The organism is Sphingomonas sp. ASV193 (assembly GCF_040203355.1).
Lineage (GTDB): Bacteria > Pseudomonadota > Alphaproteobacteria > Sphingomonadales > Sphingomonadaceae > Sphingomicrobium.
The window spans coordinates 1-54,321 of record NZ_JBEHBW010000004.1 but is presented as its reverse complement, the minus strand read 5'-3'; the positions used below and the strand labels follow the sequence as shown (position 1 = coordinate 54,321).

Annotated in this window: 58 protein-coding genes and 1 tRNA gene (1 of these 59 only partly in view); 23 read left to right on the top strand and 36 right to left on the bottom strand. The window is 70.3% G+C overall.

Annotation, left to right across the window (positions count from 1 at the left end; all coding sequences use genetic code 11):
* Positions 1 to 300, bottom strand: the 5' portion of a protein-coding gene (locus ABDK56_RS08655; RefSeq protein WP_349807865.1) for a DUF4402 domain-containing protein. The gene continues 255 nt to the left of window position 1, outside the view; 300 of the gene's 555 nt are visible here — the first part of the coding sequence; it begins with the start codon at positions 298 to 300; the stop codon falls past the left edge of the window.
* A 149-nt stretch (positions 301 to 449) separates the two neighbouring features.
* Positions 450 to 977, bottom strand: a complete 528-nt coding sequence (locus ABDK56_RS08650) for a DUF4402 domain-containing protein (protein ID WP_349807864.1) — start codon at positions 975 to 977, stop codon at positions 450 to 452.
* A gap of 75 nt (positions 978 to 1,052) precedes the next feature.
* On the opposite strand from ABDK56_RS08650, the gene msrB reads away from it, so the two are divergent.
* A complete protein-coding gene (gene msrB, locus ABDK56_RS08645) occupies positions 1,053 to 1,472 on the top strand; it encodes a peptide-methionine (R)-S-oxide reductase MsrB (protein ID WP_349807863.1) in 420 nt (139 codons plus the stop codon).
* 43 nt (positions 1,473 to 1,515) lie between these two features.
* Positions 1,516 to 3,663: a transglycosylase domain-containing protein gene (locus ABDK56_RS08640; RefSeq protein ID WP_349807862.1), complete on the top strand. Its 2,148-nt coding sequence runs from the start codon at positions 1,516 to 1,518 to the stop codon at positions 3,661 to 3,663.
* Here ABDK56_RS08640 and ABDK56_RS08635 read toward each other — a convergent pair.
* The 12 genes from ABDK56_RS08635 to ABDK56_RS08580 form a co-directional block, all read right to left on the bottom strand.
* Positions 3,640 to 4,368 carry a M48 family metallopeptidase gene (locus tag ABDK56_RS08635; protein WP_349807861.1) on the bottom strand — a complete coding sequence of 243 codons (729 nt, stop codon included), beginning with the start codon at positions 4,366 to 4,368 and terminating at the stop codon, positions 3,640 to 3,642. The genes ABDK56_RS08640 and ABDK56_RS08635 overlap by 24 nt on opposite strands.
* Positions 4,341 to 4,781 carry a YcgN family cysteine cluster protein gene (locus tag ABDK56_RS08630; RefSeq protein ID WP_349807860.1) on the bottom strand — a complete coding sequence of 147 codons (441 nt, stop codon included), beginning with the start codon at positions 4,779 to 4,781 and terminating at the stop codon, positions 4,341 to 4,343. Before ABDK56_RS08630 ends, ABDK56_RS08635 begins: the two co-directional genes overlap by 28 nt.
* Complete coding sequence (locus ABDK56_RS08625) at positions 4,778 to 5,278, bottom strand: MmcB family DNA repair protein (RefSeq protein ID WP_349807859.1); 501 nt, start codon at positions 5,276 to 5,278, stop codon at positions 4,778 to 4,780. The genes ABDK56_RS08630 and ABDK56_RS08625 overlap by 4 nt, the downstream gene beginning before the upstream one ends.
* Before the next feature lie 53 nt (positions 5,279 to 5,331).
* Positions 5,332 to 5,946: a cell wall hydrolase gene (locus tag ABDK56_RS08620; protein WP_349807858.1), complete on the bottom strand. Its 615-nt coding sequence runs from the start codon at positions 5,944 to 5,946 to the stop codon at positions 5,332 to 5,334.
* Between the two features lie 208 nt (positions 5,947 to 6,154).
* Positions 6,155 to 6,484, bottom strand: coding sequence for a DUF1491 family protein (locus ABDK56_RS08615; RefSeq protein WP_349807857.1), 330 nt, complete (start codon positions 6,482 to 6,484; stop codon positions 6,155 to 6,157).
* Positions 6,481 to 6,957, bottom strand: coding sequence for a PaaI family thioesterase (locus ABDK56_RS08610; protein WP_349807856.1), 477 nt, complete (start codon positions 6,955 to 6,957; stop codon positions 6,481 to 6,483). Before ABDK56_RS08610 ends, ABDK56_RS08615 begins: the two co-directional genes overlap by 4 nt.
* Position 6,958: 1 nt before the next feature.
* Entirely contained in the window at positions 6,959 to 7,423 is a 465-nt protein-coding gene (locus ABDK56_RS08605) for a PTS sugar transporter subunit IIA (protein WP_349807855.1), read from the bottom strand.
* A gap of 58 nt (positions 7,424 to 7,481) precedes the next feature.
* On the bottom strand, positions 7,482 to 8,063 hold the full coding sequence (hpf, locus tag ABDK56_RS08600) for a ribosome hibernation-promoting factor, HPF/YfiA family (RefSeq protein WP_349807854.1): 582 nt from the start codon (positions 8,061 to 8,063) through the stop codon (positions 7,482 to 7,484).
* Between the two features lie 60 nt (positions 8,064 to 8,123).
* Positions 8,124 to 8,840 (bottom strand): DNA polymerase III subunit epsilon, encoded by a 717-nt coding sequence (dnaQ, locus tag ABDK56_RS08595; protein WP_349807853.1) that lies wholly within the window; start codon positions 8,838 to 8,840, stop codon positions 8,124 to 8,126.
* Between the two features lie 7 nt (positions 8,841 to 8,847).
* Positions 8,848 to 9,441: a dephospho-CoA kinase gene (gene coaE, locus ABDK56_RS08590; RefSeq protein ID WP_349807852.1), complete on the bottom strand. Its 594-nt coding sequence runs from the start codon at positions 9,439 to 9,441 to the stop codon at positions 8,848 to 8,850.
* Positions 9,438 to 10,253: a shikimate dehydrogenase family protein gene (locus ABDK56_RS08585; RefSeq protein WP_349807851.1), complete on the bottom strand. Its 816-nt coding sequence runs from the start codon at positions 10,251 to 10,253 to the stop codon at positions 9,438 to 9,440. Before ABDK56_RS08585 ends, coaE begins: the two co-directional genes overlap by 4 nt.
* Complete coding sequence (locus ABDK56_RS08580; protein WP_349807850.1) at positions 10,250 to 10,828, bottom strand: Maf family protein; 579 nt, start codon at positions 10,826 to 10,828, stop codon at positions 10,250 to 10,252. The genes ABDK56_RS08585 and ABDK56_RS08580 overlap by 4 nt, the downstream gene beginning before the upstream one ends.
* Before the next feature lie 296 nt (positions 10,829 to 11,124).
* Here ABDK56_RS08580 and hemE point away from each other — a divergent pair, with 296 nt between their 5' ends.
* The 9 genes from hemE to ABDK56_RS08535 all read left to right on the top strand — a co-directional run bounded on the left by hemE (position 11,125) and on the right by ABDK56_RS08535 (position 19,956).
* The gene (gene hemE / locus ABDK56_RS08575; RefSeq protein ID WP_502959286.1) at positions 11,125 to 12,168 is read left to right on the top strand and encodes a uroporphyrinogen decarboxylase; all 1,044 of its coding nucleotides are present in this window, start codon (positions 11,125 to 11,127) and stop codon (positions 12,166 to 12,168) included.
* Positions 12,165 to 12,629, top strand: a complete 465-nt coding sequence (locus ABDK56_RS08570) for a CopD family protein (RefSeq protein ID WP_349807849.1) — start codon at positions 12,165 to 12,167, stop codon at positions 12,627 to 12,629. The genes hemE and ABDK56_RS08570 overlap by 4 nt, the downstream gene beginning before the upstream one ends.
* Before the next feature lie 168 nt (positions 12,630 to 12,797).
* A complete protein-coding gene (gene rho / locus ABDK56_RS08565; protein ID WP_349807848.1) occupies positions 12,798 to 14,054 on the top strand; it encodes a transcription termination factor Rho in 1,257 nt (418 codons plus the stop codon).
* Positions 14,055 to 14,109: 55 nt separating this feature from the next.
* Positions 14,110 to 14,748 (top strand): YjbE family putative metal transport protein, encoded by a 639-nt coding sequence (locus ABDK56_RS08560; protein WP_349807847.1) that lies wholly within the window; start codon positions 14,110 to 14,112, stop codon positions 14,746 to 14,748.
* Positions 14,745 to 16,010, top strand: coding sequence for a tRNA uridine-5-carboxymethylaminomethyl(34) synthesis GTPase MnmE (gene mnmE / locus ABDK56_RS08555; protein ID WP_349807846.1), 1,266 nt, complete (start codon positions 14,745 to 14,747; stop codon positions 16,008 to 16,010). The genes ABDK56_RS08560 and mnmE overlap by 4 nt, the downstream gene beginning before the upstream one ends.
* Positions 16,011 to 16,017: 7 nt before the next feature.
* Positions 16,018 to 17,736, top strand: coding sequence for a tRNA uridine-5-carboxymethylaminomethyl(34) synthesis enzyme MnmG (gene mnmG / locus ABDK56_RS08550; RefSeq protein ID WP_349807845.1), 1,719 nt, complete (start codon positions 16,018 to 16,020; stop codon positions 17,734 to 17,736).
* A complete protein-coding gene (gene rsmG, locus ABDK56_RS08545; protein WP_349807844.1) occupies positions 17,733 to 18,320 on the top strand; it encodes a 16S rRNA (guanine(527)-N(7))-methyltransferase RsmG in 588 nt (195 codons plus the stop codon). Before mnmG ends, rsmG begins: the two co-directional genes overlap by 4 nt.
* Positions 18,317 to 19,105: a ParA family protein gene (locus tag ABDK56_RS08540; protein WP_349807843.1), complete on the top strand. Its 789-nt coding sequence runs from the start codon at positions 18,317 to 18,319 to the stop codon at positions 19,103 to 19,105. Before rsmG ends, ABDK56_RS08540 begins: the two co-directional genes overlap by 4 nt.
* A complete protein-coding gene (locus tag ABDK56_RS08535; protein ID WP_349807842.1) occupies positions 19,102 to 19,956 on the top strand; it encodes a ParB/RepB/Spo0J family partition protein in 855 nt (284 codons plus the stop codon). The genes ABDK56_RS08540 and ABDK56_RS08535 overlap by 4 nt, the downstream gene beginning before the upstream one ends.
* Here ABDK56_RS08535 and holA read toward each other — a convergent pair.
* Genes holA through ABDK56_RS08515 form a run of 4 tightly spaced genes read right to left on the bottom strand, consistent with a single transcriptional unit; the run spans position 19,953 to position 24,458 of the window.
* The gene (holA, locus tag ABDK56_RS08530) at positions 19,953 to 20,975 is read right to left on the bottom strand and encodes a DNA polymerase III subunit delta (protein WP_349807841.1); all 1,023 of its coding nucleotides are present in this window, start codon (positions 20,973 to 20,975) and stop codon (positions 19,953 to 19,955) included. The genes ABDK56_RS08535 and holA overlap by 4 nt on opposite strands.
* Before the next feature lie 10 nt (positions 20,976 to 20,985).
* Complete coding sequence (gene lptE / locus ABDK56_RS08525) at positions 20,986 to 21,495, bottom strand: LPS assembly lipoprotein LptE (protein ID WP_349807840.1); 510 nt, start codon at positions 21,493 to 21,495, stop codon at positions 20,986 to 20,988.
* Positions 21,492 to 24,014, bottom strand: coding sequence for a leucine--tRNA ligase (leuS, locus tag ABDK56_RS08520; RefSeq protein ID WP_349807839.1), 2,523 nt, complete (start codon positions 24,012 to 24,014; stop codon positions 21,492 to 21,494). Before leuS ends, lptE begins: the two co-directional genes overlap by 4 nt.
* A gap of 9 nt (positions 24,015 to 24,023) precedes the next feature.
* Complete coding sequence (locus ABDK56_RS08515; protein WP_349807838.1) at positions 24,024 to 24,458, bottom strand: DUF3576 domain-containing protein; 435 nt, start codon at positions 24,456 to 24,458, stop codon at positions 24,024 to 24,026.
* A 234-nt stretch (positions 24,459 to 24,692) separates the two neighbouring features.
* Between ABDK56_RS08515 and ABDK56_RS08510 the strand changes: the two genes are divergently transcribed.
* On the top strand, positions 24,693 to 25,367 hold the full coding sequence (locus ABDK56_RS08510; RefSeq protein ID WP_349807837.1) for a porin: 675 nt from the start codon (positions 24,693 to 24,695) through the stop codon (positions 25,365 to 25,367).
* A gap of 7 nt (positions 25,368 to 25,374) precedes the next feature.
* Here ABDK56_RS08510 and ABDK56_RS08505 read toward each other — a convergent pair whose 3' ends face one another.
* A complete protein-coding gene (locus ABDK56_RS08505) occupies positions 25,375 to 25,905 on the bottom strand; it encodes a thiamine phosphate synthase (protein WP_349807836.1) in 531 nt (176 codons plus the stop codon).
* Between the two features lie 21 nt (positions 25,906 to 25,926).
* Here ABDK56_RS08505 and ABDK56_RS08500 point away from each other — a divergent pair, with 21 nt between their 5' ends.
* Positions 25,927 to 26,574 carry a YggS family pyridoxal phosphate-dependent enzyme gene (locus ABDK56_RS08500; protein WP_349807835.1) on the top strand — a complete coding sequence of 216 codons (648 nt, stop codon included), beginning with the start codon at positions 25,927 to 25,929 and terminating at the stop codon, positions 26,572 to 26,574.
* Here the strand turns inward: ABDK56_RS08500 and ribA are convergent.
* The 4 genes from ribA to ABDK56_RS08480 form a co-directional block, all read right to left on the bottom strand.
* The gene (ribA, locus tag ABDK56_RS08495; protein ID WP_349807834.1) at positions 26,571 to 27,611 is read right to left on the bottom strand and encodes a GTP cyclohydrolase II; all 1,041 of its coding nucleotides are present in this window, start codon (positions 27,609 to 27,611) and stop codon (positions 26,571 to 26,573) included. The two genes, ABDK56_RS08500 and ribA, sit on opposite strands and share 4 nt — an antisense overlap.
* Entirely contained in the window at positions 27,608 to 28,390 is a 783-nt protein-coding gene (locus ABDK56_RS08490; RefSeq protein WP_349808140.1) for an exodeoxyribonuclease III, read from the bottom strand. The genes ribA and ABDK56_RS08490 overlap by 4 nt, the downstream gene beginning before the upstream one ends.
* Before the next feature lie 228 nt (positions 28,391 to 28,618).
* Positions 28,619 to 29,230, bottom strand: a complete 612-nt coding sequence (locus ABDK56_RS08485) for a LolA family protein (protein ID WP_349807833.1) — start codon at positions 29,228 to 29,230, stop codon at positions 28,619 to 28,621.
* A gap of 96 nt (positions 29,231 to 29,326) precedes the next feature.
* Positions 29,327 to 31,606 (bottom strand): FtsK/SpoIIIE family DNA translocase, encoded by a 2,280-nt coding sequence (locus ABDK56_RS08480; protein WP_349808139.1) that lies wholly within the window; start codon positions 31,604 to 31,606, stop codon positions 29,327 to 29,329.
* Between the two features lie 169 nt (positions 31,607 to 31,775).
* Between ABDK56_RS08480 and ABDK56_RS08475 the strand changes: the two genes are divergently transcribed.
* Complete coding sequence (locus tag ABDK56_RS08475) at positions 31,776 to 32,996, top strand: UbiH/UbiF/VisC/COQ6 family ubiquinone biosynthesis hydroxylase (RefSeq protein ID WP_349807832.1); 1,221 nt, start codon at positions 31,776 to 31,778, stop codon at positions 32,994 to 32,996.
* Positions 32,997 to 33,039: 43 nt separating this feature from the next.
* Here the strand turns inward: ABDK56_RS08475 and ABDK56_RS08470 are convergent, their stop codons facing one another.
* Both ABDK56_RS08470 and ABDK56_RS08465 read right to left on the bottom strand, forming a co-directional pair.
* Positions 33,040 to 33,678, bottom strand: a complete 639-nt coding sequence (locus ABDK56_RS08470) for an LON peptidase substrate-binding domain-containing protein (protein ID WP_349807831.1) — start codon at positions 33,676 to 33,678, stop codon at positions 33,040 to 33,042.
* Positions 33,675 to 34,580 (bottom strand): tetratricopeptide repeat protein, encoded by a 906-nt coding sequence (locus tag ABDK56_RS08465; RefSeq protein ID WP_349807830.1) that lies wholly within the window; start codon positions 34,578 to 34,580, stop codon positions 33,675 to 33,677. The genes ABDK56_RS08470 and ABDK56_RS08465 overlap by 4 nt, the downstream gene beginning before the upstream one ends.
* A gap of 148 nt (positions 34,581 to 34,728) precedes the next feature.
* On the opposite strand from ABDK56_RS08465, the gene ABDK56_RS08460 reads away from it, so the two are divergent.
* Both ABDK56_RS08460 and msrA read left to right on the top strand, forming a co-directional pair.
* A tRNA-Gly gene (locus ABDK56_RS08460) sits at positions 34,729 to 34,803 on the top strand.
* A 78-nt stretch (positions 34,804 to 34,881) separates the two neighbouring features.
* Complete coding sequence (msrA, locus tag ABDK56_RS08455) at positions 34,882 to 35,541, top strand: peptide-methionine (S)-S-oxide reductase MsrA (protein WP_349807829.1); 660 nt, start codon at positions 34,882 to 34,884, stop codon at positions 35,539 to 35,541.
* Here msrA and ABDK56_RS08450 read toward each other — a convergent pair.
* From ABDK56_RS08450 to ABDK56_RS08440, 3 genes are read right to left on the bottom strand one after another with little or no spacing between them, the layout of a single operon-like run.
* A complete protein-coding gene (locus ABDK56_RS08450; protein WP_349807828.1) occupies positions 35,529 to 36,323 on the bottom strand; it encodes a sulfite exporter TauE/SafE family protein in 795 nt (264 codons plus the stop codon). The two genes, msrA and ABDK56_RS08450, sit on opposite strands and share 13 nt — an antisense overlap.
* On the bottom strand, positions 36,313 to 36,825 hold the full coding sequence (locus tag ABDK56_RS08445) for a rhodanese family protein (RefSeq protein WP_349807827.1): 513 nt from the start codon (positions 36,823 to 36,825) through the stop codon (positions 36,313 to 36,315). The genes ABDK56_RS08450 and ABDK56_RS08445 overlap by 11 nt, the downstream gene beginning before the upstream one ends.
* Before the next feature lie 15 nt (positions 36,826 to 36,840).
* The gene (locus ABDK56_RS08440; protein WP_349807826.1) at positions 36,841 to 37,152 is read right to left on the bottom strand and encodes an ArsR/SmtB family transcription factor; all 312 of its coding nucleotides are present in this window, start codon (positions 37,150 to 37,152) and stop codon (positions 36,841 to 36,843) included.
* Between the two features lie 56 nt (positions 37,153 to 37,208).
* On the opposite strand from ABDK56_RS08440, the gene ABDK56_RS08435 reads away from it, so the two are divergent.
* A complete protein-coding gene (locus tag ABDK56_RS08435; protein ID WP_349807825.1) occupies positions 37,209 to 38,099 on the top strand; it encodes an MBL fold metallo-hydrolase in 891 nt (296 codons plus the stop codon).
* Positions 38,100 to 38,103: 4 nt separating this feature from the next.
* On the opposite strand, the gene ABDK56_RS08430 is transcribed toward ABDK56_RS08435, so the two are convergent.
* The 5 genes from ABDK56_RS08430 to hemC are packed head-to-tail and all read right to left on the bottom strand — an operon-like array spanning position 38,104 to position 42,162.
* Positions 38,104 to 38,727: a prolyl hydroxylase family protein gene (locus ABDK56_RS08430; RefSeq protein ID WP_349807824.1), complete on the bottom strand. Its 624-nt coding sequence runs from the start codon at positions 38,725 to 38,727 to the stop codon at positions 38,104 to 38,106.
* Positions 38,717 to 39,757 (bottom strand): serine hydrolase, encoded by a 1,041-nt coding sequence (locus ABDK56_RS08425; protein ID WP_349807823.1) that lies wholly within the window; start codon positions 39,755 to 39,757, stop codon positions 38,717 to 38,719. The genes ABDK56_RS08430 and ABDK56_RS08425 overlap by 11 nt, the downstream gene beginning before the upstream one ends.
* A gap of 4 nt (positions 39,758 to 39,761) precedes the next feature.
* Entirely contained in the window at positions 39,762 to 40,595 is an 834-nt protein-coding gene (locus ABDK56_RS08420) for a hypothetical protein (RefSeq protein WP_349807822.1), read from the bottom strand.
* Positions 40,595 to 41,251 (bottom strand): uroporphyrinogen-III synthase, encoded by a 657-nt coding sequence (locus tag ABDK56_RS08415; protein WP_349807821.1) that lies wholly within the window; start codon positions 41,249 to 41,251, stop codon positions 40,595 to 40,597. Before ABDK56_RS08415 ends, ABDK56_RS08420 begins: the two co-directional genes overlap by 1 nt.
* Positions 41,248 to 42,162 carry a hydroxymethylbilane synthase gene (hemC, locus tag ABDK56_RS08410; RefSeq protein ID WP_349807820.1) on the bottom strand — a complete coding sequence of 305 codons (915 nt, stop codon included), beginning with the start codon at positions 42,160 to 42,162 and terminating at the stop codon, positions 41,248 to 41,250. The genes ABDK56_RS08415 and hemC overlap by 4 nt, the downstream gene beginning before the upstream one ends.
* A 50-nt stretch (positions 42,163 to 42,212) precedes the next feature.
* On the opposite strand from hemC, the gene tsaD reads away from it, so the two are divergent.
* Together tsaD and ABDK56_RS08400 are read left to right on the top strand one after the other, a co-directional pair.
* The gene (gene tsaD / locus ABDK56_RS08405; RefSeq protein WP_349807819.1) at positions 42,213 to 43,244 is read left to right on the top strand and encodes a tRNA (adenosine(37)-N6)-threonylcarbamoyltransferase complex transferase subunit TsaD; all 1,032 of its coding nucleotides are present in this window, start codon (positions 42,213 to 42,215) and stop codon (positions 43,242 to 43,244) included.
* The gene (locus tag ABDK56_RS08400) at positions 43,241 to 44,245 is read left to right on the top strand and encodes an NAD(P)H-dependent glycerol-3-phosphate dehydrogenase (protein WP_349807818.1); all 1,005 of its coding nucleotides are present in this window, start codon (positions 43,241 to 43,243) and stop codon (positions 44,243 to 44,245) included. The genes tsaD and ABDK56_RS08400 overlap by 4 nt, the downstream gene beginning before the upstream one ends.
* Here ABDK56_RS08400 and ABDK56_RS08395 read toward each other — a convergent pair.
* Positions 44,242 to 44,400, bottom strand: a complete 159-nt coding sequence (locus ABDK56_RS08395; protein WP_349807817.1) for a DUF1674 domain-containing protein — start codon at positions 44,398 to 44,400, stop codon at positions 44,242 to 44,244. The genes ABDK56_RS08400 and ABDK56_RS08395 overlap by 4 nt on opposite strands.
* 29 nt (positions 44,401 to 44,429) lie before the next feature.
* Between ABDK56_RS08395 and ABDK56_RS08390 the strand changes: the two genes are divergently transcribed.
* Genes ABDK56_RS08390 through purH form a run of 4 tightly spaced genes read left to right on the top strand, consistent with a single transcriptional unit; the run spans position 44,430 to position 49,611 of the window.
* Complete coding sequence (locus ABDK56_RS08390) at positions 44,430 to 45,680, top strand: RsmB/NOP family class I SAM-dependent RNA methyltransferase (RefSeq protein ID WP_349807816.1); 1,251 nt, start codon at positions 44,430 to 44,432, stop codon at positions 45,678 to 45,680.
* A 15-nt stretch (positions 45,681 to 45,695) separates the two neighbouring features.
* Positions 45,696 to 46,355, top strand: a complete 660-nt coding sequence (gene rpe / locus ABDK56_RS08385; RefSeq protein WP_349807815.1) for a ribulose-phosphate 3-epimerase — start codon at positions 45,696 to 45,698, stop codon at positions 46,353 to 46,355.
* Entirely contained in the window at positions 46,355 to 48,001 is a 1,647-nt protein-coding gene (locus ABDK56_RS08380; RefSeq protein ID WP_349807814.1) for a heparinase II/III family protein, read from the top strand. The genes rpe and ABDK56_RS08380 overlap by 1 nt, the downstream gene beginning before the upstream one ends.
* A gap of 23 nt (positions 48,002 to 48,024) precedes the next feature.
* On the top strand, positions 48,025 to 49,611 hold the full coding sequence (gene purH, locus ABDK56_RS08375) for a bifunctional phosphoribosylaminoimidazolecarboxamide formyltransferase/IMP cyclohydrolase (protein WP_349807813.1): 1,587 nt from the start codon (positions 48,025 to 48,027) through the stop codon (positions 49,609 to 49,611).
* Positions 49,612 to 49,861: 250 nt separating this feature from the next.
* Here the strand turns inward: purH and ABDK56_RS08370 are convergent, their stop codons facing one another.
* Complete coding sequence (locus tag ABDK56_RS08370; RefSeq protein ID WP_349808138.1) at positions 49,862 to 51,370, bottom strand: lipopolysaccharide biosynthesis protein; 1,509 nt, start codon at positions 51,368 to 51,370, stop codon at positions 49,862 to 49,864.
* Positions 51,371 to 51,429: 59 nt separating this feature from the next.
* Positions 51,430 to 54,246, bottom strand: coding sequence for a DNA polymerase I (polA, locus tag ABDK56_RS08365; RefSeq protein ID WP_349807812.1), 2,817 nt, complete (start codon positions 54,244 to 54,246; stop codon positions 51,430 to 51,432).
* Positions 54,247 to 54,321: the final 75 nt, after the last annotated feature.

Genomic DNA, 54,321 nt, shown 5'->3' with positions numbered 1-54,321 from the left:
CGCCTTGACGGTGCCCGAGCACGACCAGCCGGTCGCACAGGTCACGACCGGGCTGGCGGTGGTGCCGCCCATCGGGAAGCTCGCCGCGGTGCCGCGAACCGAGGCCGGGCCGACGAGGATGCCGAAGTCCATCGTGTCGCTGCCGGTCACGGCCTTGAGGATCAGCGGCGTGTAGATCTTGACGGTCGCCTGGCCGGTGGCCTGGGCCTGGGTCGACGAGGTGGCGGCGGAGGCCTGGCCGGCGAAGGCGAAGCCGGTCACAACGGCGGCGAACGCCGCCTTCTTGAACAGGTTGGTCATGTCTTATTCCCCACAAGGTTCAGCATGGCGGCCGACCGAGCCAGGCCCGCCATCCACGACGCTGCTGTTAACCTCGACCGCTTACGGCTTTGCTCAGCAGTCTGGTTACGCCGCCATTTACGTTTTGCGTTTTCCCTAGGGGGAACGGCCTAGAGATAGTCGACGACGATCGGCACGTCGCCGCGAAAGTCGCCGTCCGAATCGCCCGACAGGTGAATCTCTCCGCCGAATCGGATGCGAAGTTCACCGTTCGAATCGAGTTGCGGCGCGCTCGGCAAATCGCTGTCGATCGATTCGAGCCGCAGCGTCCCGCCGTTGGCACCGACCAGTTCGAGCGCATGCGGCAAGTCGACCCGGACGAAGCGGTCGGGCTCGCCGCGAATGACGATCTCGCCCGCCATCGCGCGCATCGACACGCTGCCGACCGCCCCGCTCGACCGGCGGTTGCCGTCGGGCTGGACGGTCGCGCTGCCCGACCCGGGCCGGTCGAGGATCAGCTTGTCGAAATCGAGCCGCGCCACCACATCGAGGCGGATCGGGGCCTCGCTCGGACGTGACGACGACGATGACGTGGTCGGGGTCGCGCACAGCCGGCATTGCGCCGCGCCCGGCACGGGCACGACGAGCAGCGCGGCCAGGGCGGCCGGCACGGCGAAGCGGACGGGATAGCGGCCCATCATGGCACCCGGGTTAGGGCCGCGACGTTGAAACAAGGTTAACGCGGCTTTCACCATCGCCGAGAAGGAGACGGCATGACCAACAAGACCGACGCCGAATGGCGCGCCGAGCTTAGCGACGAGCAATATCGCGTCCTTCGCCAGGCAGGGACCGAGCCGCCAGGAAGCGGCGCGCTGCTCCATAACAAGCGCGAGGGCACCTACACCTGCGCCGGGTGCGGCGCGCCGCTGTTCGGCAGCGACACCAAATATGACAGCGGGTCGGGCTGGCCGAGCTTTACCGCGCCGGCCGGCGAGGACGCGGTCGACGAGCATCGCGACGTCAGCCACGGCATGGTCCGCACCGAGGTGCGCTGCGCCCGGTGCGAAGGGCATCTCGGCCATGTGTTCCCCGACGGGCCCGGTCCCGACGGGCTTCGCTACTGCATCAACTCGGCCTCGCTCGGCTTCGAGGAGAAGGACGGGGCCAAGGACGCCGACGGGGACCACCGCTAAGTCGCTTGCGGGCAGGGTGACGAACGAATAACGCTTTGGGCCAATGGCCCGCTCCCCGTCGTCACCCGCGCCGCGCGGCCGGATCGCCTCGCTGTTCCGCTGGTTCCTCGCGCTCGTCGTCCTCGGGCTCGTCCTGGTCGGGATCGCGGTCGCGGTCGCCGAGGCGTCGCTCCCCAGCTATGCCGAGCTGACCAAGCGCAACGACCTCGGCCAGATGATCCGCGTCCGCGCCGCCGACGGCAGCGTGCTGGTGTCGATGGGGCCGAGCTACGGGCGCTGGCTGCCCTACGACCAGATTCCGCAGACGATGAAGCTGGCGATGGTCTCGGTCGAGGACAAGCGCTTCCGCGAGCATCCCGGGGTCGACCCGATCGGCATCGCCCGCTCGCTCAAGGTCCGCCTCCAGACCGGGCGATGGGCGCAGGGTGGATCGACCATCACCCAGCAGCTCGCGCGCAACATCTTTCTCACCAACAAGCGCAACTTCGGCCGCAAGATCCGCGAGGCGGTCCTCGCGCTCGCGCTCGAGTGGAAGTTCAGCAAGGACCAGATCCTCGAGCTCTACCTAAACCGCGTCTATTTCGGTGGCGGTTCCTACGGGATCGACGCCGCCAGCCGCACCTTTTTCGGCCACGGCGCCGACCAGCTGAGCCTTGGCGAGGCGGCGATCATCGCCGGGCTGGTCAAGGCGCCGTCGAGCTATGCCCCGACCGCCGATATCGAGGCCGCGCGCGGCCGCGCCGGGGTGGTCATCAACCAGATGGTCGAGAACGGCTTCATCACGCCCGGCGAAGCGGCGAGCGCCAACCCCGCCGAGATCCGCCTGTCGCCGCCGATGAAACAAAACAGCGCGCGCTATTTCGTCGACTGGGCGCTGCCGCAGCTCGACACGCTGATCGACCCGACCACCGACCCGATCGACGTCTTCACCACGCTCGATCCGCGGATGCAGGTCGCCGCCGACAAGGCGATCAACGCCAACGCCCCGCCGGGGACGCAGGGCGCGCTCGTCTCGCTCGACCGTGACGGCGCGGTCCGGGCGATGATCGGCGGGCGCGACTATGTCAGCTCGATCTACAACCGCGCGACCCAGGCGCAGCGCCAGCCGGGCAGCTCGTTCAAGTTGTTCGTCTACCTTTCCGCGCTCGAGGCCGGGATGAAGCCGACCGACGTGATGGTCGACAAGCCGGTGACGATCGACGGGTGGAGCCCACGCAACTCGACCCGCACCTTCATCGGCCCGGTGCCGCTGCGCGAGGCGTTCGCCCGATCGATCAATACGATCAGCGCGCAGATCGGCGAGCAGGTCGGTTTCGCGACCATCGCCGGCATGGCGCACCGCTTCGGCATCAGCAGCAACATCTCGACCTTCCCGTCGATGGTGCTGGGGACCAGCGACGTGCGGGTGATCGACATGACCCGCGCCTTCGCCTCGGTCGGCGCGAACGGGATCAACGTCACCCCTTACGGGATTACCAAGGTCGTCACCGCCGACGGGCGGCTGCTTTATGCCCACCCCGCGGATACCGGGCAGGTGCTGGTCGCGCCCTATGTCGCGGCGGGCATGACCGACCTGCTCCAGACCGCGGTGATGAGCGGGACCGGGCGCGCGGCGCAGATCGGGCGGCCGGTCGCGGGCAAAACCGGGACGACCCAGTCGAACAAGGACGGCTGGTTCATCGGCTTTTCGAGCGGGCTGACCACCGGCGTCTGGTACGGGCGCGACGACAACCGGACCGTCCCCGGCCTCCAGGGCGGCACCGCCCCCGCGCGCGCCTTCCACGACTATATGGTGGTCGCGGTCGCCAACCGGCCGGTCGAGCAGTTCACCACCGCCGTGCCGATGCCCGACTGGCAGCTGTCGCCCGACGAGGAAGCGTGGGGCAATTACGACGCGAACGGGATGATGGTCGACGCCGACGGCAACCCGCTGCCGGGGCAGGATCCGGGCTATAACCCGGGGCCGCTCCCCGAGGATCGCGCGCCCCCGCCGCAACAGCCGCAGCCGCCGCAGGGTCCGCCGCCGGGCAACCCCGGCGACCAGCGCTGGCTCGAGGACGTGCTCAACCGGCCCAACGGCGCGCCGCGCCAGCCGCAGCAGCGCCCGCAGCAGCAACCGACCCCCTACCAGCCGCGACCGCCCCAGCCCCAGCCCCAGGACGCCACGTCAGAGTCGTACCCGCCGCAGTAAGGCCGACAGCCGGCGAAGCTTGCGCCGCGCGCGATCGGTCGAGCCGCCGAACAATTCCGCCTCGAACGCGTGGAAGGCCGCGCCATGATCCATGTGGCGGCGATGCGCGACCTCGTGCGCGACGACGTAGCGGCGCACTTCGGGCGGGGCGAGCAGCAGCCGCCAGTTGAATCGTATCCGCCCGTCGGCCGAACAGCTTCCCCAGCGCGTCCCCGCGTCGCCGACCGCGACCGCCGCGACCCGGATTCCCGCTCGCGACGCTATATCGGCGGTCTCCTCCGACAGCCGGCGAAGCGCCTCGGCCTTGAGCCAGCGACCGATCCGCCGCTCGTAGCCGTCGAGCGGCCCGCCGCACGCGATCGTCTCGTCGGTCAGCCCAACGGTCCGCGTCGCGCCTTCGACCCATTCGAGCCGCCGCTCGCCGCCGTCGAACGGGATCACCGCGCCGGGAACGAGGCGGATCGGCGCCTCGCGCTGGCCGATCTGCCGGTCGACCCAGCCGCGCTGCTCGCCCGCCCATTTGAGCGCGGCGCGGCGCGACAGGCGCGGCGGGCAGGTCAGCCGAAGCCGCTCGCGCCGGTCGTCGATCGCCAGCCGCAAGCGCCGCGCGCGCGGGTGGACGCGAAGCTCGACCGGCCAGGCGAGCCCCTCGACGCGCAGCAGTTCGGGGGCCGGCCCTACAACGGCCGATCGACCAAGTGCCATTCGAGGTCCCCGGCATCGACTTCGCTGACCGTCCAGCCACGGGTCGACTGGCCCGCCTCGTGGACGCTCTCGCGGCTCCCCGAGATCAGGTAATGCCAGTCGTAAAGCGGCTTGCCCTCGTGCCGCAGCCGGTAGGCGCAGGTCGACGGCAGCCATTCGAGCGCGTCGAGCTTGTCCTTCGACAGCACCACGCAGTCGGCGACCTGCTTCTTGCGATGCTTGTAATCGGTGCATCGCCCCTGCCTTCGATCGAGCAGCTTGCACGCGACGTTGGTCGGGTAGAGCTCGCCGGTCTCCTCGTCCTCGAGCTTGTGGAGGCAGCAGCGGCCGCAGCCGTCGCAAAGCGCCTCCCACTCGCCCGCGTCGAGCGCGGCGAGCGGCTTTTCCCAGAACGGCGTCGCGTCGGCGCTCACCGGTCGAACCCCAGCGTCGGGTCGATCTGCGCCGACAGGCGGCGCGCGGCGCGGCGGGCGAAGCGCAGCAGCTCGGCCTTGCGCCGGGCCGGGGCGAGCGGGCGGTGCGCGGCGTCGCGGACCAACGCGGCGTCGTAGCGGTCGGCGACCAGCAGCCCGGCGGCGGCGGGCAGGAACCGCTCTTCGTCGAGGATCGGGGCCAGGTGCGGCGGCACCGCCCAGTAGAAGCGGTCGCAATAGTCGAGATAGTCGGTCCACTTGCCGTCACCGACCAGGTCGGCGCGGCTGACCTTGATTTCGACGATCGTCAGCTGGCCCTTGCCGTCGATCGCCATCATGTCGGCGCGCCGCCCGTTGGGCAGCGGAACCTCGCAGATCGCGAACAGGTCCTGCCGGCACAACAGCCGCGTCACCCCGCGGGCGACTTCCCCCGCGATCGGCGGGGCGTCGGCGAAGCAGTCCGGAATCGGATTGGGCGGAGCAGGGGCGGTGGCCATCCGCCCTTCGTTAGAACAAAGCGGGGACGCCGTGAAGCGCCCGCGCCCGTCGGCTAGCGATAGAAGATGTGGTTGCCGATCGACCCGACGCGCACCGCGTGCCAGCTCGGCGACACGCGCTTGGCGTGGAAAAACAGCGCCTTGCCCGACAGCGGCGACGGCTGCAGCCCGCGATCGACGATCTTGGCGATCGCCACGGCGTTCTGCCACTGGCGGCCCGAGCGGTCGATGTGCGGCATCGCGTGGCCGCGGACGAAGCTGAACTGGCCGCGCTGGTAGACCACGCCGCAATAGCTCGACGGGAAGCGTCCCGACTTGGTGCGGTTGGCGAGCACGTGACCCACCGCGAGCTGGCCCTTGAGCGGCTCGCTCTTCGATTCGAAATAGATGGCCCCGGCGAGGCATTCGAGCTCGGCGCTGCCCGCGCTGGCCGACCGCAGTTCGGCGACTTCGCTTTCGAAGCTCAGGCCCGGCGCGACGGTTTCGACGGTCGACGGATCGGCGGTCGAGAGGGAATCATGTTCAGGCGTTTCCGGGGTCGCGACCGCCGGCAGCAGCGCCGGGCGGATCGTTTCCGGGATCTGGGCGGAGGCCGCCGCGAGGAGCGGCTCCGAACCGGGTCCGACCTGGGCCGGGGCAACGGACGATGCGCTTAGCGCGAAAGCCACCAGCAGGGCGGACCGAAACGACACGAACATAATATTCCAACACGTGCGGTGGATCGGCCCTTGGGCTCGCGACGTCCGGCGCATGACTGCGCCCCGCCGGCCCGGGTAACCCCCCGACTGCGTGGCATCTTCCGGACCTTGCTGCCCAAAAGGAGAGATGCCCCCCGCTCTTCGTTACGGACGCGTTTCCCCCCGAAGTTCCGAAGAATCAATCAATCGCAGATAAATCCACGATGAACCGTTCGCCCTGTGGGACGTCCAGTTCGATTAACCACAAGTCCGGGTCGAATCTGCGCTGCCTGGCGAGGAAGTCGTCAAGCTCGGACGGCTCGGTCGGTCCGGCGCGGGTCCAGCGATATTCGCCGTCGGCCCATTCGCGCCGCGCGCAGCTAAGATATTGCCCGCGCTCGATAATTACCAACAGGATCACCCCGCTGTCGGGATCGCCCGAGCGAATCACGGTCGCGAATCCGCCCTGCGACTCGGCCTTGCGACGAATCGCCGCGGCCTCGAGCGACGCCGGAAGCCGCGCGGTCATGCCTCGGCGCGGTAGCCGGCGAGCCCCGCCAGCGCGATGTGCGAGCGAAGGAAAGTGCCGGTCCCGCGCGCGCATTCCTCGCCCGAGGAATCGACGATCCGCGCCTCGGCGACGAACACCCGCCGCCGTCCCGACACCCAGCGGCCCTCGGCGTGCGCGGTGCCGACGCTCATCGGCTTGGTGAAGTGGAGGTTGAACGCGGTGGTGAGGAGAAAACGGTCGCTGACCAGGCTGTTGGCCGCATAGAAGGCGGCATCGTCGAGCATCTTGAAATAGAGCGTGCCGTGCGCCGCCCCGGCGGCGTGGAAGCTCGTCTCGGCGACCTCGAACACGATCCGCGAATGCCCCGCCTCGGGCAACGACAGGCTCGACTTGAACAGTTGGTTGATCGGCGCCGAACCGTAGAGCGTCTCCAGCGCGCGCAGGTGCGCCGCCTCGCCGCCGATCGGATCGCGCTTGCCCCCGGTTTCCACGTCAGGCGACTTCGCGCTCGTCGTCCCCGATCAGTACCGCCGCCAACGCGTCGCGGCTGCGCGCCCCGCGCAGCTTGCCGAGCGTCCCCGCGTCGCGCACCAGCCGGCTGATCGACGCCAGCGCCTTCAGATGCTCGGCCCCCGCGTCGCGCGGCGAAAGCAGCAGGAACACGAGGTCGACCTTTTCGCCGTCGATCGCCTTGTAGTCGATCGGCTGGGCGAGCCGCGCGACGAGGCCGTAGACGCGGTCGATCCCGTCGAGCTTGCCGTGGGGGATCGCAACGCCGCCGCCGAACCCGGTCGAGCCGAGCCGTTCGCGCTCGGCCACCGTCTCGGCGATCGCCGCGCCGTCGATTCCGAGCCGCTGCCCGGCAATCTGCGACAAGGTGTTGAGCAGCCCACGCTTGCTTCCCGCCGCCAGGTCGAAGCGGATCGCCTCGAGATCTAGGAAGTCGACGAGATTCATGCGCTGGTATCGGTCCCCGTTGAGCGGCGGCGCGCCCTAACGGATGGACGCGCGCTTGTCACCCGTTCGACGGTTCGACCCAGCCGATTGTTCCGTCGCCGCGACGATAGACCATGTTGAACGCCCCCGATGCGCTGTTCCGGAACATCAGCGCATTGGTGTTGCGAAGGTCGAGCATCATCACCGCGTCGCCGACCGTCGCGTCGGGAATGTCGACCCGGGTCTCGGCGACGATCGCCGGGGCCTGCGGGGTCGGTGCCTCGGCGTCGGCCGGGGCGGCGAACACGGTGTAGGCGGCGTTGTCGGGGATGGTGGGCGAAACCTCGGTCGCCGAATCGCCCCCGCGCCGCTCGCGCAGCCGATCAACGTAGCGCTTGAGCTGGCGCTCGATCTTGTCGGCGGCACCGTCGAAGGCGACGTGCGCATCGTCGGCGCGGTTCGACGCCTTCAGCACCATGCCGTGCCCGACCGGCGCGACGATGTCGCAGGTGAAGTCGTCGTACGGCCCGCGCCCGAAGGTGACGTTGGCGCCGACCGCGCGCGCGAAATAACGATCGGCCAAACCGCCGATCCGGTCGCTGACATGGTTCTGGAGAGCCGACCCGGTGTCCACCTGATGGCCTGCGATCCGAATATCCATGCTTGTTCCTTTCCTTACGTTTCCGTGGCGCCGCTAAGCGGCACCCAGGCGACTAACGCGTCAGGCCGCGCGCTGGTCGCCTTCGGCAACCAAAAAACGATCCCACAGCGCGCCTTTAACCCGGGCGAGGAACGCCTGGTGACGCGCGATCTCCTCCGCGCTTGCGGCATGCGGACGCGGGGCGCGGACCGGGCGTTCGACCACCACCGCGCGGCGCACATCGACCGTCGCCGGCGCGATTTCGGCGGCGAGCCCGAGCCCGATCTGTCGCCCGCCGGTCAGTTCGACATAAACCTGGCTGAGCAGTTGCGCGTCGAGCAGCGCGCCATGCTTTACCCGTTGCGAGCGGTCGACGCCGTAGCGGATGCACAGCGCGTCGAGGCTGTGCTTGGCGCCGGGATGGCGCGAACGGGCAAGCGTCAGCGTGTCGACCATCCGGCTGAGGCACACCGGCGGACGGCCGCAGCGCTGGAGCTCGTGATTGAGGAAGCCGAAGTCGAACCCGGCATTGTGCGCGACCAGCGGCGATTCGCCGAGAAATTCGAGCAGCTCTTCGGCGCGCGCGGCGAATAGCGGCTTGTCGCTGAGGAAGACGCTACTCAGCCCGTGGACCGCCTCGGCCTCGCTCGGCATCGGCCGTTCGGGGTTGAAATAGGCATGGAAGTGGCGGCCGGTCTCGACCCGGTTGATGATCTCGATGCAGCCGATTTCGACCATGCGGTCGCCCCCCGCAGGCGACAGGCCCGTGGTTTCGGTGTCGAACACGATTTCGCGCATTTGCCCCTTAAACACCCCCGCCGAGGCCGAGGCAAGCGAGGATCGCGCCGACCTGGGCGCGGGTCCGGTCGAGCGATCCCGAGGTGTCGACGACGAAATCGGCGCGCGCGCGCTTGTCGGCGTCGGGCAGCTGGCGGGCGAGGATCGAATCGAGCTTGGCGGGCGTCATCCCCGGCCGCGCCAGCACGCGTGTGCGTTGCTCTTGCGTGCCGGTCGACACGACGATCACCTTGTCGAACGCCGCCTCGCCGCCGGTTTCGAACAACAGGGGGATGTCGAACAGCAGGGCGGGCGATTCGCCATGCTCGACGATGAACCGGGTGCGCTCGTGGTGGACCGCCGGGTGGACGATCGCCTCGAGCGCGGCGAGTTCGGCGGGATCGTCGAGCACCGCCTTCGACAGCGCGTCGCGATCGACGGCGCCGTCGCGGGTGGTGCCGGGAAACCTTTGCTCGATCGCGGGGACCAATCGCCCGCCGGGGCCCTGGAGCGCGCGCACCGCCGCGTCGGCGTCGAACACCGGGATCCCCGCGTCCGCGAACATCTTCGCGACGGTCGACTTGCCCATCCCGATCGACCCGGTCAGCGCCAGCGTGATCATGGCGCGAGTTGCCGCATCAGCTCGGCATCGCGCGCGCGCGGCGGCGCGGCCCCGAAGAATCGCACGAAGCTCGCGGCGGCCTGCTCGACCAGCATCTCGAGCCCGAGAACGACGCGCAGCCCGCGCGCGCGCGCCGCGACCACCAGCGGCGTCTCGGCGGGGACCGACACGCAGTCGAACACCCACCCGTCCGCCGGCATCGCGCCAAGCTCGCAATTCAGGCAGCCCTTTCCCGCCATGCCGAGCGGCGTGGCGTTGAGCAGGCCCGCGGTGGTGACGGGGGCGGTGAGCGGGCGAACATGGGCCACATCGAACTCGACCCCGAGCGCGCGGCCCGCCGCCATGTCGCGCGCCTGGACGATCACCGGGCCGACCCCGGCCAGCCGGAAGGCGGCGAGCGCGGCGCGCGCGGCCCCGCCGTTGCCGAGCAGGGTCACCCCGTCCATTGCCGCCCCATCGGCGCGCAGGCCATCGAGCAGCGTGGCGATCGCCCCGACGTCGCTATTGTCGGCATCGACCGTCCCGTCCTTCGGAACGAGCATGTTCGCCGCCCCCGCCGCGATCGCGGCATCGCTCGGCGTGTCGGCGGCGAGCAGCGCCTCGAGCTTGAGCGGCATGGTGACGTTGCTCCCCCGCCATGCCGGGTCGGCGCGCACCTCGGCGAGGTACGTCGCGAGCCCGCCCTTCTCGACCTGGCGGCGGCGATAGTCGGCCTCGATCCCGAGCGCGCCGAGCCAGAAGCCATGGATTGTCGGCGAAAGGCTATGGCCGATCGGGTCGCCGATTACCTCGGCGAAGGGTCGCGACGTCATGACGCCAGCACCCCTTCGCGGCGCAGCGCCCCGAGCAGCGGCAGCAGCGGCAGCCCGAGGATGGTGAAATGGTCGCCTTCGATCGTCTCGAACAGCTGCACCCCGCGCCCCTCCATCCGGAACACGCCGACGCAATAGGCGACCGCGGGCCATTCGGCGTCGAGATAGGCAGCGATGAACGAGGCCGACAGCGGGCGGACGTGAAGCCGGGCGGTGTCGGCGTGCGACCAGAGCGTCTTGCCCGCGCGCGCCAGCGCGACCGCGCTCGACAGCAGCATCGTCCGCCCCGAAAAGGCGGCGAGATGCGCCGCCGCCTCGTCGCGGTCCTTCGGCTTCGAATAGCGCGTGCCATCGACCGTCACCGTGCTGTCCGCGCCGATGACGAGGTCGTCGCCGCCACCAAGCGAGAGCGCCTTGCCCTCGGCGAGCCGACGCGCGAGACTCGCCCCGTCGCCGACGTGGCGCGACTTGATCCAGTCCTCGTCGAAGTCGGGCGCTTGGGCCTCGACCGTCACCCCGGCGGCGGCGAGCAGCTGGCGGCGGATCGGGCTGGTACTGGCAAGGATCAACGACACGGGACGAACCTGTGGATAAGAAGGGGCGGACCCGTAGCGCAAAGCCGGGGATCGCCCAAATCGCCGGCGCGCCCCCATGCCGCCGCAGCGCCGTCCCGCAATCGGTCCACAAGGGAGGACGATCGGTCCGAAACCTGTGAATCGCGGGAAAGCGCCGAACGCGAATCGCCGGAATCGCGCGAGTCGCGAAAATGGCGCGCCTGTTGAGAAGTTGGGGATGGCCGGTTAAGCCCCGCTGCCAAGCCGACAACAAACACTTCAAGATTCTTCTATATATATTAAGAAAGAGAAAGAGGGTGGCCGTGCCGGGAGAGCTGACGACCGACAAGCCCCTGCTGGCGGTGCTCCGCGGCGAGCGGCGCGATCCCCCGCCGATCTGGCTGATGCGCCAGGCGGGCCGCTACCTGCCCGAATATCGCGAGCTTCGCGCGGCCAAGGGCGGCTTCCTCGACATGGTCTACGATCCCGCCGCGGCGGCCGAGATCACGCTCCAGCCGCTGCGCCGCTTCGCGATCGACGGCGCGATCCTCTTTTCCGACATCCTGATCGTGCCGCACGCGATGGGGATGCACCTGTCGTTCGTCGCCGGCGAAGGCCCGCGACTCGCGCCGACGATGGACCGCGCAACACTGGGCGAGCTGACCACCGACCCGTCGCGGTTCGAGCCGATCTACGAGACGGTGCGGCGGGTGAAGGCCGCGCTCGACCCGTCGGTCACGCTGCTCGGCTTTGCCGGGAGCCCGTGGACCGTCGCCACCTACATGATCGCCGGGCAGGGCAGCCGCGAGCAGGCGGAGGCGCGCACGCTCGCCTATGCCGATCCGGGGCGGATGGACGCGCTGCTCGACGCGGTGTGCGAGACCACGCTCGACTATCTGTCGGGTCAGGTCGCGGCGGGGGTCGAGGCGGTGCAGCTGTTCGACAGCTGGGCGGGAAGCCTGTCGCCGATCCAGTTCGAGCGGCTGGTGATCGCGCGCAACGCCTGGCTGGCGAGCGAATTCCGCAAGCGCCACCCGAACATCCCGATCATCGGCTTTCCCAAGGGCGCGGGCGGCAAGCTGATCGCCTATGCGCGCGAAACCGGGGTCGACGCGGTCGGGCTCGACGAGACGGTCGACCCGGCGTGGGCGGCGCGCGAACTGCCCGCGCACCTGCCGCTGCAGGGCAATCTCGACCCGCTCGCGCTGGTCGCGGGGGGCGCGGCGCTCGACGAGGCGGTGACACGCATCCTTGACGCGCTCGCGGGCCGTCCCCACATTTTCAATCTCGGCCACGGCATCCTTCAGACGACGCCGATCGCCCATGTCGAACGACTGATCGAGCGGGTGAAGCGGGGATGAGCGACATGCTTGCGAACTGGCAGGGTTTCCTCGGCGCGGCCTACCTTTGGGTGAAGGCGGCGCACGTCACCTTCGTGATCTTCTGGATCGCCGGCCTGTTCATCGTCCCGCGCTATTACATCCATCACCAGGCGACGACGCCCGGATCGGCCGAGGACCGCGCCTGGCTCGAGCGCGAGGACAAGGCGCGGACGATCATCCTGACCCCCGCGCTGGTCATCGTCTGGGTCCTCGGGCTGATGCTGGCGATCAACGGGGGGATGTTCGGCCAGGCCTGGTTCTCGGCCAAGCTCGGGCTGGTGGTGATCCTCAGCGGCTACCAGGGCTGGATCGGCGCCTATGGCCGCAAGCTCGCCAACGGTTACCGCGACCCCAATCTGAAGCGGCTGCGGCTGCTCAACGAGGTGCCCGGCATGCTCACCGCGATCATCGTCGTGCTGGTGATCGTCAAGCCGTTCTGACGCGGGCGGATTGACTTCGCCCCGGCGGCGGACTTAGGGCATTTTCAAACAGCATCGGCCGCGCCGTCCGTGCCGCGCGAACCGACCGCACCGACCTTTGCGTCCTCACGGGGAGACGTCCTGTCTCTCCGACCGAACTGACAATTTTTCCACCGAAAGACCCTCCACATGCATTTGAAAGACCTCAAAGCCAAAGCCCCGGCCGACCTCGTCGCCATGGCCGAGGAAATGGGCGTCGAGGGCGCTTCGACGCTCCGCAAGCAGGACCTGATGTTCTCGATCCTCAAGGTCCGCGCCGAAAGCGGCGCCGAGATCATGGGCACGGGCACGATCGAAGTGCTCAACGACGGCTTCGGCTTCCTGCGCAGCCCCGAGGCGAACTATCTCGCCGGCCCCGACGACATCTATGTCGCGCCCAACCTCGTCCGCCGCTTCGGGCTTCGCACCGGCGACACGGTCGAGGGCGAGATCCGCGCGCCGAAGGACGGCGAGCGCTATTTCGCGCTGACCCGCGTCACCCAGATCAACTACGACAACCCCGATGCGGTCCGCCACCGGGTCAATTTCGACAACCTCACCCCGCTATATCCCGACAAGAAGCTCAAGCTCGACACGCTCGACCCGACGATCAAGGACAAAAGCGCGCGGGTGATCGACATCGTCTCGCCGCTCGGCAAGGGCCAGCGCGCGCTGATCGTCGCGCCGCCGCGCACCGGCAAGACGGTGCTGCTGCAGAACATCGCGCGCGCGATCACCGACAATAATCCCGAGGTGTTCCTGATCGTGCTGCTGATCGACGAGCGGCCCGAGGAAGTCACCGACATGCAGCGCTCGGTCCATGGCGAGGTCATCTCCTCGACCTTCGACGAGCCCGCCAGCCGCCACGTCCAGGTGGCCGAAATGGTGATCGAAAAGGCCAAGCGCCTCGTCGAGCACAAGAAGGACGTCGTCATCCTGCTCGACTCGATCACCCGCCTCGGCCGCGCCTACAACACCGTCGTGCCCTCGTCGGGCAAGGTGCTGACCGGCGGCGTCGACGCCAACGCGCTGCAGCGGCCGAAGCGCTTCTTCGGCGCCGCGCGCAACATCGAGGAAGGGGGCTCGCTATCGATCATCGCCACCGCGCTGATCGATACCGGCTCGAAGATGGACGAGGTCATCTTCGAAGAGTTCAAGGGCACCGGCAACAGCGAGATCGTGCTCGACCGCAAGGTCAGCGACAAGCGCATCTTCCCCTCGCTCGACGTCGGCAAGTCGGGCACCCGCAAGGAAGAGCTGCTGGTCGACCAGGCGACGCTTACCAAGATGTGGGTGCTGCGCCGGATCCTCATGCAGATGGGCACGGTCGACGCGATGCAGTTCCTGCTCGACAAGATGAAGGACGCCAAGTCGAACGAAGACTTCTTCGCGAGTATGAATCAATAGCTGAGCCCGAGACCGGGCACGCTTCGCGCGTGCTCGGTCGGGCGCGGGAGTTGTCATGCCCGACCTGAGTTTCGCCGACGTCTTCACCAGCGCAGGGCTTGCCGCGCTGGTCCAGGTCATCCTGATCGACCTCACCATGGCGGGCGACAATGTCGTCATCATGGGCACCATCGCCAGCGGCCTCCCGCGCGAACAGCGACGGAAGATCATCCTGATCGGGGTCGCGCTGGCGCTGCTGTTCCTGATCGGCTTCGCGCTTGTCGCGACCGCGCTGCTGCAGGTGCCGGGGCTGCTGCTGGCGGGCGGCGTGGTGCTGCTGTGGGTAGCGTTCAACATGCAGCGCGAGCTGCGTCACGCGCCCGCGGGCGAAGGCACTGACGACGGGGCGGATGTGGCCGACGCCGCGCGGCCGACCAAGACCTTCACCCAGGCGGTGATCCAGGTCGCGCTGGCCGACCTCAGCATGAGCCTCGACAACGTCCTCGCGGTCGCCGGCGCGGCGCGCGAGCACCCGACCGTGCTGTTCATCGGCCTCGCCTTTTCGGTCACCGTGATGGGAATCGCGGCGACCTTCGTCGCGCAGCTGATCCAGCGTTTCCGCTGGATCGCGTGGATCGGGCTGGCGATGATCCTCTACGTCGCCGGCACGATGATCTGGGAAGGCTGGCACGACGTCGCGCCGTTGCTGACGTGAGCGACACGATCGTCGCGCTGTCGAGCGGGCGGCCCCCGGCGGCTATCGCGGTAACGCGCTTAAGCGGGCCTGCAGCGTGGGCGGCGATTGGATCGCTGGCGGGCCCGCTCCCCGCCCCGCGCGTCGCCGCCCTACGCACGCTTCGCGATCCCGTTTCGAGAGAAGCAATCGATCGCGGGCTGGTAATCCTCTTCCCCGAGGGCGCGAGCGCGACCGGCGAGGCGATCGCCGAATTCCACGGCCACGGCGGCCGCGCGGTCAGCGAGGCGGTGATTGCCGCGTTCGCCGGTTTCCCGGGCGTGCGCCGCGCCGAGGCCGGCGAATTCACCCGCCGCGCGCTGAGCAACGGCGTGATGGACCTGACTCAGGCCGAAGGGCTTGCCGACCTGCTCGCCGCCGAGACCGAGCTCCAGCGGCGGAGCGCGATCGCGCGGTCCGAGGGTGCTGTGCGGCGTCGGATCGAGGGCTGGGCCGACCGTATCGTGGCGCTCTCGGCAGGCGCCGAATATGCGATCGATTATGACGAGGACGACCGCGCGCCGCCGATCGACCGCCTCGAGATGGAGGCGATCCGGGGCGAGATCGCAAATTTGCTCGCTCAGCCGAGGCTTGAGCGTCTTCGCGACGGTATTCGGGTCGTCCTCGCGGGCCCGCCGAATATCGGAAAGTCCAGTCTTTTCAATACGTTGATCGGGGAAAGTCGCGCCATTGTCACCCCGGTCGAAGGGACCACCCGCGACACGATCGAGGCACCGGTTGCGATCGACGGCATTCCGTTCGTCCTGGTCGATACGGCGGGATTGCGCGACAGCGACGACCCGGTCGAGGCGCTCGGGATCGAGCGCACGCGGTCCGAAGTCGACCGGGCGGACATCGTCCTGTGGCTCGATCGCGAGCCGCCGCCACCGCTTGCCGCCAAGGTGGTCAAGGTAAGCGCGCAGGCAGACCGGCTTCCCTTGCTGCCGGGGAGGATCGGCGTATCGGCGACTACCGGCGAAGGCGTCACTGTTCTGCTTGAGCGCCTGATCGACGTCGGTAGACCGCTTCTTCCCGCTGCGTCGCAGGCGACGATCGACGAGCGTGGCGGTGCACTCCTCGCCCAGGCGGCATCGCGATTGGCAGAGGCACAGTCGACCAGCGACCTTATCCTTATCGCCGAGCATTTGCGTTCGGCGCGCGAGGCGCTCATGGCGATTACCGGTCGGGTCGGCATCGAGGCGATGCTGGATTCGCTCATGCAGCGATTTTGCGTCGGCAAATAGGTTTCACGTGGAACATTTCGACGTCGTTGTCATCGGTGGAGGTCACGCGGGCGTCGAGGCTGCGTGCGCCGCGCGGCGTCGTGGCGCCACCGCGGCGATAGTTACCTTCTCGTCGAACGACATCGGGCGGATGTCCTGCAATCCGTCGATCGGCGGCGTCGGCAAGGGGCACCTCGTGCGCGAGGTCGATGCGCTCGGCGGAGTGATGGCCCAAGCCGCCGACCGAGCGGCAATCCACTATCGTATGCTCAATGCTAGCAAGGGCGCGGCTATCCGCGGTCCTCGGATCCAGGCCGATAGGCGGCTCTTTGCGGCGGCGGTTCGGCAGACGGTCCAAGAGGCCGGCATAACGGTGATCGAGGGAGAAGTTGTCGACCTTGTCGAGAGCGCCGGTACGGTCGTCGAACTCCGTCTCGCTTCCGGCAATCTGGTTGGAGCCGGCGCGGTTGTCGTTGCCACGGGGACGTTTCTCGGCGCCACCATGTTTCGAGGCCGTGAGCGCTGGCAGGGCGGGCGGCTTGGCGATTTCGCGGCGACGCGACTTGGCGACCGTTTCGCCGAACTCGGGCTGGCGAAAGACACGCTGAAGACGGGCACCCCGCCGCGCCTCGACGGACGGACGATCGACTGGGCAAGATTAACCCCGCAACCCAGCGATCGCGAGCCCTGGTGGATGTCGCTGGGTGCCGTCGGGCAAGTCCATCTGCCTCAGCTCGCTTGCGCGATCACGGCCACCAATCCGCGCGCTCACGCGGCTTTGCGTGAAGGTTTCGACGAATCGCCGCTACTGGCCGGCGAGATCGAGGGGCGCGGGCCGCGCTACTGTCCGTCGATCGAGGACAAGTTGCAGCGTTTCGCCGATCGCGACCATCACCAGATCTTCCTCGAACCAGAGGGGCTCGACGATACGACCGTTTATCCAAACGGCATCTCTACCTCGCTCTCGACGACCACGCAGGAGACATTTCTACGCGCCATCGTCGGGCTCGAGCGTGTGCGAATGACCGCCCCCGGCTATGCGGTGGAGTATCGCCACGCCGATCCCCGCCATCTCGATCGGACGCTTGCTCACCGCGACTTGCCCAACCTTTTCCTCGCGGGCCAGATCAATGGCACCACCGGTTACGAGGAAGCGGCAGCCCAAGGCCTGGTCGCCGGGGCCAACGCCGCGGCGATGGCGTGCGGGCTCGAACCGCTGACGATCGAGCGCGGGCAGGCCTATCTCGGTGTCATGATCGAGGATCTCACACTCCACGGGATCAGCGAACCGTACCGCATGCTGACCGCGCGCTCGGAGCATCGCCTGTCGCTCCGGGCCGACAACGCATGGAGTCGGTTGGGGCCGATCGCCGAAGGGCACGGGTTGCTCGACAAGACGCAGCAAGAGGCATGGCGTGCTTACCTCAAAGCCAAGTCAAAGACGGGCGCTTCGAACGATCATACGTCAACCGCTCTCGACGTCCTTGCCATGGCCGAGGCCGAGCAGGACAACATCTACGCGCCCTATATCGAACGGAACCGCCGAGAGCTGGACGGCCGCCGGAAGGCGAGTCACTGGCCGATCAACGCCGCCTTCGATTATGGAGCCGTTCCCGGTCTCTCCAACGAAATGCGGGAGAGGCTCGAGAGCAGTCGGCCCGAGACCCTCGAGCAGGCCGAGCGCGTTCGAGGTATCTCTCCCGCCGCCATCGCCGCGCTTCACTTCGCCTTGGCCAAAGCGCGATGATCGACGGTGTTTCACGTGAAACATCGGAGAAGCTTGAGGCCTACGTCTCAATGCTCCTCGCCGAATCACGACAACAGAACCTGATTTCATCGAGCACCGAAGCGGACGTCTGGGATCGCCACATCCGCGATAGCCTGCAGCTCTTGGACCTCGCCAAGGGTCGAACTTGGGCCGACGTCGGGAGCGGCGCCGGGCTGCCGGGCATCCCGATCGCCATTGCCTCCGACGCACCGATCGTTCTCATCGAACCCCGGGCAAAAAGGGTGCAGTTCCTCACCGACGTGGTCGATCATCTCGGCCTCGCCAACGCTTCGATCCATCACGGCTCGGCGTCGTCGGCGTCGGGCGCATTCGACGTCATCACCGCTCGCGCTGTGGCCCCGCTCGATCGCTTGCTCGGTCTCACGTGGCATTTGGCTCACGCCGGGACGACATTCGTCTTCCCCAAGGGGCGGAACGCCCAAAGCGAGCTGGAAACCGCGACTCGGTCGTGGCAGGGTGACTTCCGGCTCAGACCGAGCGTCACCAGCGACGAAGCCGCGGTCGTCGTCGCCACCAATGTCCGGCGGAGGGGGAAGAGATGATCTGCGTCGCAATCGCCAACCAGAAGGGCGGGGTGGGCAAGACGACCACCGCGATCAACCTCGCGACCGCGATGGCCGCGATCGGCTGGCGCGTGCTGCTAATCGACCTCGATCCGCAGGGGAATGCGTCCACCGGGCTTGGCGTGCGGCAGGGCGATCGCCTTCACTCGAGTTACGACGTGTTGCTTGGCGAGGCGACGCTGGCGGAGGCGGCGGTCGAGACGCGCGTTCCGCTGCTGTCGATCGTCCCCGCGACGATGGACTTATCGGGTGCCGAGGTCGAAATGGTCGGGCTCGAAGACCGCATGCATCGGCTCAAGCAGGCGATGGAGGAAGCGCCGGCCGGCGCGTGGGAAATTTGCCTGCTCGACTGTCCGCCGTCGCTCGGCACGCTGACGATCAACGCCCTGGTCGCCGCGCAGCGCTTGCTGGTTCCGCTCCAGTGCGAGTTCTTCGCGCTCGAGGGGCTTAGCCAGCTTCTCCAGACGGTCGAGCGGATCCGCGTCGCCTACAATCCCGACCTCGCGATCCTGGGGGTCGCGCTGACGATGTTCGACCGGCGCAACAACCTGTCGCAGCAGGTCGCCGAGGACGTTCGGGCGTGCCTCGGCAGCGCGGTGTTCGACACGGTCGTCCCGCGCAACGTGCGACTTAGCGAGGCGCCGAGTCACGGGCTCCCGGCATTGATCTACGACCTCAAATGCCCGGGGTCGGAGGCCTATCTCAAGCTCGCGCGCGAAATTGTCGCGCGGCTTCCGCGTCATGCCGAGGCGGAGGCAGCGTGAAGCGGCCGCTTGGACTTGGACGCGGGCTCGGGGCGCTGATCGAGGAATCGAACCGTCCGCGTGATGGAGAATCGTCCGGCGTGCGCGACATCGACGTCGCGTCGATCCGGCCGAACCCCGACCAGCCGCGAAAGCAGTTCGACGAGGAAGCGCTCGCCGACCTCGCCGCGTCGATCAAGGCGCGCGGCGTGCTCCAGCCGATCCTCCTCCGCGCGGTCGGCGATGGTTACGAGATCGTCGCGGGGGAGCGTCGCTGGCGCGCGGCGCAGCGCGCACAGCTTCACCGCATCCCGGCGATCGTGCGCGACCTCGACGACGAGTCGACCGCCGAGGTCGCGCTGATCGAGAATATCCAGCGGGCCGATCTCAACGCGATCGAGGAAGCCGACGCCTACCAGCAGTTGATCGACCGGCACGGCCACACGCAGGACGCGGTCGGCAAGCTCGTCGGCAAGTCCCGCAGCCATGTTACCAACCTGCTCCGGCTGCTCGGCCTTCCCGGTGACGTGCGTGACATGCTGCTGCGAGGCGATATCAGCATGGGACATGCGCGCGCCGTCGTCGGGGCTGACGATCCGTCGGCGTTGGCGAAAGATATCGTCGAGAACGGCCTCACCGTCCGCCAAGCCGAGGCGCGCGCCAAGGGGGCGAAACCGAAGCAGAGGGTCGAGACGAAGGCGACCGCGCCGGTCGACGCCGACCTGGCCGCGCTCGAACGCCAGTTGGGCGATATGCTTGGGCTGAAGGTTCGGGTCGCGCACGGCCGCGGCGGCGGCACGGTCACCCTGTCCTACGCCAGCCTGGACCAGCTCGACATGATCTGCCAGCGCCTCAGCGGCGAACCGATCTAGCGCGAACGACGCGACGCGCGCGCCAGCGACACCATCGTCTCGCCGAGCTCGGCGTCGCTCGGCCCGTCGCCGAAAATCAGCCGCTTCTCGAGCGCGCCGACGCGCGCGGCGGCTTCGGCGAGCGCGCTCGACGGCCACGACGAGAGCAGCCGGCCGATCAGCGGTTTATCCTTCCAGAACAGCGCCTTGCCCATCGACGTCATGACGTCGTCTCGGCTTCGTCCTGCCTCGATCTGGGCGCGCAGCGGCGCCAACATCAGCAGCCGGCGCTGCACCGCGCGCACGATCGGAATCGCGTCCGAGCCCGATCCCGGGAGCTGGCCGAGGTCGTCGAGCAATTCGTCCATCTTCCCCGCCAGCGCGAGGTCGCCGAGCCGCATCAGGTCGACCTCGCCATGGTTCGATTCGAGCAGGTCGAGCACTTCGAGCTCGAGCGACACCAGGCGGTCGGCGCTGGCTGACAGGTAGGTCGCATATTTCTCGACCTCGCGCTCGGCGATCGCCTGGTTGAATCCGCTCGCCTCGCCAATCCGCTCGGCGACGTCGTGCCCGATCGCCAGCCCGTGACGCCGCCCGAGTTCGGCGACGATTTCGGCCATTCCGCGCCCTTCGGGCACATAACTGACGTGCGCCAGCGCCGCGCGATGCGCCTCCGCGAGCTTGAGCAGCCCCGATCCGCGCTTCAGCGTCCCGGCGATCGCGATCACCGCGCTCTCGCCGCCGGGCGCATCGAGCAGCGCCGCGACCCCGTCGAGGATCTCCTCCCCCGCCGGCTCGATCCAGATCGCGCGCTTGCCGCCGAACAGCGACATCGCACCCGCTTCGTCGGCGAGCGAAGCCGGGTCCGACTTGACCGAGGCGCCGACGACGACGAATTTCTCGGCATCGCCGAGGCCCTTGAGCAGCCTGAGCGCAAGCGCGCGGCTGCCCGCCTCGTCGGGACCGTGGAACAGGTAGAAGCGCACCCCCGGATCGGGCCGCGCGATCGCCCGCTCGATCTGCCCCTTCGCCGACTTCACCGTCGCGGCGTCACGGCGCGGGCGCCGCCCCGGCGCGGGTCGCGTAAAGGCCGAGCCGGGCGACGATCTGGTCGGCGATCTCGCCCGACAGCCGCTCGAGCGCGCTGTCCTCGGCGGCGACGGTGGCATAGGGGCTCGACACGACGTCGATCCCCGCGTCGGCCACCGCGGTCGCGTCGAGCACCGTCTCGCCCCGGTCGACCGTCACCAGCCGATAGCGCGCGCGGAGCGCCCGCCGTTCGCGGGTCGCCGCGCGGTCGCCGCGAATGCCGAAGCCAGTGATGCTGTCGTCGAGCTCGACTCGCAGCCGATAGCGGGGCGCGGGCGCGTTGCCCTGCTCGCTTCCCAGCCGGTCGACCAGCGCGTTGCGCACCAGCCAGCCGCCGCGCTCGGGGATCGGGTCGACCTTGATCGACGCCAGGCTGACCGCCACCGGGGCCGACGCGCCGCCCGCGTAGAGCGGGTGAAGCCCGCAACCGGGAAGCGCGAAGCATAGCAGCAGGGCGAGGCGGCGGCTCATGCGACGATATTCACCAGCCGGTCGGGAACGACAATCACCTTGCGCGGCGCGCCGCCGCCGAGGTGCGCGCGAACCTTGTCGCTGGCCAGCGCCAGCGCCTCGGCCTCCTCGCGCGACAGCCCGCGCGGCGCGCTGAGCGTATCGCGCAGCTTGCCGTTAACCTGCACCGCCAGCGTCACCTGCTCGTCGACCAGCATCGCCGGGTCATGGGCCGGCCACGGCTGGTCGACGATCATCCCCGCCCCGCCGCGCTCGGCCCATGCCTGTTCGGCCAGGTGCGGGGCCATCGGCGCGACCAGCTTGAGCAGCGTGTCGATCGCCTCGCTCCGACTCGCCGACGGCGCCGACTTCTCGACCGCGTTGGTCAGCTCGTAGAGCGCGGCGACCGCCTTGTTGAACTGCAACCCGTCGATCGCCTCGCCCACCGCGGCGATCGCTCGGTGCCGCTTGCGGTCGAGCGCGTCGTCGGCGCCGTCGCCGTTCGCCTCGGCCATCGCCAGCCGCCACACGCGCTGGACGAAGCGCGCCGCCCCCTCGATCCCGGCCTCGGACCATTCGAGATCGCGCTCGGGCGGAGAGTCCGACAGCATGAACCAGCGCACCGCGTCGGCGCCGTAGCGGTCGACGATCGGTTCGGGATCGACCGTGTTCTTCTTCGACTTCGACATCTTCTCGATCCGGCCGGCGGTCACTGGCGACCCGCTCTCGACATGGATCCAGTCGTCGCCCTCACGTCGCACCTCGCCCGGGCTCAGCCAGCTGCCGTCGCCCGCGCGATAGGTTTCGTGGGTCACCATTCCCTGGGTGAACAACCCCTTGAACGGCTCGGCGAGCCCCAGCTTGCCGATCCGCTCGAGCGCGCGGGTCCAGAAGCGCGCGTAGAGCAGGTGGAGGATCGCATGCTCGACCCCGCCGATATATTGGCCGACCGGGAGCCATTGCTCGGCCTCGGCGCGGTCGAACGGCGCGCCGTCGGGCTGGCTGGCGAAGCGGATGAAATACCAGCTCGAATCAACGAAGGTGTCGAGCGTGTCGGTCTCGCGCCGCGCCGCGCCGCCGCAGTTCGGGCAATCGACCTTGCCCCAGCTCGGGTGGCGATCGAGCGGGTTGCCCGGCTGATCGAAGGCGACGTCCTCGGGCAGCACCACCGGCAGCTGGTCGCGCGGCACCCCGACCGGCCCGCACTTGTCGCAGTGAATGACCGGGATCGGGGTGCCCCAATAGCGCTGGCGGCTGACGCCCCAGTCGCGCAACCGATATTGGGTGACGCCCTTGCCCCACCCGCCGGTCTCGGCGCGGCGGATCACCTCGGCCTTCGCCGCCTCGCTCGTCATCCCGTCGAGGAAGTCGGAGTGGACCGCGATTCCAGGCGCAGTCTCCGGCTCCATGATCGGCTGGTCGGCCTGCCCGGCATCCGCCGCTACGACACGCCGGATCGGCAGATGATATTTATTCGCAAAATCAAAATCGCGCGCGTCGTGCGCCGGCACCCCGAATAGGGCGCCGGTGCCGTAGTCCGAGAGCACGAAGTTCGCGATCCACACCGGCAGGCGGCGCTGGCTGTCGAAAGGGTGGACGACCTCGAGCCCGGTATCGAACCCCAGCTTCTCCGCCGTTTCGATCTCGGCTTCGGTCGTCCCGCCGGCGCGCGCCTTCGTGATGAACGCCGCCGCCTCGGAATTGCCAGCCGCGACCGCCTCGGCCAGCGGATGCCCCGGCGCGATCGCGACGAAGCTCGCCCCGAAGATGGTGTCGGGCCGCGTCGTGAACACCTCGATGTCGCAACTCGCGCCCCCGGGCGGCGTCCCGGCGAGGCGGAAGCAGAATTGCAGCCCCTTGCTCCGGCCGATCCAGTTTTCCTGCATCAACCGCACCTTGTCGGGCCACTGGTCGAGCCCCTTCAGCCCGTCGAGCAGCTCCTCGGCGAAGTCGGTGATCTTGAGGAACCACTGGCTCAGCTTGCGCCGCTCGACCTGCGCCCCCGACCGCCAGCCCTTGCCGTCGATCACCTGCTCGTTGGCCAGCACGGTCATGTCGACCGGGTCCCAGTTGACCTCGCTCTCCTTGCGGAAAACGAGGCCCGCGGCCATCAGGTCGAGAAACAGCGCCTGCTCGTGCCCGTAATAGTCGGGCTCGCAGGTGGCGAGCTCGCGGCTCCAGTCGAGCGCGAAACCGAGCCGCTTCAATTGCGCGCGCATCGTCGCGATATTCTCGCGAGTCCATGCGCCGGGATGGACCTTCTTTTCCATCGCCGCATTTTCGGCGGGCATGCCGAACGCGTCCCACCCCATCGGGTGGAGCACCTCGTGCCCCTGCATCCGGCGATAGCGGGCGAGCACGTCGCCCATCGTGTAGTTGCGGACATGGCCCATGTGGATGCGCCCCGACGGATAGGGGAACATCTCGAGCACATAGCTCTTGGGCTTGGCGCTACCGCTGTCGGCGCGGAAGCTGGCGGCCTCTTCCCAACGCGCCTGCCACCGGGCGTCGGCCTGGCCCGGATCGAAACGCTCGGTCATGATCGGGCCTTACTTGATGAGGGTGGTCCGGCGAAGCTCGCGGGCGCGGGTGAGGATAATGTCCTCGAGCTTCTGGGTGGTCGCCGCCGACACCGGCGCGTTGACCCAGCTTCCGCCCTGGTTGACCTGCCGCACCGCCGCGACGCGAAGCGCGTCGGCGCGGAGCGTCTGGTCGAGGATCGTCGCGGTGATCCGCGCGCGCTCATTCGGGTTGTTCGGGCTCGAATACCAGTCGGTGATGATCACCCCGCCGTTCGAATCGCTGCTCGCCAGCGGCGCGAACGACAGCGTGTCGAGCGCGGCGCGCCACAGGTAGGCGTTGACCCCGATCGAGGTCATGCGGGCCGACGCCAGCGGGGTCGGCGCGTTCGAATGGCGGGCGCAGCCCCCGGCGGCAAGCGCAGCGAGGCCGACGGCGGCGGTGGCGATCTTGAAACGGGACATCCGAAGGTTCCTGACTAAGGGCCTGATTGAGGGGCGTTGGCGCCGTTATAGGGTGCGCGCTCCCTTCGGCAAGCGGGCAGTTTGGCCGCGCGGCTGTGCCCCCGCCGCAACAGCGCCGGGCAAACGACTCTTTCGTCATGGAACAGACGCGGGGCTGGAGCTATATTTCGGGGCAGGAACGGAGTCGTTGGCGTGTTGCAAGGGGCAATCAGCACGAAGCGTGGACGGGCCGCGATGGGGATCGCGGCGCTGCTCCTGCTCGCCCCGGCGATGGCGATCGGCGCCGGCAAGGGCGCTTCCCGCCCGCCGGCGGTCTCGTTCAGCGTCGACCAGCTATCCTCCTTCACCCCGGCCGATGCCGATCCCCGGCTCGCCGCCAAGTTCGCGGGGCGCGCCTCGTCGATCACCGATTTCAGCTTCACCCCCGCGGCGGCGAAGGGCCGCCCGTCGCAAATCCGCGTCGCGGTACGCGCCCGCGTCTCCGGCCCCGGCGTCGCCCGCCCGGCGTCAGTGCCGGCCCCGTCGGCCAACCCGCTGACCCCGACCAGCTACAACCTCGGGGTGGCGGTCGGCTGGAAGCGGTTCGCGGTCGGCGGCGACGTCAATTCGACCCGCGATCCCGATTCGGCGATCGGCACCCGCTCGAGCGCACTGGTCGGGGTCAGCTACAGCCTCCGCCGGTTCAGCGGCCGGGTCGCGGTCGGGGCCGAACGCGGGTCGGGCACCGTCCCCGCGCTTGCCCAGCCGCAGCGCTATTCGCTCGACGTCGGCGGCGCCTATGATCTCAGCATGCGGCTCGCGGTCACCGGCGGGGTCCGCTACCGGATCGACGAACAGCGCGACAATCTGCTGTCCGACAAGCGCCGCGACAGCCAGGCAGTCTACATCGGCACCGCGCTCAAGTTCTGAGCCGTCGTCACGCCGCCAGCCAGGCGTCGATCCCCGCCCATCCGTGAAACCCGTCGAGCGCGGCGAACCGCGCCTCGTCCATTCCGCCGAGCGCGATTCCCGGCACCCCCGCGATCGCCGCGAGCTCGGCGGCGCGATGCGGACCGAGCGCGCCGCCACCGGGATGCGAGCGCGTCGCGAAGAGCGGCGAGACGAACACCGCCGCCGCTCCTGCCGCGCTCGCTGCCCGCGCTTCTTCTGCGTCGTGCACCGGCATGGTGACCGCCACCCCGGCCGAATCCCCGACCGGGCGATGGACGAACCGCGCCCCGAGCCTCCGCGCCAGCGCGGCATCGGCGGCGACGCCGAGCACCAGCCCGCGCCGCGCGCAAAGCTCCGCCACCGCCCCGGCCAGCGCGGCGCGCGCCGCGGGACCGAGCGAATCGTGGCGGAACATCACCCCGCCACCGCGCGGCACCCGCGCGATCGCCTCGAACAGCCGCTCCCCAAGCCGCTCATCGGTCATCAGCCAGCGGGTCGGGATGTGGCGCGGGTCCATCGCGCTGCTATAGCGCGCGCGATGACCGACGCCGCAACCCGCCTCGACACGATCCGCACCCGGATCGCCCGCGCCGCCAAGGCCGCGCGCCGAGCGCCCGGGGACATCACCCTGATCGCGGTCTCCAAGACCCGCGGCGTCGACGCGATCGAGGCGCTGATCGCCGCCGGCCAGCGCGACTTCGGCGAGAGCCGGGTGCAGGAAGCCGCCGAGAAATGGCCCGCGCTTCGTGCCCGCTACCCCGACGTCCGGCTCCACATGATCGGTCGGCTGCAATCGAACAAGGCGGCCGAGGCGGCGGCGCTGTTCGACACGATCCACTCGCTCGACCGCGACTCTCTGCTCGAGGCGATGGCCGCGACCGACGCCCCGCCCGCGGCCTTCGTCCAGGTCAACATTGGCGCGGAAGAGCAGAAGGGCGGGATCGCGATCGACGCGCTGCCCGCCTTCCTCGACCGGGTCCGCGCCGGCCCGGTCGCGCTCGCGGGGCTGATGGCGATCCCCCCGCAAGGGGTCCAGGCGTCCCCCTATTTCGCGCTCCTCGCCGAGCTCGCGCGGCGGCATGACGTCACCGGGCTCAGCATGGGGATGAGCGGCGATTACGAAGCCGCGGTGATGCTCGGCGCGACCCAAGTCCGGGTCGGCACCGCGCTGTTCGAGGACCTTTAGCCGATGTGCCCCGACCGCTCGCGCTTGGTCGCCAGATAATCGGCATTGTGCGGGTTGGCGGGCATGCGGTGCGCGACCCGCTCGGCCACCGCGATCCCCGCCGCCTCGAGCCCGGCGACCTTGGCCGGGTTGTTCGTCAGCAGCCGCACCTCGCGCACCCCCAGCGCACGGAGCATCGCCGCCGCCATGTCATAGTTGCGCGCATCGTCGGCGAACCCCAGCCGCCGGTTGGCGTCGACCGTGTCGAGCCCGCGATCCTGAAGCGCATAGGCGCGCAGCTTGTTCGCCAGCCCGATCCCGCGCCCTTCCTGCCGAAGGTAGAGCAGGATCCCGCCCCCCGCCTCGCCGATCAGCCGCAGCGCCTGCCTGAGCTGCGGCCCGCAATCGCATTTGAGGCTGCCGAACACATCGCCGGTCAGGCACTCGCTGTGCAGCCGGACCAGCGGCGGCGCCCCGCCGAACGCGCCGACGACCAGCGCGACATGGTCCTCGCCCGACGCCGAATCGCGGAACGACACCATTTGCGACGGCGGCAGCCCGTCGACCGGCAGCCGCGCGCGCGCGACGATCACCGCCTCGCCCGGCGCGACGACCTCGCCCGCGCTTACCGCCGGCCAGTTCTCCCCCGGCTCGACCCGCCACAGCGCGGGCAACAGCCCGGCGCGCCGCGCGAGGTCGAGCGCCGCCGCGGCGGACCCGGGGCTCTCCAGCGGCTCGGCCCGCAGCGGCCCCGACGGCGCGCGCGACCCGTCGGTCGCCGGGTCGGCGAATGCCAGCGCCGCCGCCTGGTTGAGCCACGCGTCGCGCGCGACCTGCACCGGGCGCGCCGAATCGCTCGCCTCGCGCGCATTGCCCATGCCGAGCGCCGCCGCGCGCTCGCCGCTGATCAGCAGCGGCGCGCGATGGGTCGGGTCGAGCAGCTCGAGCATCGCCGCACCGCCGGTCTCGACCGACAGCACGCCGATTCCGTCGACGCGCACCGGCCGCCCGGCGCGAAGCGCGGCGATCGCGGCGGCGAGCGGCGGCGCGCCCGTCACAGCTCGAGCTCGACCAGCAGCGGCACATGGTCGCTCGGCCGCTCCCACCCGCGCACCGGCTCGAGCACGCGGTGCGCGACTGCCTGCGGCGCGAGGCTCGGCGAGGCCCACATATGGTCGAGCCGCCGCCCGCGATCGCTCGCCGCCCAGTCCTGCGCGCGGTAGCTCCACCAGGTGAAATTGCGCTCGGGCGCGGGGATGAATCGACGGCCAAGGTCGACCCACTCGTGCGCCGCCTGCAGGCGAGCGAGCGTCTCGACCTCGATCGGGGTGTGGCTGACGACGTCGAGCAGCGCCTTGTGGCTCCACACGTCGCATTCGAGCGGCGCGACGTTGAAGTCGCCGACGATCAGCGTCGGCTGGCGAAGCCCCTCCGACCAGCGGGTCATCCGCTCGAGGAAATCGAGCTTCTGCCCGAACTTGGGGTTGAGCGTCCGGTCGGGAACGTCGCCGCCCGCGGGGATATAGACATTCTCCAGCCGCACCCCGCCGGGAAGCATTGCCCCGACGTGCCGCGCCTCGCCATTGTCCTGCCAGTCGTGGCGCCCCGGGTCGGTCAGGGGCACGCGACTGAGGATCGCGACCCCGTGGTGCATCTTCTGCCCGTTGAGCTCGTGGTGGACGTAGCCGCGCTCGGCGAACAGGCCGCCGGGGAAGACGTCGTCGGTCGCCTTGGTCTCCTGCAGGCACAGCACGTCGGGCTGCTCCTCGTCGAGCAGCCGCGCGACGATCCCCGCGCGCGCGCGCACCGAGTTGATGTTCCAGCTGGCGATTTTCAGGCGAGTCACGCCCCGGCTCCTAGCGCGCCGCTGGGCGCAGGCAAAATAAAAGGCCCTGGTTCCGGGGGCATGGAACCAGGGCCAACCAAGCGTTCGTCACGCAAGGCGATCGCGGCAACCTCGGGTAACAGGGGGAAACCCAGTGGTTATCGCCGCAATCGATTTTGCCCATAACGGGCGAAGTCTGTCGCCAAGCTTAACGGGTTGCTATTCAATACGAAATGAAGCTCAGCCGCGTTTTTTCGGCTCGGCGAAGGTGAAGGCGCTGTCGGGCACCGCGACATTGTAGCGCTGGTTCGACAGCACGACCTTGGTCCGCTTGTTCTGCGCGTCGATCGCGGTCCACCCCTCCAGCTTCAGCCCGGCGGGCGCGGCAGGATTGCGCGAGAAGGCCATGACCAGCGTCCCGAACTCGGGACGGCGCGCGTCGCGCGCGCGGATCACGACCAGGTTCGGGCTGCCGCTGTTCTGGATCGTCGCGATCCGCGCAAGGTTGGGGTTGGCGTCGAGCAGCGCCGACAGCGGCGAATTGGCGATCGAATAGCGGCTGTGCTGCCCGACCGAATAGTCGAGGAAGTGGATCTGCCGCCCGTCGGCGACCAGCAGCATGTCGGCGTTCTGGCCATAGTCGAAGCGGATCTTGCCCGGCCGCTTCATCGACAGCGCGCCGCGCAACTGCCGCCCGCGCCCGTCGGTCTGGACGAAGTTGGCAGTCAGCGACTGGGTCGCGGCGATGCTCTGCTGGACCCGCGCAAGGTCGGCGTTCTGGGCCGGGGCCGGCGCGGCCAGCGCGACGAGAGCGACCGGCGCGGCGAAACGCGCATAACGGGTGGCGAACATGAAAATCTCCGTGAAAAATGCTGGCCCGCTCTGGCCCCCGCCCATTTAATGCCCCCTGAACCTTCCGGTTCCGAACGGTTCAGCCGGGCGCGTATCCTAGAGAGGGTGTCCGTCGGTATCGATCAGCACCTCGCGCCGCCCGACATGGTCGGGGACCCCGACCAGCCCGTCCTTTTCCATCCGCTCGATCAGCCGCGCGGCATTGTTGTAGCCGACGCGAAGCTGGCGCTGGAGGTAGCTGGTCGACGCCTTCTGGCTCTCGGCGACGATCTGGATCGCCTTGCGATAGAGCTGGGTCTCGGGGTCGTCGTCGCCGGTCGGCTGGCCGTCGAACAGATAGCCGCCGTCCTCGGGCTCCTCGGTGACCGCCTGGATATAGTCGGGGGTGCCCTGCTTGCGCCAGTAATCGGCGACCGCGCGCACCTCGTCGTCGCTGACGAAAGGGCCGTGGACGCGAAGGATCTGCTTGCCGCCGGGCATGTAGAGCATGTCGCCCTTGCCCAGCAGCTGCTCGGCCCCCTGCTCGCCAAGGATGGTGCGCGAATCGATCTTGCTGGTAACCTGGAAGCTGATCCGCGTCGGCAGGTTCGCCTTGATCACGCCGGTGATGACGTCGACCGACGGGCGCTGGGTCGCCATGATGAGGTGAATGCCCGCCGCGCGCGCCTTTTGCGCCAGCCGCTGGATCAGGAACTCGACCTCCTTGCCCGCGGTCATCATCAGGTCGGCCAGCTCGTCGACCACTACCACGATCTGGGGCAGCAGGTCGTATTCCAGCTCCTCGGTCTCGTACATCGGCTGGCCGGTGTCGGCGTCGTAACCGGTCTGGACGCGCCGCCCGAGCTTGGCCCCCTTGGCCTTCGATTCGCGTACCTTGGCGTTGAAGCTGGCGAGCTGGCGCACCCCCAGGCTCGCCATCATCCGGTAGCGCTCCTCCATCTGCTCGACGGTCCATTTGAGCGCGCGGATCGCCTTGCCCGGCTCGGTCACCACCGGCGACAGCAGGTGCGGGATGTCGTCGTAGATGCTCAGCTCGAGCATCTTCGGGTCGATCATGATCATCCGGCACTCGTCGGGGTCCATCCGGTAGAGGAGCGACAGGATCATGCAGTTGAGCCCGACCGACTTGCCCGACCCGGTGGTGCCCGCGACCAGCAGGTGCGGCATCGGCGCGAGATCGGCGATCACCGGATCGCCCGAGATGTTCTTGCCCAGGATCAGCGGCAGGCTCATCGCCTGGTCGGCGAACGCCTGGCTCCCGACCAGCTCGCTCAGCGACACCGTCTGGCGGTTGGCGTTGGGCAGCTCGATCCCGATCACGCTTCGCCCGGGAATGGTCGCGACGCGTGCCGACAGCGCGCTCATGTTGCGCGCGATGTCGTCGGCCAGCTGGATCACCCGGCTCGCCTTGATCCCGCTCGCGGGCTCGAGCTCGTACATGGTGACGACCGGGCCGGGGCGCACCTCGACGATGTCGCCGCGCACGTGGAAGTCCTCGAGCACGCTCTCGAGCAGCCTTGCGTTGCGCTCGAGCGCGGCGCGGTCGATCGACTTCTTGTCGTGCGGCGGGGGCGGGCTCAGCAGGTCGATCGGCGGCAGCTTGTAGGTATCGCCGAGCGCCAGCGTCGCCTGCCCCGCGGCAGGGGCTGCGGCCTTGCCGCGCTTGGCCGCCGGCGCCTTGGCGGCGGGCTGGATCGCGCGGGTCGGGTCGGTGACCGCGACCGCGGGCCGCGATCGCGGCGGCGCGGCGACCGGCTCGTCTTCGTCGCCGACGCGCTCGTCGCGCTCGGTCCGGCGCGGGCGCACCGGCCGGTCGGGATCGCGGCGCAGCCGGTCGCCCGCCCACGCCTTTTCCTCGCTGGTCAGCCCCAGCCCGAGCCAGCCGACCGCCAGCCCGGCGAGCACCAGGATCATCATCGCCGCCAGCCGCACCGGCCCGGCGATCGCGGGATTGCCGATCAGCCCGACCAGCGCGTCGATGCCGTGCGCCCCGCCCAGCCCGACCAGCCCGCCCCAGCCGGCAGGGAGCCCCGACACGCCCGATCCCGACAGCATCGCCGCGGCGATCCCGATCAGCCCCGCCCCGACCGCCCCGACCAGCAGCGCGCGGCCGAGGTGCGGGGTGTCGCTGTCGCGCGCCATCCGAAGCCCTGCGAGCGCGACCAAGGGTAGCAGCAGCGCCGCCGGAATCCCGAACAGCAGCAGCAGCGCGTCGCTGGCATAGGCGCCGAACCCGCCCAGCCAGTTGGCGGGCGGCCCGGCGGCGGCGGTCGACAGGCTCGGGTCGGTCGACGAATGGGTCGCCAGCGCGACCGCCAGCGCCACCGCCAGCGCGACCAGCAGCATCCCGCTCGACCGGCGCAAAAAGGCGCGCATCGACGCCGACAGCTTGTCGCGCCAATGCGGCTCCAGGTCGCGCTTCTGTGCCCGCTGCACCGCGGTCGCCATTCGATCCCCCGAAAAATTCGTCGTGACGCCACAATGCCTTGCGCCGGACTCGCCGACAAGCCTCGCCAAGCCACGGCGCAATCACTAATTAGCGGGCATGGACCGGACGGACGTGATCATCTTCGGCGGCGGGCTGGTCGGCCTGTCGCTCGCCGCCGCGCTCGATTCGAGCGGGCTTTCCTCGATCGTGATCGACCCCGCCGATCCCGACACGCGGCTCGACGCCGCGTTCGACGGGCGGACCACCGCGGTCTCCTCCTCGTCGATGCGGATGTTCCAGGCGATCGGGGTCGCCGACCATTTCCCCGTCCCCGGCGGCCCGATCCGCGCGATCCAGGTCGCCGACGGCCTCGCGCCCGGCGGGCTGACCTTCGAGCCGTCCGAGGGTGACGACGAGCCGCTCGGGGTGATGCACGAGAATCGCCACCTGCGCGCCGCGCTCCGCGCCCGCGCCGAGACGGGCAAGGCGATCGACCTGCGCTGGACGGCGAAGCCGGTCGCGGTCGATCGCGGCGATTTCGGGGTGCGCGTCACGCTCGACGACGGGCGCGAGGTGGCCGCGCCGCTGCTGGTCGCCGCCGAGGGCCGGGGCAGCCCGACCCGGGAGGCGGCGGGGATCCGCATGGCGAGCTGGCGCTACGATCATGCCGCGATCGTCTCGACGCTCCGCCACGCACGCCCGCACGAGGGTGTCGCCTACGAAATCTTCTACCCCGCCGGCCCGTTCGCGCTGCTGCCGATGGCCGATGATGAGGAGGGCCATCGCTCGGCGATCGTCTGGTCGGTCGGCAAGGACGATGCCGCCGGGTTTCTCTCGCTGTCCGACGCCGACTTCGCCGCCGAGGCCGAGGCCGCGTGCGGCGGCTTTCTCGGCGCGATGAGCGCGATCGCCCCGCGCACCTCCTACCCGCTCGGCTTCCACCACGCCGCGCGGATCGTCGGCAAGCGGCTGGCGCTCGTCGGCGACGCCGCGCACGGGATGCACCCGATCGCGGGGCAGGGGATCAACGTCGGCTACCGCGACGTCGCCGCGCTGACCCAGGTGCTGGTCGAAGGCGCGCGATTGGGGCTCGACCTCGGCGATGCGCAGCTGATGGAACGCTACCAGCGCTGGCGCAGCCTCGACACCTTCATGGTCAGCCTCGCGACCGACGGGCTGACCCGGCTCTACGGCGTCCCCGGCCGGACCGCCTCGGCGGTGCGCCGGCTCGGCATGGGCGTGATCAACCGCATCGGCCCGGTCCGCGACCGGCTGATGGCCGAAGCGCGCGGCACCAGCGGCGACCTGCCCCTGCTCCTGCGCGGCCTGCCGATCTAGAGCATGCCCGTGCTCGCCTGTCCCCCGGACAGGCTGCGCGCGATCATTGTATCGTCTGACCCGCGTCGGCGCCGCCGGGCGCGATTCGCTGGAATTGCATCAGCTGGACGACCAGGTCGGCGCGGTCCTTTAGCGCGGGTTCCTCGAGCAGCGCCTGCTTCGCCCCGCTGTCGAACGGCGCGACCTGCGCGATCGCGTTGACCAGCAGTTCGTCGTCGAGCTGCCCGACCGCTTCCCAGTCGACCACCAGCCCGAGCGCGTCGCCGAACAGCCGCGCTTCCTGCTCGACCGCGCTGCGCAGGGCGAGCGGCAGCGGCTCGGGTTCCGAATCGTCGAACGCGTCGGGGTCGACGTCGGCCTGCCGGAACGGCGTTCCCGAATCGACCTCGGCGATCAGCCGGAACCGGTCCGATCCCTGAAGCACGATGTTGTAGCGCCCGCCGTCGAGCTCCTCGACCCCGACGATCTCGCCGATGCACCCCGCGCGATAGAGCGGCGGCGGATCGCCCGGGCCGCGCAGGTCCGACGGGCTCGGCTGGATCATCGCGATCCGCCCGTCGCCCGCCAGCGCGTCCCTGACCATTTCCTTGTAGCGCTCCTCGAAGATGTGGAGCGGCAGCTGCGCGCGCGGGAACAGGATCGACCCCGACAGCGGGAACAGCCGGACGCGAGTCACGCTCATGTGAAGAGAATCGCCGACAGCCGCCGCCGCTGCTCGCGGCCCCACGGATCGCCGAACCCCGCCGCCTCGAGCAGTTGCAGCAACTTCGTCCGCGCCGCGCCCTCGTTCCAGTCGCGGTCGCGCGCGATGATCTCGAGCAGCGCGTCGGCCGCCCCTTCGCGGTCCCCACCCGCCATCCGCGCATTGGCAATCGCGAAGCGCGCTTCGTGGTCGTCGGGGTTCGCCGCCAGCCGCGCTTCCTCGCCCGACACGTCGACCGCGGGGGCCGACGCGACCTCCAGCGCCGCCTTCGCCCGCGCCAGCGCCGGGTGGTCGGGCATCGTCGCGGCATATTGGTCGACCAGCGCGCGGGTCGCCTCGACCTTGCCCTCGGCCAGCATCGCGCGCGCAAGTCCGCCGATGATCTCGGGATTGTCGGGGTCGAGCCCCAGCAGCTGCGCGAACGCCATCTCGGCGCGCTGCGAATCGCCCGCGTCGAGCGCGGCCTCGGCGGCGGCGAGCTGCGGCGCGATTTCGGCCGCCAGGTCCTGCGCCTTGCCCTTGACCGGCAGTTGGCCGAGCAGCTGGTCGAGCGCTCGGCCAAGCTGCGCCTCGGTACGATAATTGGTCAGGTCGGCGACCGGCTGTCCCTGGAAGATGGCATAGACGGTGGGGATCGACTGGACCCGGAACTCGCTCGCGATCAGCTTGTCGGCATCGACGTCGATCTTGGCGAGCACCACGCCGCGGTCGGCATAGTCGGCCGCGACCTTTTCGAGGACCGGGCCGAGCTGCTTGCACGGCCCGCACCATTCGGCCCAGAAATCGAGGATGACCAGGCTGGTCATCGACGGCGCGATCACCTCGTGCTCGAACCGCTCGATCGCCGCCTTCTCGTCGTCGTTCATACCCAGCGTCGCCATGCGCCGCGATATGGGCGTCCGGCGCGCAAGGAGCAAGCGGCGCTTGCACGGGGGTTGCGTGGGGCGGGGGAGGCTGCTAGCGGCCCGATCACCCTAGCCGCAGGGCCAACACGCATGACGCGTGCCGGCCGAGCGGCTCAGCGTTCGAGCGGGCGTAGCTCAGGGGTAGAGCACAACCTTGCCAAGGTTGGGGTCGAGGGTTCGAATCCCTTCGCCCGCTCCATTTTTCCAATCGGAAATTCCACCACCGTTCATCCGGCGCGCGCTATCACGCGTACCTGTGGCGACGATGGAGAAGAAGATGATCCGCACTGCCCTTGTTCTCGGCGCCGCCGCGCTCGGCGCGTTGATGCTCGCCCCCAGCCTGACCGCCAGCGCCGAATCGGCGCGCCTCACTCCGCCCCCGGCGCTTTCGCTTCCCGCCGGCGGCCCGTCCGAGACCGCCTTTTTCGCCGGCGGCTGCTTCTGGGGGGTCGAAGGCGTGTTCGAACATGTGAAGGGCGTGACCAGCGCGGTCGCCGGCTATGCCGGGCCGAAGCGCGGGACCAGCTACGAACAGGTGTCGTCGGGCACCACCGGCAATGCCGAGACGGTCAAGGTCACCTTCGATCCGCGCGTGGTCAGCTATGCCCAGCTGCTGCGGATCTATTTCTCGGTGGTCGCCGACCCGACGTCGCTTAACCGGCAGGGCCCCGACAGCGGCACCCAGTATCGCACCGCGCTGTTCCCGACCTCGCCCGCGCAGGCGCGGCAGGCGCGCGCCTACATCGCCCAGCTGAAGGCCGCTCGGGCCTTCCCGCGCCCGATCGTCACCAGCATCGAGCAGGGCGCCTTCACCCGCGCCGAGACCTATCACCAGGGCTATATGCGCGCCCACCCCGACGCGCCCTACATCGCGATCAACGACCGGCCGAAGGTCGAGGCGCTGAAGCGACTGTTCCCGGCGCTCTACCGCGCCTGACCGAGCGCCGCCCCGCCCGCTTTCCACAGCATGTAGGCGGCGACCGCGAAGATCAGTCCGGCGAAGATCCGCGTGAGCGCCCCGCGTCTTGCCGCCAGCCGCTTCGCCAGCCGCCGTCCGCCGAGGCTTCCGACCAGCCCGCCGGCGACGAAGGCGATCGCCACCGGCCAGTCGATCAGTCCCGACAGCGCATAGCTCGCCGCGGTCGTCAGCCCGAGCGCGGTGACCGCGACCAGGCTGGTCGCCATCGCGTTGAAGATCGGCAGCGCCGCCGCCGCCATCAGCCCGGGGACGATCAGGAAGCCGCCCCCGATCCCGAAGAAACCGGACAAAACCCCGGTGATGAAGCCGTACCCGAGCAGCCTGGCGTCGGTCCGCCGGTCGCCCGGCGCGGGCGCGGCCTCGCCGGGCTCGCCCCGCCGAAGCATCAGCGCACCGACCAGGATCATCAACAGCGCGAACAGCGCCAGCAGCCGCTGCCCGTCGAACGCCTTGCCCGCGACCGAGCCCAGCGCCGCCCCGGCCACCCCGGCGGCGGCGAAGGTCAGCCCGGGCCGCCAACGCACCGCACCGTCACGCGCCTTGCCGACCAGTCCGATCGCCGCGTTCGCCGCGACCCCGAACGCGCTGGTGCCGATCGCCAGGTGCGGCGACCGGATCCCGACCGCATAGACCAGGATCGGCACCGCCAGGATCGATCCGCCCCCGCCGACCAGCGCGAGGCTGAAGCCGACAAGCCCGCCGCCGATCGCGGCGATCGCCCAGTGCGCGTCAGGCCACACGGCGGTTCCACGGCATCAGCGCGAGGATCTTCGCCATTCCGCAGAATCCGGTCGCCCCGGCGACGGTCAGCCCGGCCCCGACGAACATCGCCAGCCCGATCCAAGCGCGCGCCACGAACAGGCTCATCAGCGTACCGGTCAGCACCAGCGTCCCCGCCACGATCATCACCTGCCGCTGCATCTCGATCGGCGCGCGCGAATCGCGCTCGACCGGCAGCCCGGCCTTCGCCCAGCCGTCGATCCCGCCGTCGATGATGTAGCAGTCGCGCCCGTTCGCGACCTCGGCCAGCGTCGCCGCCGCCGCGCGGGTCCGCATCCCCGAGCGGCAATGGAACACCAGCGTCTCGCCGGGAATCGCGCTTGCCCCAAGCGAATCGAGCGGCGCGTGAACGCTGCCGGCGATCCGCGCCCGCGCGCGCTCGTCGGCCGAGCGAAGGTCGACCAGCGTCGCACCGCCGCGGATCCGCGTGTGCGCCTCGTCGGGGGAAATCGTCGTCGTCATCGTCGAAACGGCCTCCTACAGGTCCGGGCAGAAAATCTGGCGAAGCGTCGCCAGCAGCGTGCCGACGCGCGGATCGGCGACCGAATAGCGAATCGACTGGCCTTCGCGACGCGCGGTGACCAGCCCGTCGTTCCGAAGCCGCGCGAGGTGCTGCGACAGCGCCGACTGGCTGAGCGCGAGCAGCCCGCCGAGCGCGCCGACGCCCAGCTCCCCCGCCTCCTCGAGATGGCACAGGATCAGCAGCCGCTGCTGGTTGCCCAGCTGCCGCATCAGCTGCGCCGCCTCGGCCGAGCGGGCGACGAAATCGGGTTCGAGGCCGGTATTCATAAGAGAACGCTAAATTAGAAATTGATCATATATTCGTCAACCCCTATATTCGCCCCATGACCGAGCCCGCGATCCGCGCCTTTTTCGACGAGCCGACCTTTACCGTCAGCTATCTCGTCTGGGACCCGGCGACCCGCCACGGCGTGGTGATCGACCCGGTGCTCGATTTCGACGTCGCCTCGGGCACGGTCGACAATCATTCGGTCGACGCGATCCTCGCCGCCGCCGCAGAAGAAGGGGTGAGTCTCGACTGGGTGCTCGAAACCCATGTCCACGCCGATCATTTGTCCGGCGCGCCGCTGATCAAGGCGCGCACCGGCGCGCGAATCGCGATCGGCGAGCACGTCCGCGACGTCCAGACCATCTTCCGCCCGATCTTCGGCGCCAGCGACGTCAAGGAAGGCGGCGGCGACTTCGACCGGCTGCTCGCCGACGGCGAGACGATCGAGGTCGGGGATCTCGCGATCGAGGTGATGCACACCCCCGGCCACACCCCCGCCGACGTCAGCTACCGCATCGGCGGCGCGGTGTTCGTCGGCGACACTTTGTTCATGCCCGACTATGGCACCGCGCGCTGCGACTTTCCCGGCGGCGACGCGCACCAGCTTTACCGTTCGATCCGCCGCCTCCTCGCGCTGCCGCCCGAAACCCGGCTGTTCATGTGCCACGATTACAAGGCGCCGGGCCGCGAAGCCTTCGCGTGGGAAACCACCGTCGCCGATCAGCGCCGCGCCAACGCCCATGTCCACGACGGCATCGGCGAGGAGGCTTTCGTCGCGATGCGCCAGGCGCGCGATCGCACGCTCGATACTCCGCGGCTGCTGGTCCCCTCGATCCAGGTCAACATGCGCGCGGGCCGCTTCCCGCCGGCCGAGGCGAACGGAGTGCGCTACCTGCGCGTTCCGGTGGTACTCAAGGAAGGCGCCGACGCCGGCTCGCTCGCCTAGGCGCCTAGGCGGGCGCCCGTTCGCGAAACCATTTGGTGATGACGTACTTGGTCCCGCGCCGCACCTTCATCCCCTGGTGGAGCGTCGCCGGGTTGGGCGTTCCGTCGGGCAGGAGGTTGTTCCACGCCAGCAGCTTGCCCGTTTCGGGCTGCACCGTCTTGCCGATCGCCTTGAACCGCGTCGCCCCGCCGTCCTCGGGCCGGTTGAGGTAGATCATCGCGGTCCACGTGCGGTTGCCCTGCTCGGCGCAATGCGCGAAAAAGTCGGCGCTCCCCGGGTTGAACGTGTCGGTGTGCGGCTTGAACTCCTGCCCCGGCGCATAGCGCTGCCCCTGGATCGGCTCGCCCAGCGCCGGGTCGATCCCCAGCGCCCCGGCGATCGCCGCATCGACCGCGCGCGCTAGCGGGTCGTCCGGCGCGAAATGGCAGGTCTCGCTGGTGCGGAACGCCGCGCGCCCGTCATGGTCGGCCAGTGTCGAGGGCGTCCGCCGCTTCTCGATCGCCGCGCACAGCGCCGCGCAGCTCGCCTCGTCGAGGAAATCGCGAACGACGAACAGTTCGAGCGCCTTGCTCGGCACCCGCTGCGCCCCCGCCCGCGCCGCCAGCGCCGCCGCCGGATCAGCGCCCACGATGACTCGCGATCACCGCGCGCGTCACCGCCTGCATCAGTCCCTGCGCGCCGCCGTTCGCGGTGTTGGGAACGGTCATCAGCGCCATCGCGTAGACCGTCCCGTCGGGCGCGGTGAGCAGCCCGATGTCGTTGATCCCCCCGATCCGCCCGTGCAGCTCCTGCCCGGTCCCGGTCTTGTGGTTCCAGTCCCAGCCGCGCGCGAGCGCCGCCCTGACCCGCGCCCGCCCGGTCCGCGTCCGCCCCATGATCGCCAGCAACCGCCGGGTCGATCCGGGCGACAGCAGCTCGCCGCGCTTCAACCGCGCCAGCGCGCGCGCCACCGCGCGCGGCGATGCGCCGTCGAACGGGTCGTCGAGATAGCGGTCGAACGCCGCCTTGCGCACCGCAAAGGGCAGCGCCGCCCGCGCCCGCGAAAAGGCGTTGCCGACCGAATAGCCCTGGCTCCACGTCAGCCCCGCGATCCGCGACTGGAGCGAGCGCTCGCCATTGTAGAAGCGGATCGCGCCGAGGCCCTTGCGGCGGATCGTCGCGCGCACCGCGTCGGGCCCCCCGATCGAGCGCAGCAGCGTGTCGTTGGCGGTATTGTCGCTCTCGGTGATCGCCTGGAAAAGGAGCGCGCCGAGCGTCGTCGTATGGCTTCCCTTGCGCCGCACCAGCTCGGCCAGCGGCTGGTGAAACAGGGTGAGGTCGCGCGGATGAATGGTGACCTGCCGGTCCAGCGACACGCGCCCCTCGTCGACCTCGTCGAGCAGGGTGATCGCGACCCAAAGCTTCGAACAGCTCTGCTGCGGGAACAGCCGGTCGGCGCCGAAGTCGATTTCCCACCGGTCGCGCAGGTTGACGATGGCGATGCCCGCACGGCCATTGAACCGGCGCGCGATGGCGGCGATCTCGGCGCGAAGACTCTCCGGCGAAGCGCCGCGCTCGGGCCCGGCCTCGGGCGAGGGCGCCAACGGGTCGCGCTGCGCCAGCGCGGGCCACGCGAGCAGCGCGCCGATCCAGCCCAGCACCGCCCGCCGCGACGTCACGACGTCACTTCGCCTGCGGTCCACCGGGGGCGCTCGGAACGCTCGTAGCGCTCGGGGCGCCACCCAGCAGCGCCTGGCTCTCAAGCTGGTCGAGCGCCGCCTCGACCCCCGCCATCCGCCGTGCGCGGTCGATCCACGCCTTGACCTCGGGCCGCCCCGCGCCGGGCATCCGCAGCGTCTCGGCCAGCGCGACCGCGACCTTGCCGCCCTTCAGCGCGTCGAGCGCGCGCCCGAACCGCGCGGCTGGCGCCGGGCTCGGCCGGTCGGTCCGCCGGATCGACACCAGCTCGCCCAGCCCGCGCTTGAACCCGGTCCAGAAATCCTCATTCGGCGATGGCCCCTCGACGCTCGCCTGAAGCGCCTGGTAATCGCCGGTCAGCTGGTCGAGCGTGTCGGGTTGCCGCCCCGCGCTGATCACGCCGGTCACCGCCGCCTGCTGGCTCGGGCCGAACCGCTGGACCAGCAGCGGCTCGAGGTAGCCGAGCGGCATCCCGCGCTCGATCGCGCGCCGCGCGGCGAAGGCGACCAGCAGGTTGTCCGCGCGCCCGGCCGACCCGGCGGCCTGCTGGGTCGCATTCTCTACGTTCGACAGCCGCGCCTCGATCCCCGCCAGCCGCGCCGCCTCGTCGGGCACCGCCGCCGCCGCCGGAGACGGAGCCGCGACCGGCTGCGGCACGCTCACCACGCGCGGCGCGCTCGGCGCGGGCGCGACGCCGAGGAACTGCGCCCCCGCCTGCCAGCGCGCCAGGCCCCACACCGCAAGCCCGGCGCCGACCAGCAGCAGCAGCACCGCCCAGGCAAGGCGCGCGGTCCAGGCATTGGGGGGCGACGTTGGCATCACCCGCCTGTCTGGCACAGCCGCGCGGCGAGCGAAAGCAAGGCGGCGTCGTTGGGCAGCGGCGCCGCCTCGACCGTTTCCCACCCCGGCCCGCACGCCTCGGCCGCGGGCTGGCCGATCGCCGCCACCCGCGCGCCCGCCTTGCCACGCGCCAGCTCGGCCAGCCGCCGCCCCGCGCGCGGGCTGTGCACCGCGACCACCGTGTCGCTGAGGTCGGGCAGGTCGGGGGTCTCGATCGGCACCGCCGCATAGACGGTGACCGTGGTGATCGCGTGCCCGCGCGGGGTGGTGTCGGTGCGGTCCTCGCCGCCGATGTGCAGGAGTCGTTGTCCCGGCGGCAGGCCCTCGAGCAGTTCGCGCGCGCCGCGCTCGCCGACCGTGACGACCGTCAGCCCCATCGCCCGCGCGGTCGCCGCGGTCGCCTCGCCGACCGCGTGGACCGGCAGCCCGGCCAGGTCGCCCAGCGCACCCGCGCGCCGAAGCGTGTTGCCGCTGGTCAGCAGCAGTGCGTCGAACGCGTCCGCCGCCGGCCGCTCCCATTCGACCGCCTCGATGGTGAACAGCGGCGCGGCGATCACCGCCATCCCCATCGCCTCGGCGCGCGACCGGCTCGCCGACAGCCCCGGCTCGGGGCGCAGCAGGACGAGTGGCCTCACGCCTCGAACAGGCGGCGGATGCTGTCGGGCGCACGCGCCAGCATCGCCCCCGCCAGCGCCTCGGCCTCGCCCGCGTCGCGCAGCAGCGCGCGCTCCTCGACCATGTCGGCTCCGTCCTCCGAATAGATCGCCGCGCGGAACTCGAAGCCCTCCTCGGCGACCAGCGCCAGCGCCGCGACCGGGCTGTGGCAGGTCCCGCCGAGCGCGCGGGTGAAGGCCCGCTCGACCGCGACCGCCGCGTGGGTCTCGCGATGGTCGATCGCGGCGAGCCGCGCGCGCGTCGCCGCGTCGTCGGCGCGGCACTCGATCCCCACCGCCCCCTGCGCCGGGGCGGGCAGCATGACGTCGGTCGCCACCGCGACCCCGACGGTCTTGCCGAGCCGGTCAAGCCCCGCCGCCGCCAGCAGGCTCGCCGCGAAGTCGCCCGAGGCGACTTTGGCGAGCCGTGTGTCGACGTTTCCGCGAAGCAGCCCGATCCGAAGGTCGGGGCGCAACCGGCGAAGCTGCGCGGCGCGGCGCGGCGAGCTCGTTCCGACCAGCGCGCCGTGGGGCAGCGCGTCGATCTCCTCGACCCCGATCAGCCGGTCGCGAACGTCGGCGCGCGGCAGCATCGCCGCGATCACCAGCGCGTCGGGCCGCTCGCTCTCGACGTCCTTCATCGAATGGACCGACGCATGGGTCTCGCCGTCGATCAGCGCGCGGTCCAATTCCTTGGTCCACAGCGCCTTGCCGCCGACCTCGGCCAGCGCGCGGTCCTGGATCCTGTCGCCGCTGGTCTTGATGACGTTGAGCGCGACCGTGCCGGGCGCCCAGCCGTGCGCCGCCTCGAGCGCCGCCGCGGTCATCCGCGCCTGCGCCAGCGCCAGCGGCGACCCGCGCGTGCCGAGAAGGAGGAGGGGAGGATTGTCCATCGCCGCCAAGCGCTAGCGCAACGCCGCGGCATAAGGCAAAGGCGAATGCAATGGCCCTCATCCTCGCCCTCGAATCCTCGTGCGACGACAGCGCCGCCGCGCTGGTCACCTCGGACCGGCAGATCCTCGCCCAGGCGGTGGTCGGGCAGAACGAGGCGCACCGCCCGTTCGGCGGGGTCGTCCCCGAAATCGCCGCGCGCGCCCATGTCGAAATCCTCCCCGGCCTCGTCCGCCAGGTGCTCGCCGAGGCGAACGTCGCGGCAGGCGAGGTCGACGCGATCGCCGCCACCGCCGGCCCGGGGCTGATCGGCGGGGTGATGGTCGGGCTGATGGCGGGCAAGGGCCTCGCGCTGGCGCTCGGCAAGCCGCTCGTCGCGGTCAACCATCTCGAAGGCCATGCGCTCTCGCCCCGCCTCGTCGATCCCGGCCTCGACTTTCCCTACCTGCTGCTGCTCGCCAGCGGCGGCCACTGCCAGCTGCTCGAAGTGCGCGGGGTCGGCGATTACCGGCGGCTGGCGACGACCATCGACGACGCCGCGGGCGAGGCGTTCGACAAGGCGGCCAAGCTGCTCGGGCTCGGCTATCCCGGTGGCCCGGCGGTCGAGGCGCTGGCGGCGCAAGGCGACGCGGGCGCGGTCCCGCTCCCGCGCCCCCTGCTCGGCTCGCCCGAACCGCATTTCAGCTTCGCGGGCCTCAAGGCCGCGGTCCAGCGCGCGAAAGCGAGCGGCGAGCATGCCGACGCCGACATCGCCGCGAGCTTTCAGCAGGCGGTGGTCGACTGCTTCGTCGACCGCACCGCGCGGGCGCTTCGCGCCAGCGCCGCGCCGACGCTGGTCGTTGCGGGCGGGGTCGCCGCCAACCGTGTGGTCCGCACCGCGCTCGCCGACCTCGCCGCGCGCGAAGGGCGCGGCTTTTCGGTCCCGCCGGGCTGGCTGTGCACCGACAATGCGGCGATGATCGGCTGGGCGGGGGCCGAGCGTTTCGCCGCGGGCCTCACCGACCCGCTCGGCGCCGCCGCGCGCGCGCGCTGGCCGCTCGACGAAGGCGCGGAAAAGGTGCGCGGCGCGGGAGTGAAGGCATGAGCGAGATCGACCCGAATATCGAGCGCGTCGCGGTGATTGGCGGCGGCGCGTGGGGCACCGCGCTCGCGCAGGTGCTCGCCGCCGACGGGCGCGAGACGTTGCTGTGGGCGCTCGAGGACGACGTCGTGACGGCGATCAACCGCGTCCACGAAAACCCGGTCTACCTGAAGGGGCTCAAGCTCAGCCCCGCGATCCGCGCCACCGCCAACTTCTCCGACCTTGCCGGGGTCGATGCCTGGGTCGTCGTCACCCCCGCCCAGCACATGCGCGCGGTGCTGTCGCGCGCCCCCTGCCCGAACATGCCGCTGATCCTCTGCTCGAAAGGCATCGAGGACCGTTCGGGCCGACTGCTTCACGAGGTCGCGCGCGAGGTCTGCACCACCTCCCCGGTCGCCGTCCTTTCGGGCCCGACCTTCGCGCACGAGGTCGCCGCCGGGCTGCCCACCGCCGTCACCCTCGCCTGCGAGGATGCCGAGCTCGGCGCGCGGCTCCGCGACCGCATCGCCCGCCCGACCTTCCGCACCTATCTCAGCGACGATGTCGTCGGGGCGGAGATCGGCGGCGCGGTCAAGAACGTCCTCGCCATCGCCTGCGGGGTGGTCGACGGGCGCGGCCTCGGCCAAAACGCGCGCGCCGCGCTGATCGCGCGCGGCTTCGCCGAAATGACCCGCTTCGGGCTGGCGCTGGGGGCGAAGCGCGAGACGCTGGCGGGGCTGTCGGGGCTCGGCGACCTCGTCCTCACCTGCTCCTCGACCAGCAGCCGCAACTTCTCGCTTGGGCGTGCGATCGGCGAAGGGCGCGACGCCGCCGCGCTGATGGCCGACCGCCGCACCGTGGCCGAAGGCGCCTTCACCGCCCCTGTGCTCCACCGCGTCGCCGAGGCGAAGGGCATCGACATGCCGATCGTCGCCGCGGTCAACGCGCTGCTGTCGGGCAACGCCGGGATCGAGTCGGTGCTCGACGGGCTGCTCAGCCGCCCGCCGCGCGACGAAACGCTCTAGAAGTCGACCGCGACGCCCTTCTTTTCCCAGTCGCCATAACGGGTCGGGTCGAGCCGGTCCTCCTCGCCTTCGGGCGTGTCGGGGACCTCGACCGCCTCGGGGTCGGGCACCGGCGGCGAAGGCGTCAGGTAGGCGGGCGGCGGTTCGCGTTCCATCTGGTCGATATGGGCGCTATGGGCCGCGCATGCCAGCCGTCCCCGGTCTCGCCCCGCGCCGCGCCGCGCTCCGCATGCTCGACGGCGTGCTTCGCCGCGGCGAGACGCTCGATCGCGCCGCCGCGCTGACCAAGGGCCTTGCGCCCCACGACGCCGCGCTCGCGCTGGCGATCGCGGGGGAAACGCTGCGCCGCCTGCCCGCGCTCGACGCGGCGATCGATTCGGCCACCCGCCAGTCGCTGCCCGACGATTCGAAGGCCCGCGCCGTCCTCCGCCTCGCGCTCGCGCAAAAGGCCGCGCTCGACGTTCCCGACCATGCGCTGGTCGCGACCGCGCTGCCGCTGGTCGACGGTGGCCCGCGCCGGCTGGTCCACGGGGTGCTGGGGACGCTGCTGCGCAAGGGCGCGACCTTTTCCGACGCCGACCCGCTCCCCGATGCCGTCGAACAACGCTGGCGCGCCGCCTGGGGCGATGAGGTCGTCGCCGCCGCGCGCCGCGCGATCCTCCGCCGCCCCCCGCTCGACCTCAGCTTCAGGTCGGACGTCGTCTCGGACGACTTTCCGCTTGGGCAAAGCCTCGCCCCGCGCCACCGCCGCCTCGGCCCAGACGATGGCGGCGTGACGTCGCTGCCCGGCTATGCCGAGGGCGACTGGTGGGTGCAGGACCTCGCCGCCTCGCTCCCCGCGCGGCTGGTCCCCGCCCACGCGCGCAGCGTGATCGACGCCTGCGCCGCGCCGGGGGGCAAGACGATGCAGCTCGCCGCCGCGGGCCATGCGGTGACGGCGCTCGACCGCTCGGAAAGTCGTCTGGAACGACTGCGGGCCAATCTCGCCCGCACCCGGCTCGACGCCACCCCCGTCGCCGCCGACGCGCTCGACTGGTCGCCCCCCGCTCCTGCCGACGCGGTGCTGCTCGACGCCCCTTGCTCGGCGACCGGCACCTTCCGCCGCCACCCCGAAGTGCTCCACCGCGCCACCGCGCGGATCATCGCCGATTGCGCCGAGCTGCAGGCCCGCCTGCTCGATCGCGCCGCGACCTGGCTCCGGCCCGGCGGAAGCCTCGTCTACGCGGTGTGCAGCCTCGAACCGCAAGAAGGCGAGGTGCAGGTCGATCGCTTCCTTGGTAAGCACCCCGGCTGGCGCCTCGAACCCGCGCCCCCCGCCGTCCCCGGGATCGCCCCGCGCGAACGCGGCTGGCTCCGCCTTCTCCCCGGCCAGCTCGAGGAGGCGGGCGGGCTCGACGGTTTCTTCATCGCCCACCTTGTCCGCGGCAGCGATTAACGTCTAATCGAGCCGATGCCCGCGCCGCTCATCTCGCCCTCGATCCTGTCCGCCGACTTCGCGAAGCTCGGCGAGGAAGTGCGCGCGATCGACGAGGCGGGGGCCGACTGGATCCACGTCGACGTGATGGACGGCCATTTCGTCCCCAACCTCACCATCGGCCCGGCGGTGGTGAAGGCGCTCCGCCCGCACTCGGCCAAGCCGTTCGACGTCCACCTGATGATCAGCCCGGTCGATCTTTATCTCGACGCCTTCGCCGACGCCGGCGCCGACCACATCATCGTCCATCCCGAAGCGGGCCCGCACATCCACCGCTCGCTCCAGCACATCCGCTCGCTCGGCAAGAAGGCGGGCGTCTCGCTCAACCCCGGCACTCCGGCGAAGATGCTCGATTACCTCCTCGACCTGACCGACGTGGTGCTGGTGATGAGCGTCAATCCCGGCTTCGGCGGGCAGAAATTCATCGCCAGCCAGCTCGGCAAGATCGAGGCGGTCGCCACCATGATCGCCAAGCGCGGCCTGTCGACGATCGTCGAGGTCGACGGCGGGATCGACCCCGTCACCGCGCGCCAATGCGTCGATGCCGGCGCGGGCGCGCTGGTCGCGGGCACCGCGGTGTTCAAGGACGGCCCCGCCGGCTACGCCCGCAACATCGCCGCGCTCCGGGGCGACTGATGGCCTCCGACGCGTCGGCGAAGGCGGTCGGCAAACTGGCGAAAGGCGGGCTGTTCGCGCGGCTGTTCGGTGCGGGCAAGCAGCCGCTCCGCCTTACCGCCGTCCCGCGCGACCATGTCGCGGGCGAGCGCGCGGCGGGCGACGCACTGCTCGCCGGCCGGCTGCGGCTCGGCAAGCAGGAATTGTCGCTCGAGGCGCTCGACTTCGCCGCGCTCGATTCGGCCGACCCGCTCGATCGCTACGCACAGGGGTTCGAATGGCTGCGCGATCTCGCCGCCGCCGCCTCGCGCGAAAAGGGCGCGCGGCTGGCCGAGGCGGTGGCCGGCAAGTGGCTCGTCGCGCACGGCGCCAGACCCGACGCCGCCTGGGCGCCCGCGCTGTGGGGGGTGCGGATCCTGTTCTGGACCGCCTACGCCCCTTACGTCCTGTCGAGCCGCGATCCCTCCTACCGCTCGGCGCTGCTCAACACCCTCGCGCGCGGCGCGCGCCATCTCGAGGCGAATGCCGACAAGGCCCCCGCCGGGCTCGACCGGATCTCGGCCTGGGCGGGCGCGCTGGTCGCCGCGCTGACGCTCCAGGGCGGGCTCCCGCGCCTGTCGAAGGCCGAGGGCGGGCTGATGCGCGCGCTCGCCTCGGCGCAATATGACGACGGCGGGCTGATGAGCCGGTCGCCCGCGCAGCAGGCGGTGCTGGTCGACCGGCTCGGCCTCGTCCGTGCCGCCTATTCGGCCGCCAAGCAGGCCCCGCCCGACGCGTTCGAATCGGCCGCCGCCGCCGCGCTCGCCGCGCTTCATGGCGTCACCATGGGCGACGGCACGCTGTCGAGCTGGCAGGGTGGCAATCCCGGCGACGCGGCGCGCCTCGCCGCGCTGGTCGACGGCTGCGGGCTCCGCGCCCGCCCGCTCCGCGCCGCGCGCGGCTGGGGCTACCAGCGGATGAGCGCGCTCGGCAGCGTGGTGGTGGTCGATGCCGCCGCGCCCCCGCCCGCGCGGCTGCTCGCCACCGGCTGCGCCTCGACCCTCGCGCTCGAATTCAGCGACGGGGCGCAGCGGCTGGTGGTCAATTGCGGCGGCCCCGGACTCGCCCCTGCCGACCTTTCGCCCGACCTCGCCGCGGCGCTGCGCACCACCGCCGCCCATTCGACGCTGGTGCTCGACGACACCAATTCGACCGCGATCGGCGAAGGCGGCGCGCTCGGCCGCGGGGTCGGCGAGGTGACGACCAGCCGCGACGAAAGCGACGACGCTTCGCGGCTCGAAGCGAGCCACGACGGCTACGTCCGCAAGTTCGGCCTCGTCCACCAGCGCCGGCTGACGCTCGGCAACGACGGCAAGGAATTGCGCGGCGACGACCGGCTGCTGCCCAAGGGCCGTCGCAAGATCCGCGAGGCCGCGCCCTACGCGATCCGCTTCCACCTCGCCCCCGGGGTCGAACCGACCGTCACCGCCGACGGGATGGGCGCGATCCTCCGCTCGGCGGGCGCGCCGCCGTGGAATTTCCGCTGCCGCGGCGCGATGCTCCAGGTCGAGGAAAGCCTCCACGTCGACGGGCGCGGCCGGATCGTCCCCACCTACCAGCTCGTCGTCGTCGGCGAAGTCAGCGGCGTCGGCGGCGACATCGGCTGGCAGTTCCGCCGCGCCAGCTAAGCTCCCAGCAAAAAGGACCCCACGTGACCGATATCGTCCCCATCCGCCGCGCGCTGATCTCGCTGTCCGACAAGAGCGGGATCGAGGCGCTCGCCGCCGCGCTCGCCTCGGCCGGGGTCGAACTCGTCTCGACCGGTGGAACCGCCGCCAAGCTTCGCGCGCTCGGCCATGACGTCCGCGACGTCAGCGACCTGACCGGCTTTCCCGAGATGATGGACGGGCGCGTCAAGACGCTCCACCCGACCGTCCACGGCGGGCTGCTCGCGGTGCGCGACAACCCCGACCATGTCGCGGCGATGGACGCGCACGGCATCGGCGCGATCGATCTGGCGGTGATCAACCTCTACCCGTTCGAGGCGACCGTCGCGAAGGGGGCGGGGCGCGACGAGGTGATCGAGAATATCGACATCGGCGGTCCCTCGATGGTCCGCTCGGCGGCCAAGAACCACGCCTCGGTCGCGATCCTCACCGACCCCGCCGACTATCCCGAGCTGCTCGCCGCGCTCGGCGCGGGCGGCACCGACCTCGCCTTCCGCAAGCGGCTGGCGGCCAAGGCGTTCGCCACCACCGCCGCCTACGACAGCGCGATTTCGCACTGGTTCGCTTCCGCCGACCAGAAGACGAAATTCCCCGCGAAGGCCGCCTCGGCGCGCGTCCTGTCGGGGACGCTCCGCTACGGCGAAAACCCGCACCAGGACGCCGCGCTCTACGTCCCGGGCAGCGTCGACACCCACGGCCTGCCGCAGGCGACGCAGGTGCAGGGCAAGGAACTCAGCTACAATAATTACAACGACGCCAATGCCGCGCTCGAACTCGCCGCCGAATTCGCCGGGCAGGACCCGGCGGTGGTGATCGTCAAGCACGCCAACCCGTGCGGGGTCGCGCAGCGCGGCTCGCTCCGCGGCGCGTGGGACGAGGCGCTGGCGTGCGACAGCGTGTCGGCATTCGGTGGGATCGTCGCCACCAACGTCCCGCTCGACGCCGCGACCGCCGAGGCGATCACCGGTATCTTCACCGAAGTGGTCGTCGCCCCGGGCGCGAGCGACGAGGCCAAGGCGCTGTTCGCCAAGAAAAAGAACCTCCGCCTGCTGCTGACCGCCGGGCTGCCCGACCCGCGCCGCGCCGGGCAGGTGATGAGCATCATCGCCGGCGGCATCCTCGTTCAGGACCGCGACAGTGGCGCGATTACCGCCGACGACCTCAAGCTGGTGACCAGGCGCGAGCCGACCGCGCAGGAACTCGCCGACTGCCTGTTCGCCTGGACCGTCGCGCGCCACGTCAAGTCGAACGCGATCGTCTACGCCAAGGACGGCGTCACCGCCGGGATCGGCGCGGGCCAGATGAACCGCCGCGACAGCGCGCGCATCGCCGCGATCAAGGCGCGCGAGGCGGCGGAGACCTACGGCTGGCCCCAGCCGCGCACGGTCGGCTCGGCGGTCGCCTCCGACGCCTTTTTCCCCTTCGCCGACGGCTTGCTGGCGGCGGTCGAAGCGGGCGCCACCGCGGTGATCCAGCCCGGCGGCTCGATCCGCGACGACGAGGTCATCGCCGCCGCCGACGAGGCGGGGCTGGCGATGCTGTTCACCGGAATGCGACACTTTCGGCATTAAGCCGCCGAGCGCAGCGACGCCGACGCGAAGCGTCGCCGGAGCAGCGCGAAGAGCCGGCGAAATGCGGCCGGCCTGCGAGCGCAAGCTCGACAGGACCGACGGCGCGGATTTACTCCGCGCCGCCAGCGACGGTCGAAGTAGGGACAGGAAGGAAAGAGCCGCCGCGGAAACAATCCGCGCCGTCGGTCCTGTCGCCTTTCAGGCGCAGGCCGTCCGCGGCGAAGCCTCTCTTCGCGCTGCTCCGGCGGCGCTAGCGCGCCGGCGTCGCTGCGCTCGGGTCTTCGTTGAGCTTCTCGATATCCCGCTTGCGCATCCGGAACAGCTCGCGGTCCTCGGGGCCGAAGCCCTTGGTCCACAGCACCGCGCCGAACGCGGCGAGGATCAGCGGGATGCCGACGAACAGCTGCAGCCATTCGCTCAGCAGCAGGCGGGCCGGCACCCCGACCGCGACCGCCGCCGCCGCCGCCCAGACGAGGTCCCAGCGCCAGCCCGACACGCGGTGGCCGAGGATCTTGGCGAGCAGCCGCGACTTCATCACCGACGCGAAGGCCAGCGACACGGTCAGCGCCACCGCGGGCCCGGTCGCGACGAACGGCTCAGGCCAGTGCGCGCCGCGCATCAGCACGATGAACAGCACGCTCAGCCCCGCCTCCATCGCCAGCATGACGAGGCTGATGATCATGTTGCGGTGCCGCGCAAGGTAGATCAGCGCCGCCTCGCTGACCACCGCGGTCGCCGCCATCACCTCGGCCGCCAGCAGGAAGCCGAGCGTCGCCGTACCGCCGGTGAACTTGGCCCCGACCAGCCCCATCACCGCGCGCCCGGGAATGCCGAGCGCAAGCGCGATCCCGGCCTGCGCGCCGAGGATCCAGAAGCCGACCTGCCGCACCTGCCCGGCGATCCCGCCATAATCCTTCGCCTCGACCCCGCGCGCGATGGCGGGGCCAAGCACCGGCTCGAAACTGGTTTTCAGCTTGGCGGGCAGCGTCGCCACCTGCTGCGCGACGTAATAGATGCCGACGAACACCGGCGACATGAACAGGCCGAGCACCGCGATGTCGATCCGCCGGCTCGCCCATTCGACCGCGTCGGCGGCGGCGAGCGGCATGTTGCGCTTGGCGGTCGCCCACGCGTCGGGCAGGTCGGGCCGCCACCCGCGCGGGAGCCCGAAACTCTTCACCAGCGGCACCACCGCCGCGATCATCGCCGCGACCATCGAGATGACATAGGCGATGATCAGTCCGTCGCGGATCGAGATCCACGCCCAGCCGAAAGCGACGATGCTGATCGTCCACGGCTCGACCACCCCGCGCGCGCGCACCGTCGCGCCGACGTCGTTGCGATAGGCGAGCGCGGCGAGCGCGATGTCGGTCCACGAAATCGCCAGCACCGTCACCGGCAGCAGCCACTCGAGCCCGTGGATCTGGCTGTTGGGGAACATCGCCTTGGGAAAGCTGCCGAGGATCACCATCCCGACCACGCTGCCCAACAGCGACACCAGCAGCGCGTCGGCGACGAGATTGGCCTGCGCCTTTCCGCCCTCGCTGTCGCTCTTGGCGAGCTGCCGCGCCAGCCCGCGCTTCAGCCCCAGGCTCGCCAGCTGCGCGACCAGCTCGACCACGATCGTCGCATAGGCGAAGCGCCCCAGCGCCTCGGGGCCATAGCTTCGCCCGGCGATGAACAGGAACGGCAGCCGCGCGATCAGCCGCATCACGAAGCCGATGAAGTTGAGCCGCCCGCCCCGCGCCAGCGCGGCCATGTCGGCGGTGTTGTCCTTTTTCTCGGGCGCGGCCCCCGCCGCCGCCGGCGATGCGTCGGTCAATGCGCTTCGCCCCAGTGCGCGCCCCAGCCGACCTCGACGTCCAGCGGCACGTCGAGCGTCAGCGCGGGTTCGGCCGCCGACGCCATGACGTCACGGATCACCGCCGCCGCCGCTTCCTCGCGGCCTTGCGGAACTTCGAACACCAGCTCGTCGTGGACCTGCAGCAGCATCGCTACCTCGCCCAGCCCCGCGTCCGCCAGCGCGCCGTCCATCCGGTTCATCGCCCGCTTGATGAGGTCCGCGCTGGTCCCCTGGATCGGCGCGTTGATCGCCGCCCGCTCGGCCCCCTGCCGAAGGTTCATCTGCGACGAGCGGATGTTGGGGAAGTGCGTCTTGCGTCCGAACAGCGTCTCGGTGAACCCGTTCTCGCGCGCGAAGGCGAGCGTGTCGTTGATATAGGCGCCGATCCCGGGGAAGCGCTCGAAATAGCGGTCGATGATCGCCTTGCCCTCTTCCTTGGGGATCCCCAGCCGCCCCGCCAGCCCCCACGGCGAAATGCCGTAGAGGATCGCGAAATTGACCGTCTTGGCGCGCCCGCGCGTCTCGCGGTCGACGCTGCCGAACAATTCCTCGGCGGTCATCGAATGAATGTCCTGCCCCTCGCGAAACGCCGCCTTCAACTGGGGCACGTCGGCCATGTGCGCGGCAAGGCGAAGCTCGATCTGCGAATAGTCGGCGCTCATCAGGACATGGCCCGGCTTCGCCACGAACGCGTCGCGGATCTTGCGCCCGATCTCGGTGCGGATCGGGATGTTCTGGAGATTGGGGTCGGTCGAGGAGAGCCGCCCGGTCTGCGCCACCGCCAGCCCGAAGCTGGTGTGCACCCGCCCCGTCTCGGGGTTGATCTGCGCCTGCAACGCCTCGGTATAGGTCGACCGCAACTTGGTCAGCTGCCGCCATTCGAGCACGCGGGTCGCCACCTCGACCCCCTCGCCCGCCAGCCGCTCGAGCTCGTTGACGTCGGTCGAATAGGCGCCGCTCTTGCCCTTGCGCCCGCCCTTCAGCCCCAGCCGCTCGAACAGCACCTGTCCCAGCTGCTGCGGGCTGCCGATGGTGAACGGCCCGTCGGCCGCCTCGTAGACCTTGGCCTCGAGCTTCTCGATCTCGGCGGCGAACTCGCTCGACAGCTTGCTGAGATAGCCGCGGTCGACCAGCACCCCGCGCCGCTCCATCGCCGCGACCGTCGCGACCAGCGGCCGGTCGACCATCTCGTACACGCGCGTTGCCCGCTCCCCCGCCATCCGCCGCTTCAGCCGCCGCCACAGCCGCAGCGTCACGTCGGCGTCCTCGGCGGCATATTCGGTCGCGGGGGCAAGCGGCACCTGGTCGAAGCTGATCTGCTTCTGCCCGGTCCCGCACAGCGTCTTGAATGCGATGCACTCGTGCCCGAAATGCAGCTTGGCGAGCTCGTCCATCCCGTGGGTGCCAAGCCCCGCGTCGAGGTCGAAGCTCATCACCATCGTGTCGTCGTAGGGCGCGACATGGATGCCGGCCCGCGCGAACATCGTCAGGTCATATTTGAAATTATGCCCGACCTTCAGCACCGCCGGGTCCTCGAGCAGCGGCTTGAGCTTGCCCAGCACCGTCTCGGCCGACAGCTGCGCGGACGCCTCGGCGAACATGTCGCTCCCGCGATGCGCGACCGGGATGTAGCAGGCGAGGTTGGGCTCGAGCGCGAGGCTGACCCCGACCAGCTTGGCGACCTGGCAGTCGATGCAGTCGGTCTCGGTGTCGACCGCGACCATCCCGTTCTGCCCCGCCGCGCCGATCCAGCGATCAAGGTCCTCCTCGCTCGTCACGGTGACATATTTCGACCGGTCGAACGCCTGCTTGTCGACCTCGCCGCGCCCGGTCCCCGACGGCACCGGCGCGCTCGACGACGGCTTGACGTCACGGCCAAGCGATTGCGGCGGAACGGTTTTCCCTGACGCGCCAGTCATCCGCGCCATCAACGTCTTGAATCCCTGCTCCTCCAGGAACAGCCGCAGCGGCGCCTCGGGAATTCCCTTAAGCGCCAAGCCTTCCAGCGGCTCGGGCAGCTTGCTGTCGCACACCAGCCGCACCAGTTCGCGCGAAAGTCGCGCGGCGTCGGCATGCTCGATCAGGCTTTGCTTCAGCTTGGGCTTGGTGATCGTCTCGGCCCCGGCCAGCACCGCGTCGAGGTCGCCGAAATCGTTGATCAGCTGGCTCGCGGTCTTCGGCCCGATGCCGGGGATGCCGGGAACATTGTCGACCTTGTCGCCCATCAGCGCGAGCACGTCGCCGAGCTTCTCGGGCCCCACCCCGAACTTCTCTACCACCTCGGCGCGGGTGAAGCGCTTGCCCTTCATCGTGTCGAGCATGTCGACCGCGCCGTCCTCGATCAGCTGCATCAGGTCCTTGTCGCTGCTGACGATGGTGACCTTCCACCCTTCCTTTCGCGCCGCGCCGACGTAACAGGCGATGATGTCGTCGGCCTCCAGCCCTTCCTCCTCGATGCACGGGATCGAAAAGGCGCGGGTCGCGGTGCGGAACAGCGGGAATTGCGGCACCAGCTCCTCGGGCGGGGGCGGGCGATTGGCCTTGTACTGGTCGTACAGCTGGTTGCGGTGGGTGATGCTCGACGCGTCGAAGATCACCGCCAGGTGGGTCGGTCCGTCGCTCCGCTCGAGGCTGTCGGCGAGCTTCCACAGCATCGAGGTGTAGCCATAGACCGCGCCGACATTAAGCCCCTGCCGGTTGGTCAGCGGCGGCAGCACGTGGAACGCGCGAAAGATATAGCTCGACCCGTCGACCAGATAGAGGTGGGGCTGCTTGTCGACGAGATCCGGCATGAACGCACCGCCATAGGGTCCGTCCTCGATACCCGCAACGGCCGTGACGGAGCCGATTTTGCCCAGCGCTAGGAC

Excerpts from the sequence above, each read along its gene's own strand:
- tsaD (WP_349807819.1), top strand. The coding sequence starts at position 42,213 with ATGGCCCTCATCCTCGCCCTCGAATCCTCGTGCGACGACAGCGCCGCC.
- ABDK56_RS08400 (WP_349807818.1), top strand. The coding sequence starts at position 43,241 with ATGAGCGAGATCGACCCGAATATCGAGCGCGTCGCGGTGATTGGCGGC.
- polA (WP_349807812.1), bottom strand. The coding sequence starts at position 54,246 with ATGCCGGATCTCGTCGACAAGCAGCCCCACCTCTATCTGGTCGACGGG.
- ABDK56_RS08635 (WP_349807861.1), bottom strand. The coding sequence starts at position 4,368 with ATGGCACTTGGTCGATCGGCCGTTGTAGGGCCGGCCCCCGAACTGCTG.
- ABDK56_RS08435 (WP_349807825.1), top strand. The coding sequence starts at position 37,209 with ATGACCGAGCCCGCGATCCGCGCCTTTTTCGACGAGCCGACCTTTACC.
- leuS (WP_349807839.1), bottom strand. The coding sequence starts at position 24,014 with ATGACCGAGCGTTTCGATCCGGGCCAGGCCGACGCCCGGTGGCAGGCG.
- rsmG (WP_349807844.1), top strand. The coding sequence starts at position 17,733 with ATGATCGACGGTGTTTCACGTGAAACATCGGAGAAGCTTGAGGCCTAC.
- ABDK56_RS08585 (WP_349807851.1), bottom strand. The coding sequence starts at position 10,253 with ATGACGTCGCGACCCTTCGCCGAGGTAATCGGCGACCCGATCGGCCAT.
- msrA (WP_349807829.1), top strand. The coding sequence starts at position 34,882 with ATGATCCGCACTGCCCTTGTTCTCGGCGCCGCCGCGCTCGGCGCGTTG.
- dnaQ (WP_349807853.1), bottom strand. The coding sequence starts at position 8,840 with ATGCGCGAAATCGTGTTCGACACCGAAACCACGGGCCTGTCGCCTGCG.
- ABDK56_RS08470 (WP_349807831.1), bottom strand. The coding sequence starts at position 33,678 with ATGAGCGTGACTCGCGTCCGGCTGTTCCCGCTGTCGGGGTCGATCCTG.
- ABDK56_RS08395 (WP_349807817.1), bottom strand. The coding sequence starts at position 44,400 with ATGGAACGCGAACCGCCGCCCGCCTACCTGACGCCTTCGCCGCCGGTG.
- ABDK56_RS08505 (WP_349807836.1), bottom strand. The coding sequence starts at position 25,905 with ATGGACCCGCGCCACATCCCGACCCGCTGGCTGATGACCGATGAGCGG.
- ABDK56_RS08370 (WP_349808138.1), bottom strand. The coding sequence starts at position 51,370 with ATGGCCGCGCTGGCGCGGGGCGGGCGGCTCAACTTCATCGGCTTCGTG.
- ABDK56_RS08475 (WP_349807832.1), top strand. The coding sequence starts at position 31,776 with ATGGACCGGACGGACGTGATCATCTTCGGCGGCGGGCTGGTCGGCCTG.
- ABDK56_RS08380 (WP_349807814.1), top strand. The coding sequence starts at position 46,355 with ATGGCCTCCGACGCGTCGGCGAAGGCGGTCGGCAAACTGGCGAAAGGC.
- hpf (WP_349807854.1), bottom strand. The coding sequence starts at position 8,063 with ATGGATATTCGGATCGCAGGCCATCAGGTGGACACCGGGTCGGCTCTC.
- ABDK56_RS08560 (WP_349807847.1), top strand. The coding sequence starts at position 14,110 with ATGCCCGACCTGAGTTTCGCCGACGTCTTCACCAGCGCAGGGCTTGCC.
- ABDK56_RS08390 (WP_349807816.1), top strand. The coding sequence starts at position 44,430 with ATGCCAGCCGTCCCCGGTCTCGCCCCGCGCCGCGCCGCGCTCCGCATG.
- ABDK56_RS08510 (WP_349807837.1), top strand. The coding sequence starts at position 24,693 with ATGGGGATCGCGGCGCTGCTCCTGCTCGCCCCGGCGATGGCGATCGGC.
- ABDK56_RS08540 (WP_349807843.1), top strand. The coding sequence starts at position 18,317 with ATGATCTGCGTCGCAATCGCCAACCAGAAGGGCGGGGTGGGCAAGACG.
- msrB (WP_349807863.1), top strand. The coding sequence starts at position 1,053 with ATGACCAACAAGACCGACGCCGAATGGCGCGCCGAGCTTAGCGACGAG.
- ABDK56_RS08640 (WP_349807862.1), top strand. The coding sequence starts at position 1,516 with ATGGCCCGCTCCCCGTCGTCACCCGCGCCGCGCGGCCGGATCGCCTCG.
- ABDK56_RS08615 (WP_349807857.1), bottom strand. The coding sequence starts at position 6,484 with ATGACCGCGCGGCTTCCGGCGTCGCTCGAGGCCGCGGCGATTCGTCGC.
- ABDK56_RS08650 (WP_349807864.1), bottom strand. The coding sequence starts at position 977 with ATGGGCCGCTATCCCGTCCGCTTCGCCGTGCCGGCCGCCCTGGCCGCG.
- rho (WP_349807848.1), top strand. The coding sequence starts at position 12,798 with ATGCATTTGAAAGACCTCAAAGCCAAAGCCCCGGCCGACCTCGTCGCC.
- ABDK56_RS08500 (WP_349807835.1), top strand. The coding sequence starts at position 25,927 with ATGACCGACGCCGCAACCCGCCTCGACACGATCCGCACCCGGATCGCC.
- ABDK56_RS08465 (WP_349807830.1), bottom strand. The coding sequence starts at position 34,580 with ATGGCGACGCTGGGTATGAACGACGACGAGAAGGCGGCGATCGAGCGG.
- ABDK56_RS08605 (WP_349807855.1), bottom strand. The coding sequence starts at position 7,423 with ATGAATCTCGTCGACTTCCTAGATCTCGAGGCGATCCGCTTCGACCTG.
- ABDK56_RS08515 (WP_349807838.1), bottom strand. The coding sequence starts at position 24,458 with ATGTCCCGTTTCAAGATCGCCACCGCCGCCGTCGGCCTCGCTGCGCTT.
- ABDK56_RS08440 (WP_349807826.1), bottom strand. The coding sequence starts at position 37,152 with ATGAATACCGGCCTCGAACCCGATTTCGTCGCCCGCTCGGCCGAGGCG.
- ABDK56_RS08570 (WP_349807849.1), top strand. The coding sequence starts at position 12,165 with ATGAGCGACATGCTTGCGAACTGGCAGGGTTTCCTCGGCGCGGCCTAC.
- ABDK56_RS08420 (WP_349807822.1), bottom strand. The coding sequence starts at position 40,595 with ATGCCAACGTCGCCCCCCAATGCCTGGACCGCGCGCCTTGCCTGGGCG.
- hemC (WP_349807820.1), bottom strand. The coding sequence starts at position 42,162 with ATGGACAATCCTCCCCTCCTCCTTCTCGGCACGCGCGGGTCGCCGCTG.
- ABDK56_RS08485 (WP_349807833.1), bottom strand. The coding sequence starts at position 29,230 with ATGTTCGCCACCCGTTATGCGCGTTTCGCCGCGCCGGTCGCTCTCGTC.
- rpe (WP_349807815.1), top strand. The coding sequence starts at position 45,696 with ATGCCCGCGCCGCTCATCTCGCCCTCGATCCTGTCCGCCGACTTCGCG.
- lptE (WP_349807840.1), bottom strand. The coding sequence starts at position 21,495 with ATGAGCCGCCGCCTCGCCCTGCTGCTATGCTTCGCGCTTCCCGGTTGC.
- ABDK56_RS08625 (WP_349807859.1), bottom strand. The coding sequence starts at position 5,278 with ATGGCCACCGCCCCTGCTCCGCCCAATCCGATTCCGGACTGCTTCGCC.
- ABDK56_RS08480 (WP_349808139.1), bottom strand. The coding sequence starts at position 31,606 with ATGCGCGCCTTTTTGCGCCGGTCGAGCGGGATGCTGCTGGTCGCGCTG.
- coaE (WP_349807852.1), bottom strand. The coding sequence starts at position 9,441 with ATGATCACGCTGGCGCTGACCGGGTCGATCGGGATGGGCAAGTCGACC.
- ABDK56_RS08445 (WP_349807827.1), bottom strand. The coding sequence starts at position 36,825 with ATGACGACGACGATTTCCCCCGACGAGGCGCACACGCGGATCCGCGGC.